This is a genomic window from Xanthomonas sp. JL1, assembly GCF_038405005.1.
Map to the genome: position 1 here is coordinate 1 of NZ_JBBYGR010000007.1, position 47,320 is coordinate 47,320.

The 47,320-nt window shown below is 64.0% G+C and carries 34 protein-coding genes and 7 pseudogenes; 17 read left to right on the plus strand and 24 right to left on the minus strand.

Annotated elements, in window-relative coordinates:
• The 10 genes and pseudogenes from WJW29_RS01515 to WJW29_RS01560 all read right to left on the minus strand — a co-directional run.
• A pseudogene (locus WJW29_RS01515) lies at positions 1-392 on the minus strand (IS5/IS1182 family transposase); the annotation flags it as partial.
• 297 nt (positions 393-689) lie between these two features.
• Positions 690-911 (minus strand): hypothetical protein, encoded by a 222-nt coding sequence (locus tag WJW29_RS01520; RefSeq protein WP_005921785.1) that lies wholly within the window; start codon positions 909-911, stop codon positions 690-692.
• Positions 912-1,590: 679 nt separating this feature from the next.
• Positions 1,591-1,714 (minus strand): annotated as a pseudogene (locus WJW29_RS01525) (CsbD family protein); the annotation flags it as partial.
• A gap of 144 nt (positions 1,715-1,858) precedes the next feature.
• Positions 1,859-2,062, minus strand: a pseudogene (locus tag WJW29_RS01530) (sensor domain-containing diguanylate cyclase); the annotation flags it as partial.
• A 72-nt stretch (positions 2,063-2,134) separates the two neighbouring features.
• Positions 2,135-2,783: pseudogene (locus WJW29_RS01535) on the minus strand (helix-turn-helix domain-containing protein).
• Between the two features lie 242 nt (positions 2,784-3,025).
• Positions 3,026-4,195 (minus strand): glycerate kinase, encoded by a 1,170-nt coding sequence (locus tag WJW29_RS01540; protein ID WP_044757270.1) that lies wholly within the window; start codon positions 4,193-4,195, stop codon positions 3,026-3,028.
• A gap of 25 nt (positions 4,196-4,220) precedes the next feature.
• A complete protein-coding gene (locus WJW29_RS01545) occupies positions 4,221-5,531 on the minus strand; it encodes an MFS transporter (protein WP_069960119.1) in 1,311 nt (436 codons plus the stop codon).
• 376 nt (positions 5,532-5,907) lie between these two features.
• A pseudogene (locus WJW29_RS01550) lies at positions 5,908-7,171 on the minus strand (dipeptidase).
• Positions 7,172-7,444: 273 nt separating this feature from the next.
• A complete protein-coding gene (locus WJW29_RS01555) occupies positions 7,445-7,765 on the minus strand; it encodes a hypothetical protein (RefSeq protein ID WP_069960063.1) in 321 nt (106 codons plus the stop codon).
• A gap of 118 nt (positions 7,766-7,883) precedes the next feature.
• Positions 7,884-9,050, minus strand: coding sequence for a class I SAM-dependent rRNA methyltransferase (locus WJW29_RS01560; RefSeq protein WP_069960064.1), 1,167 nt, complete (start codon positions 9,048-9,050; stop codon positions 7,884-7,886).
• 262 nt (positions 9,051-9,312) lie between these two features.
• Between WJW29_RS01560 and WJW29_RS01565 the strand changes: the two genes are divergently transcribed.
• Positions 9,313-10,269, plus strand: a complete 957-nt coding sequence (locus WJW29_RS01565) for a TerC family protein (protein ID WP_011260885.1) — start codon at positions 9,313-9,315, stop codon at positions 10,267-10,269.
• 374 nt (positions 10,270-10,643) lie between these two features.
• On the plus strand, positions 10,644-11,429 hold the full coding sequence (locus tag WJW29_RS01570) for a rhomboid family intramembrane serine protease (RefSeq protein ID WP_011260886.1): 786 nt from the start codon (positions 10,644-10,646) through the stop codon (positions 11,427-11,429).
• 129 nt (positions 11,430-11,558) lie between these two features.
• Here WJW29_RS01570 and WJW29_RS01575 read toward each other — a convergent pair whose 3' ends face one another.
• The gene (locus tag WJW29_RS01575) at positions 11,559-12,659 is read right to left on the minus strand and encodes a glycerophosphodiester phosphodiesterase (protein WP_011409856.1); all 1,101 of its coding nucleotides are present in this window, start codon (positions 12,657-12,659) and stop codon (positions 11,559-11,561) included.
• 233 nt (positions 12,660-12,892) lie between these two features.
• Positions 12,893-15,144: pseudogene (locus WJW29_RS01580) on the minus strand (TonB-dependent receptor).
• 240 nt (positions 15,145-15,384) lie between these two features.
• Here WJW29_RS01580 and WJW29_RS01585 point away from each other — a divergent pair.
• Positions 15,385-16,242, plus strand: coding sequence for a phosphatase PAP2 family protein (locus WJW29_RS01585; RefSeq protein ID WP_011409859.1), 858 nt, complete (start codon positions 15,385-15,387; stop codon positions 16,240-16,242).
• Positions 16,243-16,400: 158 nt separating this feature from the next.
• On the opposite strand, the gene mnmE is transcribed toward WJW29_RS01585, so the two are convergent.
• From mnmE to rpmH, 5 genes are all read right to left on the minus strand, one after another.
• Positions 16,401-17,741: a tRNA uridine-5-carboxymethylaminomethyl(34) synthesis GTPase MnmE gene (mnmE, locus tag WJW29_RS01590; RefSeq protein ID WP_044757272.1), complete on the minus strand. Its 1,341-nt coding sequence runs from the start codon at positions 17,739-17,741 to the stop codon at positions 16,401-16,403.
• Positions 17,742-17,905: 164 nt separating this feature from the next.
• A complete protein-coding gene (locus WJW29_RS01595; RefSeq protein WP_011409861.1) occupies positions 17,906-20,608 on the minus strand; it encodes a polysaccharide deacetylase family protein in 2,703 nt (900 codons plus the stop codon).
• A 78-nt stretch (positions 20,609-20,686) separates the two neighbouring features.
• Positions 20,687-22,423 carry a membrane protein insertase YidC gene (gene yidC, locus WJW29_RS01600; RefSeq protein ID WP_011409862.1) on the minus strand — a complete coding sequence of 579 codons (1,737 nt, stop codon included), beginning with the start codon at positions 22,421-22,423 and terminating at the stop codon, positions 20,687-20,689.
• Between the two features lie 25 nt (positions 22,424-22,448).
• The gene (gene rnpA, locus WJW29_RS01605; RefSeq protein ID WP_011409863.1) at positions 22,449-22,886 is read right to left on the minus strand and encodes a ribonuclease P protein component; all 438 of its coding nucleotides are present in this window, start codon (positions 22,884-22,886) and stop codon (positions 22,449-22,451) included.
• Positions 22,887-22,924: 38 nt separating this feature from the next.
• Entirely contained in the window at positions 22,925-23,065 is a 141-nt protein-coding gene (rpmH, locus tag WJW29_RS01610; protein WP_002805908.1) for a 50S ribosomal protein L34, read from the minus strand.
• A 242-nt stretch (positions 23,066-23,307) separates the two neighbouring features.
• On the opposite strand from rpmH, the gene dnaA reads away from it, so the two are divergent.
• From dnaA to WJW29_RS01665, 11 genes are all read left to right on the plus strand, one after another.
• Positions 23,308-24,636 (plus strand): chromosomal replication initiator protein DnaA, encoded by a 1,329-nt coding sequence (dnaA, locus tag WJW29_RS01615; protein WP_011407161.1) that lies wholly within the window; start codon positions 23,308-23,310, stop codon positions 24,634-24,636.
• 277 nt (positions 24,637-24,913) lie between these two features.
• Positions 24,914-26,014: a DNA polymerase III subunit beta gene (gene dnaN / locus WJW29_RS01620; protein ID WP_011257008.1), complete on the plus strand. Its 1,101-nt coding sequence runs from the start codon at positions 24,914-24,916 to the stop codon at positions 26,012-26,014.
• Between the two features lie 1,251 nt (positions 26,015-27,265).
• A complete protein-coding gene (gene recF, locus WJW29_RS01625) occupies positions 27,266-28,372 on the plus strand; it encodes a DNA replication/repair protein RecF (protein ID WP_011257009.1) in 1,107 nt (368 codons plus the stop codon).
• Positions 28,373-28,487: 115 nt separating this feature from the next.
• A complete protein-coding gene (gene gyrB, locus WJW29_RS01630) occupies positions 28,488-30,932 on the plus strand; it encodes a DNA topoisomerase (ATP-hydrolyzing) subunit B (RefSeq protein WP_011407163.1) in 2,445 nt (814 codons plus the stop codon).
• 67 nt (positions 30,933-30,999) lie between these two features.
• Complete coding sequence (locus tag WJW29_RS01635) at positions 31,000-31,836, plus strand: CPBP family intramembrane glutamic endopeptidase (RefSeq protein WP_011407164.1); 837 nt, start codon at positions 31,000-31,002, stop codon at positions 31,834-31,836.
• A gap of 186 nt (positions 31,837-32,022) precedes the next feature.
• Positions 32,023-32,829 (plus strand): M48 family metallopeptidase, encoded by an 807-nt coding sequence (locus WJW29_RS01640; RefSeq protein ID WP_011407165.1) that lies wholly within the window; start codon positions 32,023-32,025, stop codon positions 32,827-32,829.
• A 276-nt stretch (positions 32,830-33,105) separates the two neighbouring features.
• Entirely contained in the window at positions 33,106-34,299 is a 1,194-nt protein-coding gene (locus tag WJW29_RS01645; RefSeq protein WP_011257013.1) for a tetratricopeptide repeat protein, read from the plus strand.
• Positions 34,300-34,566: 267 nt separating this feature from the next.
• Complete coding sequence (locus WJW29_RS01650) at positions 34,567-35,124, plus strand: energy transducer TonB (RefSeq protein WP_075240306.1); 558 nt, start codon at positions 34,567-34,569, stop codon at positions 35,122-35,124.
• Between the two features lie 84 nt (positions 35,125-35,208).
• Complete coding sequence (gene exbB, locus WJW29_RS01655) at positions 35,209-35,970, plus strand: TonB-system energizer ExbB (RefSeq protein WP_011257015.1); 762 nt, start codon at positions 35,209-35,211, stop codon at positions 35,968-35,970.
• A gap of 46 nt (positions 35,971-36,016) precedes the next feature.
• Positions 36,017-36,439, plus strand: coding sequence for a biopolymer transporter ExbD (locus tag WJW29_RS01660; RefSeq protein WP_010364790.1), 423 nt, complete (start codon positions 36,017-36,019; stop codon positions 36,437-36,439).
• A gap of 3 nt (positions 36,440-36,442) precedes the next feature.
• Complete coding sequence (locus WJW29_RS01665; protein WP_011257016.1) at positions 36,443-36,856, plus strand: biopolymer transporter ExbD; 414 nt, start codon at positions 36,443-36,445, stop codon at positions 36,854-36,856.
• 295 nt (positions 36,857-37,151) lie between these two features.
• On the opposite strand, the gene WJW29_RS01670 is transcribed toward WJW29_RS01665, so the two are convergent.
• The 3 genes from WJW29_RS01670 to cls all read right to left on the minus strand — a co-directional run bounded on the left by WJW29_RS01670 (position 37,152) and on the right by cls (position 39,734).
• On the minus strand, positions 37,152-37,919 hold the full coding sequence (locus tag WJW29_RS01670) for a pyridoxine 5'-phosphate synthase (RefSeq protein WP_011407166.1): 768 nt from the start codon (positions 37,917-37,919) through the stop codon (positions 37,152-37,154).
• 10 nt (positions 37,920-37,929) lie between these two features.
• On the minus strand, positions 37,930-38,199 hold the full coding sequence (locus WJW29_RS01675) for a hypothetical protein (protein WP_019301610.1): 270 nt from the start codon (positions 38,197-38,199) through the stop codon (positions 37,930-37,932).
• A gap of 74 nt (positions 38,200-38,273) precedes the next feature.
• A complete protein-coding gene (gene cls, locus WJW29_RS01680; protein ID WP_011407167.1) occupies positions 38,274-39,734 on the minus strand; it encodes a cardiolipin synthase in 1,461 nt (486 codons plus the stop codon).
• Positions 39,735-40,115: 381 nt separating this feature from the next.
• Between cls and WJW29_RS01685 the strand changes: the two are divergent.
• A pseudogene (locus tag WJW29_RS01685) lies at positions 40,116-40,341 on the plus strand (hypothetical protein); the annotation flags it as partial.
• A gap of 39 nt (positions 40,342-40,380) precedes the next feature.
• Here the strand turns inward: WJW29_RS01685 and WJW29_RS01690 are convergent.
• Together WJW29_RS01690 and WJW29_RS01695 are read right to left on the minus strand one after the other, a co-directional pair.
• Complete coding sequence (locus WJW29_RS01690) at positions 40,381-41,391, minus strand: class 1 fructose-bisphosphatase (RefSeq protein WP_011257020.1); 1,011 nt, start codon at positions 41,389-41,391, stop codon at positions 40,381-40,383.
• Positions 41,392-41,662: 271 nt separating this feature from the next.
• Positions 41,663-42,865, minus strand: a complete 1,203-nt coding sequence (locus WJW29_RS01695) for an amino acid aminotransferase (protein WP_011257021.1) — start codon at positions 42,863-42,865, stop codon at positions 41,663-41,665.
• A 141-nt stretch (positions 42,866-43,006) separates the two neighbouring features.
• Between WJW29_RS01695 and WJW29_RS01700 the strand changes: the two genes are divergently transcribed.
• Together WJW29_RS01700 and WJW29_RS01705 are read left to right on the plus strand one after the other, a co-directional pair.
• Positions 43,007-45,145 carry a TonB-dependent receptor gene (locus tag WJW29_RS01700; protein WP_011407169.1) on the plus strand — a complete coding sequence of 713 codons (2,139 nt, stop codon included), beginning with the start codon at positions 43,007-43,009 and terminating at the stop codon, positions 45,143-45,145.
• 210 nt (positions 45,146-45,355) lie between these two features.
• Positions 45,356-45,649 carry a hypothetical protein gene (locus WJW29_RS01705; protein ID WP_012443560.1) on the plus strand — a complete coding sequence of 98 codons (294 nt, stop codon included), beginning with the start codon at positions 45,356-45,358 and terminating at the stop codon, positions 45,647-45,649.
• Between the two features lie 31 nt (positions 45,650-45,680).
• Here WJW29_RS01705 and WJW29_RS01710 read toward each other — a convergent pair whose 3' ends face one another.
• Both WJW29_RS01710 and WJW29_RS01715 read right to left on the minus strand, forming a co-directional pair.
• Positions 45,681-46,178, minus strand: a complete 498-nt coding sequence (locus tag WJW29_RS01710) for a hypothetical protein (protein WP_153296734.1) — start codon at positions 46,176-46,178, stop codon at positions 45,681-45,683.
• A 246-nt stretch (positions 46,179-46,424) separates the two neighbouring features.
• Positions 46,425-47,320 (minus strand): IS5-like element ISXoo7 family transposase (locus WJW29_RS01715; RefSeq protein WP_113013922.1); only part of this gene is annotated, 896 nt, incomplete at its 5' end.

Consider the following 47,320-nt stretch of genomic DNA (forward strand, 5'->3'; position numbering starts at 1 on the left):
CGCCCGCGATACCCCAAGTCCACAATCGCCACCTGCGGGATCACATCCACATCCTGCAGCAGCCCGCGCGCCTGTACCAGTTGCTCGGCCAACGTATCGCCGTCGTAGGGATTGCCGGGAAAACTGCGCGCGCCCACGATCACGCCCTTGCGCGCACTCACCGCAATGCCGACCTTGACGCCACATTCGTAGGGGCTGCTTGCCTTGCCCTTGCTCATGCAGTCCACTTCCGGTGCGTGCAACGCGTAGAGTTTCTGTTTGTCCTTGGGACGCTGTGTCAACAACCGGTGTGCGCGCTCCAACCAGACACCGATGCGCTCACGTACCGACGGTTCCTGCTGGGCCAGCTTGCGTTGCAGATCGCGCAACACCCGTCCCAGGATCGTGCGTTGGTGTCGCGCGCCATCGCGTTATACGGCTGCGGCGTTGGCGCAATGTACTTGCTTGTTGCCGTGCCGGTGGCCGAGCGCATGCCTTGTGCATGCGCTGGCTGCATGTACGCGGCGACACACAGCGCTGACGTTGCCAGCACGATGCATCGCGCGATGGTGGTGATCCTGTCCATGGTGTTCCCCCTGTATGCACTGATCCTAGCCCACGCGCTGCACGCGCGGGCGGATCAGGTCGCTTGTCCGTGCGAGCTTGCGTGCTCGATCACATGGCGCCTTGCTTGCATCGAAGAAAGTGCGTTACCGGGCGGTGCCCAAATCCCCCAGCACATCATCCACCTGCTCAGCCAAGTGCTGCAGGCAATGCGCCCATTGCTGCAGCGGAATGGCCGGCATGCCCATAGCGCCTTCCTCGCGCGTGCGCGGTGTGGCCAAGGTGGCCAGCAGGCGCAGTTGGTCGCGTACGCGCAGCAGGTGGTATTGCGTGCCTTCGGACATCCAGTAGCCGGGTTCGTCGTGCATGCCGCTCTCCTTGCCATGGGCTGGCTCCCGCTGCACAACGCAGCGGGATGCCGGGAGGCTAGAAACCGCAGACAGCCGGCGGGCTTATTCCCCTTGCGGGTGTTGTATTCGCCGCCCTCCCGGCGCAAGAACGCCGAGCCGTGCCAAGCCTTTTGGCCGGACACAAAAAACCCACCAAATTCTCGGAGGTGGGTGCCGCTGTCTGTGTGGAGTTTCTAGGCTCCGCGCGGGAGTGTGCGGGTGGTGGTGGCTAGGGTCAAGTTGCAGCGCTTGCCCTGCGCTAGCGCGCAATGGGCAGACGCACACCGCGTGTTGGGCGTGCATCGGGGGGTGTGAGGTGATGCAATGCAGGTCGTCATCGAGCTCTGATGGCGGCGTGGTGCTCCACACGCGTGCGATCCAGCGGGACAGCCCGCCCTGGCTAGGCTCGTTCATTCCACGCGCCAGCTCTTGCTGCTGCGTCAGCGCCCTTTCCTGCGCAATGGCTTGGTTGGCCGCAAAGAGCTTGTGGTCCGACACCAAGCGAGCAGAACAGTCGGGTGCATCCAACCCCTACAAGAATGCCAACGCCCCGATCAAGTTGGGCGTTGGCGATCGTGCACTATTTGTGCGGCATCACCGCATGCGATGCGGCGGTTGACAGCGCGGCAGGCATCCGCCTGCTTGCGATGCAACCAACTTACTTGGTCGATTTGACAGCGTCGCGCACGTTATCGGCGACTTCGCCGGCCTTGCGCTGCACCTTGCCCACATTTTTTTTCAGCAGCGCCTTCCAGTTCGGTGCTCTTGTCGCCAGTGACACGTGGGGCGAACACCATAGTTTGTGCAGCTTTGGACAAACCATGGTGCATGGCTAGTTGCCGAACTATGGTGTTCTGCTCTGGGCGTACCGTCGATCAGGGGTTCCTCAGCGCTTCCAACGCGTGATCCAAGGCAGTGACTGCATCCACCGCGATGGGGGGGCCGGCACTGGCCTGTGCGGCAGCGGCCAGTGCGTCGAAGAACGGTTCGGCGTCGGTGTCGACCACTTGCAGCAACGCCAGATGCGCCAGGCGCTCGGCCTCGCTGGGGGTGGCTGACACGGCGGTATCGCACTGATTCAATGGAATGCTCGAGCCCGGGCACTTTGCCCAGTCTAGCGGAATGCGCATATCAGCCAAGGCGGCGTTCCGTGCGCCACTGCACAGCACCGCATTGGGCGCGCTGGGCGGGTGGTGCGGCACTCAGTCGGCGCTGGCCGTGTCCATGTTCGCCACGGTGGCGGCGCTGTCGTCGCGCATCTGCAGCGCCAGGTACAGGCGCATGCAGTCGTCGGTGTTGCTCAGGTCCACTGCGCACAGTTCCTGCATGCGCTGCATGCGGTAACTCAGGGTATTGCGATGGATGCCCAGCGCCTTGGCGGTGGGGGCCATGCGCATGCCGGCACCAAACCAAACCGACAAGGTCTTCAACAACTGGCCGCGACGGTCCTGCGCCAGCAATGCCTGCAGCGGCTTGCGCAATTGCTCGGCTTGCCAGGCCTGACGCAGGTCGTCTGCCAGCAGCGGCAGGCGATAGTTGTCGTAGAAGAATGCATCGGCGTGCGGCGCACGCGCCTTGCCGATGCGCATGGTGGTGCGCGCGATCTGGTGCGACAACGCCAGGCCGTTGGACTGCGGAAAATACTGGACCAGGGCCAGCCGGATCCGCAGCCGGCTGCTGGCGCGCATGCGCTCGAACAGACTGTGCACGCGCGTGCAGCCGGCCGAAACGTGCGGGCGCGCCGCTGGCGATGATGACGCCGGAGTGGTCCATCGCATCGACGTTGCCGTCGATGATGGTCATCGCGCGGTCGACGCTGGACTGCGCCAGGGTGCGGTCGAGCGTGAGCATGGGCTGGGGTCTGTTGATGCGATCGAGAGAGGTCACGGTGGCATGTTCGGTACGCACCTGTTCGCCACGTGTGTGGTTGGGCGTGGGGCGTGTTGCACGCCTATGTCCCAGCATCTGTGCAAACGGTGCCGACCGCCGTTGGCGTGGTTCGATCCGGCGCGCGCTGGCCAAACACCCTGTCCGACAGAGCACTTCAGAACCGGGCGCAAGCCCGCGCCGCTGATGTCACCGGCGTGCTGCCATCAACACGCATCGACACCCGACGGCAGCGATGCCAACACCCGGCCCACCTGCAGCGTTGCCGCCACATTGCGCGCCGCGATGCGCACGTTGCTGGCGGCGTCGGCCAATGCCTGTTCCAGCGTGCAGGCGCGATGCACCACCGCGAACATGGCATCGATGCCGTGGCCGTGCAGCAGCGCGGCGCCGTTGCCCAGGCAACCGGCAATGGCGATCACCGGTTTGGCATGCCGTCGCGCTACCCATGCCACGCCGACCGGGGTCTTGCCGTGCAGGCTCTGGCTATCGAGACGGCCTTCGCCAGTGATGACCAGATCGGCCTGGGCGACCAGTGCATCCAGCCCGAGCGCCTGGGCGACGATCTCCACGCCGGGCCGCAACTGCGCGCCCAGATACGCCACCAATGCCGCGCCCAGACCGCCGGCCGCACCGCCGCCGGGCAACGCGTGCAACCGCACGCCCAGGTCGCGCTCCAGCAGGTCGGCGTAGTGCTGCAGGTTGCTATCGAGCTGGCACACCATGCCGGGGGTGGCGCCTTTTTGCGGGCCGAAGATCGCCGAGGCGCCGGTGGGGCCGATCAGCGGGTTGTCCACATCGCAGGCCACTTCGAACTGGCAGTCCTGCAGCCGCACATCCATGCCCTCGGTGTCGATGCGCGCCAGCGCAGCCAGCGCGCCGCCGCCCGCACCGATCGCCTCGCCTTGCGCATCCAGCAGCCGCACGCCCAAGGCCTGCGCCAGGCCGGCGCCGCCGTCGTTGGTGGCGCTGCCGCCGATGCCGATGATGAAGCGCCGTGCGCCGGCGTCCAAGGCGGCCAGGATCAACTCCCCCACCCCTGCGGTGCTGGTGCGCAGCGGCGCGCGCTCGGCCGGCGGCAGTAGCGCCAAGCCGCTGGCGGCGGCCATTTCGATCACCGCGGTGCGGCCGTCGCCGGTCAGGCCGAAAAACGCCTGCACCGGGGTGCCGAGCGGACCGCTGACGGTGCAGGCGATCACCCGCCCGCCGGTGGCGGCCACCAGCGCGTCGACGGTACCTTCACCGCCGTCGGCAACCGGCACCTTTTGGTACTGCCAGTCGGGGAACACCTCGCGAAAGCCCGCCTCGATCTGCGTCGCGACTTCCAGCGCAGACAGGCTTTCCTTGTACGAATCGGGAGCAATGACGACCTTCATGGGGACACGCGCTTGGACGGACGCATCACTGGTTCACCGCGCACGCCGGCACCCGCAACACCAACGCGGCGCCCAGCAGCATGACGCCGGCCAGCACGTACAGCGCCAGTTGGGTGCTGTGGGTGGTGTCCTTGATCCAGCCTACCAGATAGGGGCTGACGAAGCCAGCGACCTGGCCGGTGGAATTGATCAGCGCCAGCCCACCGGCCGCGGCAGCGGCGGTGAGAAAGCCGTTGGTCAGCGGCCAGAACAGCGGCAAGCCGCTGACTGCCCCCATCGTGGCCAGGGTCATACCGAACAAGGCCAAGCCCAGGTTGTCGGTGACGCTGGCGGCGATGCACAGGCCGGCCGCGCCCATCAGCAACGGAATCACCAGATGCCAGCGACGCTCGCCGCGGCGGTCGGCCGAGCGGCCCATCAGCACCATGAACACTGCCGCCGCCAAGTACGGGATCGCGCTCATCAGACCGATGCGGACCGGGTCGGTGACGCCGCTGTCCTGGATGATCGAAGGCAGCCAGAAGTTGATCGCATACACCCCGCTCTGAATGCAGAAGTACACCGTGCCCAGCAGCCACACCGCCGGGTTGCACAGCACCGCGCGCAGCGAGGTGGACGCACCGGCCGGCTTGCCTGCTTCGTCGTCGGCCAGTACGCGGGCCAAGGCCTGTTTTTCCTGCGGGTTGAGCCAGCTCGCTTCTTGCACGCCGTCGCTGAGCAGGAACCACACTCCGTTGCCCAGCAACACGGTCGGCAGGCCCTGCAGCAGGAACATCCATTGCCAGCCGGCCAGCCCGCCCTGCCCGGCCGAGAAATAGCCCAGGATCCAGCCCGACAGCGGCCCCCCCAGCACCCCGGAGATCGGGATCGCCGACATGAAGACGGTCGTGACCCGGCCATGCCGGTCACGCGGAAACCAGCGCGTCAGGTACAGCAAGATGCCGGGGAAGAAGCCCGCCTCGGCCGCACCGGTGAGCAGGCGAAGGGTGTAGAACCCGGCCGGGGTGCGCACGAACAGCAGGCAGGTGGACAGCAGGCCCCAGCTGACCATCATGATCGCCACCCAGCGCCGGGCGCCAATGCGCTGCAGGATCAGATTACTGGGCACCCCGCAAGCGAGGTAACCGATGAAGAAGATCCCTGCGCCCAGCCCGTACACGGTCTGGCTCATGCCCAGATCGCGCAGCATCTGCAGCTTGGCGAAGCCGACGTTGACCCGGTCCAGGTAATTGAACAGATTGCAGACGAACAGGAACGGGATCAGCCGCCACAGGATCTTGCGGTAGGTGGGGCCCATGCCATCGGGGGGTGGCAGGGGCCGGGTGGCTTGGGTCATCGCACGCTCCAGCAGTCGGTGGGCCAGCCGGCCCCAGTGTCTTGGCACCGGCACCATCTGGGGGTCGAAGCATTCTAGAGTGAGCGTTTTGACGGAATCGTCGTCGGGATGTTGCCTGTGTGTGCGAAAGTGCAATCCGCTTTTTATGCAAATGTCCAATTTGCGCAAGACGCACTGGCATATGTCGCACCAGGGAAAACGCCACAGCGGTCATGCCGTTGGTACCGAGCCGGCTGCTCACCCGACGGAACACCCCTCAGCGGCACTGCGCCGCTCCCTGCGACCGCCGGGTTCGATGCAGCACAGCGGCAACCCACTCGCGCGATGTCCGCTTTGCGTCTTGCCACTCTCCAATCACCACTGCCGAATCACGGCACTACCGCTTCCCCACTCCCGATTCCCGATTCGCCGCCGCATAGGCCTGCGCCTGGCCCATCACGCGCAGCAGATTACCGCCCCCAAATACCGGGGATCTGCTGTTCGGTGTAGCCCTTGCGCAGCAGCCATGCGGTGATGCGCGGCAGATCGGAGACATCTTCCAGCCCCCCCCCACCGCCGTCCCGATCCATGCCGATGCCCACATGCTGGGGCCCGACCACCGCCAGCACATGCTCCAGATGCGCGCAGAAATTCTCTTCGGTGGCGCGCTTGATCGGGTAGCGCGCATCCAGTTCCTTCAGCGCGGCGCTGAGCTTGGTGGCGTCTGCGATCTTGACGTGCTCCCAGCCGCCGTAGTGATCGATGAGCGCCTTCTCGGCGGCCTTGCGCTCGGGGCTTGCGCCGCTGTCCACCAGATAGCCGCCGTAGGAATTGACCTGAATCACCCCGCCATGCACGGCCAGCACCTTCAGGCGTGCATCGTCGATGTTGCGCGGGTGGTTGTAGACCGCACGCGCGCCGCTGTGCGAGAGCACGATCGGCACCGGCGACAGCGCGATCAACTGGTCGAACACCGCATCGGAGGCATGCGATCGATCGATCACGATGCCCGGCGCCTGCGCCTGCTGCACCAGTTGTTTGCCGGCCGGGCTCAAGCCCTTCCACTCGCCCCCTTTGGTGTCGGTGGCCGAGTCGGCGAAGGCGTTGTTGAGAAAGTGCACGGTGCTCATCAAGCGCAGCCCCTGCGCGTAATAGACGCGCAGCACGGTGGGGTCGGCCACCAGCGGGCTGGCGTTTTTCATGCCGATGTACACCACGCGCGTGCCAGCGGCCTTGATGCGCGCGGCATCGGCCGGCGTGGTGGCCAATGCAAAGCGCTGCGGTTGCGCGGCCACCAGCGTGTGGATCTTGAGCAAGCGCTGCAGCCCGGCGTCGCGGTCGTCCAGATGCGCGGCCGCACTGCGGTGGCCCTGCCCGGTGTAGACCGCCCAGAAGCCGCGATCCAGCGCCCCTTCGACCATGCGCGGGTAATCCACCTGCGACAGGCGATTGCCGGCATGCGCCTGCAACACATCGACGTCGGCGCGCTCCAGAGTGGCCGGCGTGTCCAGATGCGAATCCAGCGTGACCAGACGTTGTTGCAGCGCGGTGGCGCGCTCCAGTTCGGCCTTGGAAAACTCCAGCGCGTGCGCGGACAACGCAGCCGCCAGCAACAGACAGACAGCGAACGCGAACGCAGGTGCATGCGATCTCGCAGGCAGTGGGGGATGCGCCGATCCTAGCGGCTTGCTGCACGCGCGCTGCGGCCTCGCGCGGGACGCCGCATCGCTCACGCCAACCGGCGCGATTGCGTGAGCGATGCGCGCGTTGCGAGGCCGGCGCTACGGCGATGCCGATGGTGCGACCACGCGCAACGGTGTCGAACTGGGCACGGCAATGCTGGCGACTACCGCGCGCGCAGCCGGTTGGTCATCGGGCGGTGTTGGATACACCAGCGAGCCCAGCGCGCGCAAACCGTCACGCGCGCTGCAGCGTCAGTGGTCCAACTCCGCCAGCCGCGCGCGCACGCTGTCCACATCGATGTGTTCGCGCACATGCGGCCACTGCCGCGCCCACACCGAGCGGAATACGATCCACGCACCGAACACACCCAGACACGTGGACCCCAGCGCCAGCAGCAACGGATGCAGCGGCGAGCCGTCGCCAGTCTGGAACAGATACATGAAGGCGCCGGAAAACAGCAGCCAGACGCCGAACACTGGCCAATTGCTGGCCAGCAGGCTGGCATTGGGCCTTTCGATCTCGCGCAGCAGCCGGCGCAAGGCCTTGCGTTCGTCTTCGTCGCTGGACGTCATCGGCTGCCGGCTCCTGGTTGTAGCTCTGCGTTGAATCGACGCTTGCCGACGATGGCATCGCGCCAGGGAAGACGCTGCCTGCAATGCGGCAGACCGCGTCTTCGGCCGTGCAACCCGGTTACACCACGCGGCAGAAAACGGCCTTCAAATAGCGCGATTCCTGCACGTGCGCCATGAATGGGTGATCCGGGCCGGCGCCGGCCACTTTCAGGATCTGGATGGTGCGGCCGGAGAAATACGAGGCACGCCGTAGCATGTCCAGAAACTCCTGCTCGGCCACCAGGCCGGTGCACGAGAACGTGGCGAACAGACCACCGGGCTTGACCACGCCCAGCGCCAATTTGTTCATGTCCAGGTACTTCTTCAGCGCCGGAATTACCTGCTCGCGGTCGCGGGTCATCTTGGCCGGGTCCAGGATCACCACATCGAACTGCTCACCCCGATTGGACGCATCGCGCAGCCACGGAAAGATGTCGGCCTGCACGAACTTGGGGCGCACGTTGTTGAGCTTGGCGTTGCCCTTGGCAATGGCGATGACGTCTTCGTCGATATCCACGCCCAGCACTTCGGACGCACCGCGCGCGGCGGCATACACCGCAAAGCCGCCGGTGTTGCAGCACAGGTCCAGCACGGTCTTGCCTTCGACCTGCTCGCTCAGCCACTGACGGTTGTCGCGCTGATCGGCGAAGAAGCCGGTCTTGTGCGCACCGGCCGGGTCGGCGCGGAACTTGATGCCGTGCTCGGTGATCACCGCCGCTTCGGTGGTGGTGTTGCTGTGGAAGTCGAAGCTTTCCTGCTTCTGCACGTGTTCGTCGGCAAAGCTGTGGAAGCGGCAGCCCGGGAACTGTTCGCGCAGCGCGTCGTAGATCCATTCGCGGTGACGGAACATGCCGGCGGCGAAGAACTCCACCACCACCAGGTCGCCATAGCGGTCCACCACCAGGCCGGACAGGCCGTCGCCTTCGCTGTGCACCACGCGCCAGGCATCGGACACGCCATCGAGCTTGAGCCAATCGCGGCGCAGGCTCACCGCCGTGGCGATCTTGCGCGCAAACCAGCCCGCATCCACCGGCACCGACTGGTCGGTTTCCAGAATGCGCACGGCAATGCGCGAATGGCCGTTGTAGAAGCCGCGGCCGATCCACTCCCCGTCCACGCCGACCACATCGACGATGGTGCCGGGCTTGGGCTTGGCGGCGGGCTTTTCCACCAACTTCTGGAAGATCCACGGGTGGCTGGAGCGCCAGGCATTCTTGAGACGGACGACGGGGACTGGACTATTCATCGGCCCATTGTATCCGGCTGGATTGACGTGCCTGCGGCGGGCACGCAGAATCGGGCCAGAAAGGGAGTAGCTCCCAGCGTTGTCGCCGTCATGACCAGCCCGCCATGTGCAGCGCTCCGGTGCAACGGCAACCGGCCCAGCCGGTTGCGAACAAGACCTTCGCCGTACAGGCGAAGGTCCGTCACCCGGAATCCACGATTGCCGTGTCACAAGGCCTCAGCCCGCCGGCTGTCCAGGCCGCTTTCGCTTGTTCGGGATTCTTATGCAAACCATTGGCAATGTCTGGTTATGGGGTGGCTTCGCGGTGGTGGTGATCGCCGCGCTGCTGGTCGATCTGGTGCTGATGCGCCACGGCGGCGCCCACAAGGTCACTTTCAGGGAAGCCACTTGGTGGAGCATCGGTTGGGTGCTGCTGGCATTGGCCTTCAATGCCGCGCTGTGGTGGTACCTGCAGGGCGGCGTGGGCGACGCCAAGGCCGATCAGATCGGGCTGCAGTTCCTCACCGGCTACCTGGTGGAAAAATCCCTGGCGGTCGACAACATCTTCGTGTTCCTGATGGTGATGACGTATTTCGGCGTGCCCGAAGAACAGCGCCAGCGCGTGCTGATCATCGGTGTGCTGGGTGCCATCGTGCTGCGCGCGATCATGATCTTTGCCGGCTCGATGCTGCTGGCCAAGTTCCATTGGCTGCTCTACGTGTTCGGCGCGTTCCTGCTGCTGACCGGCATCAAGATGTGGTTCTCCGCCGGCAAGGAGCCAGATCTGGAGCGCAACCCGGTACTGCGCTGGATGCGCAGCCACCTGCGTCTGAGCCCGCAGTACTACGGCAACCTGCTCAGCGTGATCAAGGACGGCAAGCGCTGGTTCACGCCGCTGTTCGTGGTGCTGATCCTGATCGCCGTGATCGATGTGATCTTCGCGGTGGACAGCATCCCGGCCATCTTCGCGATCACCACCGACCCGTTCATCGTGCTCACCTCCAACGTGTTCGCGGTGCTGGGCCTGCGCGCGATGTTCTTCCTGCTGGCCGGCATGGCCGACCGTTTTCACCTGCTGCCGTATGGCCTGGCGGTAATCCTGGTGTTCATCGGCACCAAGATGATGATCATCGATCTGTACAAGATCCCGGTGCTGGTGTCGCTGGGCGTGGTGGTGACGATCCTGGTCGCCACCATCGTGCTGAGCCTGCTGCGGCCGCCCAAGCCTGCCGGGCACTGACGGGCCGGGATTGGGCAGTCGGGATTCGGGATTGGTGGTTGGTTGCGGCGGGTAGATGGCGGGGCTTGCCGCGATGTGCGGAGGACACAGAGGGCTGACGGCTGTCTTCTGTGGCAGCCGTGGGCGCCTTTTTTGCCTTGCATGGTCATTGCCGGCTGCGGCCGCTCCGCCCACTTCTGCGGAGCATTTGGCGATCGCGTGGCGGCTCGGTTTTAGAGGGTGGCCACTGACGCGGGCAGTGGCACGCGTCGCTATCTGCACGGTGCGGCGCAGGTGATTGCGCCGCTGATCAATGCAGTATCCCGCCGCCGGATCCGGTTATCCCCCGCGCACGGGGCTTGCAAAGGCAAAACCACGCCGCCATCCGTGAATGCATGACAACGCACTCTATCTCCCCCGATACCGCCACGCAGAACCGCCTGGATCGTTCCCGGGTGCTGCGTGCCTTCAACGTCAGCCTGGCCGCCGTGTTGCTGCTGGTCGCGGTGTTCACCGCCCAGGGCATGTTCGACTGGCGCGCCTGGGCGGTGGCGCCGCTGCAGACAGACGGCCTGATCGGCATCCTCACCGCACCGCTGCTGCATGGCTCGCTTGCGCATCTGGGCGCCAACGCCACCGCGTTGTTGATCCTGGGCACGCTGGCCGGCAGCGTCTATCCGCGTGCCACGGTCATGGCGCTGCCGCTGTTGTGGCTGGGCTCGGGCCTGGGCGCGTGGCTGCTGGGTGAGCCCGGCAGCCGGCATCTGGGCGCCAGCGGCGTCACCCACGGCTTGATGTTTCTGGTGTTCGTGCTCGGCCTGCTACGTCGCGACCGACCCGCGATCGCCACCAGCATGATCGCCTTCCTGTTCTACGGCGGCATGCTGATGACCATCCTGCCGCACGAAGCCGGGGTGTCCTGGCAATCGCATTTGGGCGGTGCGGTGGCCGGCCTGATCGCGGCCCTGCTACTGCGCCTGCGCGACCCGCAACAGGCCAAGCCGCGCTACAGCTGGGAAGACACGGACGAAGACGCGGCCTGGGACGTGAACAATCCCGAGCACGCGATGCTGGAACCGCCGCCGCCGCGCCAGGTGCCCGTGCTGTGGCAGCACCAGGACGATGGCTCGCAGAGCGTGGTGCTGCATTTCCCGCCGCGCGAACGGCCGCCAGGTGCCTGAAGACTTTTTTCAGGCGACCGCCGAACCAATCGACGGCGTTGCTCTGCCTTGCGTAGGAGCGTGCCTGCGCGCGATGGGGGCTGTACCGATAGCGCCCGTCGCGCTCTGGCGCGCTCCTACAGATGCTGATTACCGCGAGGTGTGCCCGCTCAATGCGCGCCGCGCCAGACCAGGGTCGTCGGCAAAGAACGCATCGATGCCGGCGTCCAGATACGCCTTCAACTCGACCAACGCACCCGCGTCGTTGCGCTCGGTCATCGGGCCGCCGCTGCGGTTGTTGGCGGACAGAAAATAATTTTCCGGACGGAAGGTATACGGCTGCACCTGCAGCCCGGCCGCATGTGCGTCGCGCACCAGGCTGGTGGGCGTGCCCAGGCGTTGCTGCGCATCCAGCGGGATGATGCTGCGGATGTCGGGGCCGATCGCATCGGCATAGGTTGCAACCTGCTTCAGACCGTCCGGCGTGATCATCTGCCCGTAGGTCTTCGGTGCATCGCCCGTACCGGCATCGGGCAGCGCCATCTGCGCGCCACCGAGCAATTGCAGCAGGCCGATGTTGCTGCTGCGCCCGATCTTGCCGCGCAGATAGCGCAGGTTGTTGGTCTCGAACGATTGGATGATCACCGGCGCAGTCTGCGTGTAGGCATGCGCATGCAGGGTGGCCAACACCTTGTCTTCCATCGGCAGACCCAGCGCCTTGAAATAGCTCGGGTGCTTGATCTCCGGAATCAGCCCGATGGTGCGGCCGGTCGCTGCCGATTCTGCGCCGACGAAATCGATGATTTCATCGAAGGTGACGATCTGAAACTGCCCATCCCAGCGCGTGCCGCGCAACTGCGGCAAGCGCTCGCGCGCACGTAGCGTCTTCAACTCGGCCAAGCTGAAATCTTCGGTAAACCAGCCTTCCATCGCCTGACCGTCGATGGTCTTGCGCGTCTTGCGCGCAGCGAACTCCGGGTGGCTGGCCACATCGGTGGTGCCGCCGATCTCGTTCTCATGCCGTGCGATAAGCACGCCGTCTTTGGTCGACACCAGATCCGGCTCGACAAAATCGGCGCCATCGACAACGGCTTTAGCGTACGAGGCCAAGGTGTGTTCCGGGCGCAACGCACTGGCACCACGGTGCGCAAAGATCTGCACCGTCCTGGCCAGCGGTGCTTCGGCAACTGCAGCGCCGCTCATGCCAACCATCATCGCTCCCACCAACCAGATACGACCGAACTGCATCATGCATCTCTCCAACGAAAAACAGTTTCCGAATCGACACATCACCGCCAGGCGAGTCTGGTCGATAGGCGGCGGGGGAGCTACGACTGTACATCCCGCTTCCGCTGCATCGTCCGCACCCGCCGGAAAATCACGCGCGACGTTTGGTTAGCCAGCTTAAACCTGTCTACGTCGATCGAAACCGGAAATCGGTCAGCAACCGCAAGAACGGCTCTTACGATTCCCGATTCCCGTCCTCAGAACTTCGCATCCAGCGTCAAAAACACCTGACGCGGTGCACTGGCATGGAACGCCAGCTGACGCCCGTTCGGGTCGGTGTTGGCGAACGCGGTGAGGTTGGAGGCGTAACGCTTGTCGGTGAGGTTGGTGACGTTAAGCGAGAGCTTGAGCGCCTGCAGCACGCCGACCTGGCCGAATGCATACCCGGCGCCGGCATCGAACGAGGTGTAGCCGCCCACGCCCTGATCGTTGGTGTAGGTGTAATAGCGCTGGCCGATGTACTTGCCGCGCAGGTTGACGTTCCAGTTTGCGTAGTTGAAGGCGATTTCGCTGGCAAACATGCGCTTGGGCGTATCCACCGTGTACTTGCCGGCGGTAGGGATGGTCACGCCGTTCTGCACGTAAGTTGTCGTCATAGGTCGAACGGTTGATCGACGCCGAGTTGTACCACTGCAGGTCGCTGGTCGGCTTCCAGATCACCGTCAGTTCGCCGCCGCGGCTGCTCACCGAGCCGACGTTGAAGAAACGCGTGGTGCACGCCGGCGTGGTGCCCTGCTGGATGCTGGCACACGGGTTGAGCGAGAGCAGGCGGTTATCGAAGGTGACGTCGTAACCGACCAGCGAGGCTTCGAAGCGGTCGCGGACGAAGCGATAGCCTGCTTCCAGCGTGCGCGATTTTTCCGGCTCCAATGCGCCGACGCTGGCATCGAACGATGCCTGGGTCACCAGCAACGGACCACCGGCGCCGGCACCCTGGAATGCGGCGATATTTTCCGCATACGAGACGAACACTTCCTGGCCTTCGGCGAGGCGATAACCCAAGCCGATCTGCGGCAACACTGATTCGCTGGCCGTGAGCGAGCCGGTTGCCACCGGCGCTTTCACTGCCACGCCCGGCGTTTTGCGCGCGGTCATTTCGGTGCTCGGGCTCTTGATGCCCACGTCCAGGCTCAGGCGCTCATCGAGGAACTTGAAGTTGCCCTGCACATAGAACTGGCGCGTGGTGATGACGTCGTTCTGCGAAAACAAGCGACGGTTGGGGTTCTGCAGGAACGTGTCGTCGCTGACCGGGCCGGTAATCCAGTAGAAGTTGCGTTCCAGATCATGGTGATTGCGCTCGTACCACAGGCCGGCTTCCAGATGATGCGGGCCAAAGTCCCAACCGAGCGAGGCGATGCCGCCGGTACGGTTGATCCAGTCATTGGTGCTGCGGATGGAAATCGGCAATGCCTGTGGCGTGCCCGAATTGGACGCCTGTCCCGGCGACCACCAGTGGCCCTGGCCCTTGTTTTCATGGTGATAGACCTGCGTGTGCAGGCTGATCGCATCGTTAGGCTGGAAGTCGCCGGCCATATAGAACAGGTCGTCGTCGCGCAACGCGCGGCTCTGGTAATACGCATCTTCGATGTTATCGACCCCGCCGCTAAAACCGCAGCGCGCCGCATTACGCGTGGCTGGCGCGCAATATGCAGCCGCCAATGCGCGGTTCCAGTCCGGCGCGTACAGATTCCAGTACCAACCCAGGCCACGCGCCATGCCGCTCTTGGACAGATAGTCCGCCTGCGAGGTGCGCGAGGTGTCGGCGAATGTGGTCAGCTTGCCGCCGTCGAACTTGGTACATACCCTTGGCGTTGAACTGCCGCGTGGTGGTCGGCGATTCCGGCCGCGCCCACATGTCGGCTTCGGCGTTGATGCCAGACAGATACGCCGAAAACCCGTTGTAATCGCCGGTATCCACGCGCAGGAAGGTGCGCCGATTGGCATCGGAGCCCACCGTCTGCGACACCTCCCCGCCGAACACGCTGGACGGATCGGTCGAGCAATACTGGATGGTGCCACCCAGGTTGCTGGTGGAGGCAGTACCGAGCGCACCGATGCCCGAAGCCAGCTCCACACCGCCGAAGTTTTCCGCAATCAATGCGCGGCTGATGTTGAGACCGTTGTAATTGCCATAGGCGTTGTCGCCCAGCGGCAGGCCGTCGAGCGTATAGCCCAGGCGCGTACCGTTGAAGCCGCGCAGGCTGATCGTCTGCGACTCTTCGTTGGCACCGAACGCGTCGTTGGATTGCACGTTCACGCCCGGCATGCGGTTGAGCAGCTTCTGGATGCTGGTGCCCGGCGGCAACACCGGAACGTCATGCTGGGTGATGCGCTGCACCTGGCGCGTTTCGCCCTGGCCGATCGCCGACACCGTATCGAGCTGCTGCACGCTCGTACCGGTATCGGCAGACACGTCGAGGTCGGCAGCGTAGGCGGCAGGCGCGAGCACGAGCGCAGCAAGAACGGCGGCACTGAAGTGATGGATCTTGAGAATGAGCGGTGCTGGGGACGGGTCAACAGATGGCGGCAAGCGTGCGACAGTCGTCTTGCGTCGATGCTGCCGAAACATGACAATGCGACAACGACCTTTCGCATCCCTCGCCGTTAGTGCGTTGCACTGGCATGCAGCTGTCATCTCTGCGTCGTAATATTGCGAGGTCTTCCATTCGTGTTGGTCGAGGGTGTGCCCATGTCGCAGCGCAGCGCAGGTCGTTCTCGCAGAACACTGACGGGCATCGCCATCGCCGCCTTGCTGGTCGGCAGCGGCCTTGCCGGCGCGCGACAAGGCGCGGCGCCAGCCGGCTCGGTGATCGCAACCGACGCGCATGGATACCTGGAAAAGAGCGAACTGCCCGACAGCCTGCAGCTGGTGCCGCCGCCACCACAGGATGACAGCGCCGCGCTCGCCAACGACGAGACGGTTTCCAAGGCCATGCTCGCCCTGCGCGGCACGCCGCGCTGGGAGCTGGCCGCGCAGGACGCAGTGCTGCGCTTTCCGGCCGCAGCCACGCATTTCAGCTGCGCGCTCGGCATACAGATCGACCAGACCAGCACCCCGCATCTGGTGCGCGTGCTCGAACGCAGCATGCGCGATGCCAGTACCGCCACCAGTGCCGCCAAGGCGCGCTATCAGCGTCCACGCCCGTTCATGCGCAATGCGCAGCCGATGTGCACCCCGGACGATGACGCCGCCCTGCGCAAGAACGGCTCTTACCCTTCCGGTCACACCGCCATCGGCTGGACCTGGGGCCTGATCCTGTCGGAAATCGCACCCGCCCACCGCGATGCCCTGCTCGCCCGCGGCCGTGCCTTCGGCGATAGCCGCCTGGTCTGCAACGTGCACTGGCAGAGCGATGTCATCCAAGGCCGCATGGTGGGCGCCGCCGCCGTCGCCGCCTTGCACGGCAACCCCGCATTCGAAAAAGACCTGGCCGCCGCACGCCGCGAGATCGAGAAAGCGCAGGCGAAGCAGCCGACGGCAGCGGCAGCGGCGGCGTGTAATGCGGAACGCGAAGCGCTGAAGACGGTGTTGCCTGGTGTGATGTAACTCGGAAGAGTCAAGCGGCGGGTGCGCACTCAGACGCCAAGCACCAGATGCCGCCAGCAGCGCTACCTACGCAGGTGGTGTGCTAAGCGAATACGCACTTGTGGCACGGGCTGACTCCGACAACCTCAGCGTGTAGCAATACGCTGAGCACGACCGCATCACTTGCCGATACAAAAACTCGAAAAGATCTTGCCGAGCAAGTCATCGGCGCTGATCTTCCCGGTGATCTCGCCGAGCGCTTCATGCGCCAGGCGCAGTTCTTCGGCGGCCAGTTCGAGTTGTTCGAAGCCCAGTTCCAAATCGGCGGCGTCCACGTGTCGTTCGGCGCGACGCAGCGCCTCCACGTGCCGCGTGCGGGCAGAGAACTCGCCATCGACGCTTTCCACGCCATCGCCGAGCGCAAGCTCGCGCAGGCGGATGTGCAATTGCTCAAGTCCTTGACCGGTCACCGCCGAGACGGCAATCGCATTGACGTCGAGTGGCGCGGCATCGCTGAGCAGATCGCATTTGTTATGGATCCACAGCTGACGCGGTACCGCATCGATGGCATCGCCGATCGCCTCGCGTGCCACACGCGGATCGCGTGCATCCAGCACCACCAACGCCAGATCGGCGCGCTCGAGTTCGGCGCGGGCGCGACGCATGCCTTCGCGTTCGATCGCATCGCCACCATCGCGCAGGCCTGCGGTATCGACCAGGGTCAACTCGAAGCCGTCGAGCTGGATGGCTTCGTGCAAGGTGTCGCGGGTGGTGCCGGCGACATCGGTGACGATCGCGCGCTCGCTACCGGCCAGTGCATTGAGCAACGAACTTTTGCCGGCGTTGGGCGGGCCGATCAACACCGCATGCAGGCCGTCGCGCAACGTGCGTCCGCGTTCGGCATCGCGCAGCAACTGGGCGAGCAGGGTGCGCGCCTGGGTCAAGCCGTCGCGTACCTGGTTGCCGCCCAAGGTGTCGAGCGGCTCGTCGGCAAAGTCGATGGCCGCTTCGACATGGATGCGCAGACGGGTCAGGGTGTGGGCCACTGCATCGACACGTCGCGAAAACACGCCATCCAGTGCGCGCCGCGCGGCGCGTGCCGCCCGCAGGTCGCCGGCTGCGATCACGTCGGCGATCGCTTCGGCCTGCGCAAGATCGAGTTTGCCGTTGAGGAACGCACGCTCACTGAACTCACCGGCGCGTGCCTGACGTGCACCCAATTCGATGCAACGGGCAACCAGTTGCCGCAACAGTACCGGGCTGCCATGGCCTTGCAACTCGACAACATCTTCGCCGGTAAAACTGTGCGGCGCGTTGAACCACAGCGCAATGCCATCATCGATCACCGCGCCCTGCGCATCGCGGAAACGCGCGTAGTGCGCATGCCGCGGCTGCAGACGCGCAACACCTAATTGCACTGCAATCTGCCGCGACTGCGGCCCGGACAGGCGCACGATGCCCACGCCACCGGTTCCGGCAGCACTGGCGATGGCAACGATGGTGGAGGTGGAAGACGACATGGGCACTGCTCTGACGTGGGTTGAAAGGGAAATGTCTATGGAATCCACTGCACGATCGCCAGCGGCCTATTACCTGTGCGCGGGTCCTTCCGGCTCATCCATCCGTGCCGACAAGGTCGCGCCCTGCTGGCGACTCCGCGCAACATCGTGTCGGCCGGCTTGCGTCACAGCGATTGCAGCTGCGCACGCGCCTGCGCCGCACCGCTGACTTGCGGCTGTAACTCCAGATACGTCGAATAGGCCTTGCGTGCCTTCTCGCGATCACCGCCCTCTGCATACGCATCGCCCAGATTGAGATAGGCCACCGCACGCGACGGATCGATCTTCAAGGTAGTTTCCAGCCGGCGCGCCGATTCGGCGGAGCGCCCCTGGCGGAAATACACAAAACCAAGGTTATTGGCCGCCAGTGCAAAATCCGCACGCAGCTTGAGCGCTTCGGCAAATTGCTCGGCTGCGTCGGCGTAGCGCTTTTCCTTGTACAACTGCAAGCCGCGTTCGTTGGCCAATTGCGCGCGTTGGCGGTCGCTGCTGTTCACTGCGGTGGGCACCACCAGCGTGGCTTCGCCACCTTGCAGGGTTTTCACCGTGACCGGCGCTGCCGTCGCTGCCGCACCGGCTGTGGCCGGCGCAGGGCGCGCGGCATCCACGCGTCCGTTGAGCGCAATCGCATCGGCAGACAGCTGTGCGGTCTCTGCAGTGAGAAACTCTTCGCCGCTGGGAACCTGGAACACGAATTCACCGCCTTGCGAACCCGGCAGGCTGCCGAATGCCGGTGTCTGCGCCGAGACGACCGGCACCGCAGGCGCCACATATGCAGCCAGTTCGGTTCCGGTGATCAAGCCATCGCCATTGAGATCCCCCTTGCCGGCCAATGCCTGCAACAACACCCAGGTGAACACCGAATGCCCATTGGGCCCGCTATCGGCCACCTGTTGATCGGCACCGCCGGCGGTCAGCATCTGGCGTGCAATCCGCCGCGCGTTCTCGCGCAGATACGCGCTGGACGTTGGCCCACCACGCGTCAATCCCAGCCCGCTGTAGCATGCATCCATCACGAACAAGACGTGCTTGGCCTGCAGGCTTTCGGCGATGTTCTGCAAATCGCTCATTGCGATCGCATCGTTGGCCAGATGCTCCGGGTCCGAGTCGACCGGAACGATGTAACCAAGATCGCGCCCGGAGGCGAGCCGGCGCGTGGCGCCGTGCCCGGCGAAGAACACGAACACGCGATCGTTGGTCTGCATGCGGCCTTCGCCGAGACGGTCGTGAAATGCGGCGAGGATGTTGTTGCGTGTCGCCTCACCGTTCTTGAGCACGATCACCTGCGACGACGGAAATCCCAGCGGTCCGGTCAAGGTGCTGGCAATCGCCTGCGCATCGTTGGCCGCGTATTCCAGCTTGGGCCAATGTGCGTAATCGTCGATACCGATCACGATCGCCCATGATTGGGCATAGCCGGTGGTCACCGTGGCATCGGCCACCGCGCTGGGTGCGCGCGCCACCGAAAAGTCGCGACCATTCCAGTCGGCGAACTGGTAACCATCGGCGATGAGGCGATCAAGAATTTGCGGCAGCGCTTTCACCGCGCGGTCGTGAATATCATGGAACAGCACAATGCCGCGCTGCGCCTTGTTCACTTGGTCGAGCACGCGTTGCACGATGGATTCCGGCACCGGGTCGGCCCAGTCCAGCGAGTCGATATTCCACATGATGGACTTCAGGCCGGCCTCGCCCAGCAGCTGCAAGCCTTCCGCAGTGCGCGCGCCATACGGAAACGGGAACAACGGCGCGCGCTTGTCGTCCACCGCACGCAGCAAGGTGTCGGTATCCAGTACCTGGCTGCGCTGCGCTGCGCCGGTGGTTTTGGACAACTGCGCGTGGGTCAGGCTGTGGTTTCCAACGGCATACCCCTCTTCCATCAGCGTGCGGCTGATCTTGGACAGCGGCGCGAGTTTGGGTTTGCCGGCGGCATCCGGGCTACCCAGATTGCGCCCTACTTCGAAGAACACCCCGGGCACGTCGTAGCGTTTGAGGATCGCCACGATCTCTTCGGTATAGGCCTTGTGCGGACCATCGTCGAAGGTCAGCACCACTGTTTTGGGTGGCAGGTCGCGGCCGAACACTTCGCTGTCGCTGTCGCGTGCCGAGAACGGATACGGCTCCACCACGCCATGGTCACGCAGGATCTTCTCGCGCGTGTACAGCGTGCGCAGATGCGCCACGTAGTCGTCCCACTTCTCGCGCTTGGGCACGATGGCGCGGCTGCGGTCGAAGCGACTGAAGATCTGCGTCAGCTCCTTGGTGTAGCTGCGCTCGATTTCGTCCAGCGCCTCCAGATCCTCGCCGATGCGCTGATGCAGTTTCACCGCTGGCAACGCAGAGTCGCGACCGATGCGCGCATGCAGATCGCGCAATACCTCGCCAACGGCGAGGCGGTCGGCATCGGAGAGATCCGGCGCCGATTCCACCTCGTCCAGCACCGCAGCAATCGTCGCGAACCGGTTCGCGTGCTTGGATGTCAGCACTGTTTCGAACGATGCAGCGATGCGTTCGCGCTGCTCGAGATTTTCATGGAACAGCTGCTGCCCCACGCTGCTGGACATGGCGCGATCGCGTGGGGTCTGCTTGTCCTCATCGGCCAGCAGCACGATGATGCGGCGGTGCCGGTCCAGCTGTTCGCGCAGTTGCGCGATCAATGCCTGCGCAGCGTCGGCGCTCTTGTCGGCCTGCGTTCCTGCGGTCGTTGCAGCAGAGGATTTCGCGGCGGAGGCCGCATCGCTCGCGCCCTGCTTCCCACAGCCGGCCAGCGCCAGCACTCCCACGCAACTTGCGCACAGCAGCAGGCGATGCAACGGCGATGTGGTCACGACGGCGTCCTTGGCGAAAGAGACAACAGATGCGGGCTGACATGCAGAAAGCCCGCCTTGCGGCGGGCCTTCTTCAACTTACTTGGCGTTGGCCCGGATGATCTTGCTCGGCTTCTCGCCGTGCTGGCGGATCATCCACCACTGGATAAGCAGATTCAAACCGCCGTTGACCACCCAGTACAGCACCAGACCGGACGGCACGAAGGCCATCATGGCGCCGAACACCAGCGGCATGAACTGCATCATCTTGGCCTGCATCGGATCGATGCCCGGGGTCGGGGTAAGCTTCTGCGTCGCCCACATGATCGCGATGTTGAGCGCCGGGAGGATGAAGTGCGGGTCGCGCGCGGTCAGGTCCTGGATCCAGCCCAGCCACGGCGCCTGACGCAGTTCCACCGACTCCACCAGCACCCAGTACAGCGCGAAGAAGATCGGCATCTGGATCAGCAGCGGCAGGCAGCCGCCCATCGGGTTGATCTTTTCCTTCTTGAACAGCTCCATCGTGGCCTGCTGATACTTGACGCGATCGTCGCCGTAGCGCTCCTTGAGTTGCGCCAGGCGCGGCTGGAACTTGCGCATCTTGGCACTGGACTTGTACTGCGCAGACGACAGCGGATACAGCACCAACCGCAGCAACACCACCAGGCCGACGATCGCCCAGCCCCAGTTGTGCAGGAAGCTGTGCAGATGGCTCAGCACCCAGAACAGGCCCTGGCCGATGATGGCCATGATCGAGAAGCGGCTGTAATCGATCACGCGGTCCAGCCCCTTCACGTCTTCCTTGGCGATCAGACTGACCAGCTTCGGACCCACCCACAGGCGCGCTTCGGTGGTCGCGGTCTGGCCCGGCGCCACGGTGAAAGCCGGGCCGCGCAACTCGGCCACGTCGCGTGGGCCGTCCTTGTTCAACACATACAGCGAGGCTTGGTCGTTCTGCGGAATCCACGCGGTGAAGAAGTGGTGCTGCAACAGCGCTATCCAGCCGCCGGTGATCTGGCGATTGAGGCCGCCGTCGTCCATGTAGTCCTTGAACGCACGACGCTCGTAGCCTGCCTGCGGGCTGTACCAGGTCGCCCCGTTGAAGCTGAAGGAATCCGGATTGGTCATGCCGCGGCTGAGGATGGTCGGCACCCGACTCAGCTTGCGGAACACATAACCGTTCCACGGCGCGGCGCTCTTGTTGATCACTTCATCCTTGATCGAGATCGCATAGCGACCACGTTCCAGGGTAAAGGTGCGACGGATCGACACGCCGTTGGGGCCATTCCACACGAACGGCACCACCAGCGTGTTCTGGCCCTTGGCGAGTTCGAACGTCGTGCCAGGCTGTTCTGCGCGAAAGCCGCCGACGCCCGGCACCGGCGAATGCTCACTGGCCCAGCCACTGGTGGCGTTGTACGGGTGCGCCGCGTCTTCCGTCAGCAGGCTGACCGGCGCGGTGCCGTCCTTGGTCTGCGGGAACTGCAGCAGCTCGGCGTCGAGCACGCTGCGGCCATCCAGCTTCAGGCGCAGCACGTCCGAGGTCAGGGTGACCACCGGTGCAGCGCCGGCAGCAGCCGGTGTCGCGGTCGCGGTCGCGGTGGTGGTGCTGGTTGCCGGAACCGTACCCGGCGCACCAGCCTGCGCAATCGGCTGAGCTGCAGGCACATTCGCCGCGCTTGGCGTTGCCGCATCCAGATCACGTGCCGCCGGCACCGATTGCGTCGCAGCCGCCCCGGGCGCATTGGCAGCCGCTTTTTCTTTGCCCCACTCCATCCACAGCAGCGCCGCGACCATCAGCCAGGCAAAAATCAGGAAAACACGGGTCTGGTTCATCGGGCAGCAACTCGCTCAGTCGGAACTAAAGGTCCGGCTCTGTCGGGGAAAGGGAGGATGGGTGCATCGTCCTGGCGGGCGGCATTGTGCCGGGCGCAGCAGGTAGGGGCAATGCACCGGCACGGCGCAACAGACGCAGGAAGGCGTCGCGGATCTGCGGATTGGTCGCTTTTGCAGCTGCCGAGCGCGCCACGATGACGTAATCGCCACCGGCCAACTCAGGCAAGAGATGTCGCATGGCATCGCGCAACACACGTTTGATGCGGTTACGTCCGACCGCACGCGTATCGACCTTGCGCGACACCGCCATGCCCAGGCGCGGCGGGGTATCGCCAGTGCGCCAGTGCAGGCTCAATAGCGGATCCGAGGTGCGGCGTGCGTTGTCGAAAACGACAGTATATTGCGCACGCGTACGAACCCGCGCAGAGCGAGGAAATCGCCTGCACGGGTTCGATGCGTTCACGGTAAGGACTGCCTCGGCCGCAGGGAGCGGCGCGGCAATCAAGCGCTCAGGCGCTTGCGGCCCTTGGCGCGGCGGCGAGCCAGGATCTTGCGGCCGTCGGCGGTTGCCATACGTGCGCGGAAGCCATGGTCGCGTGCTCGCTTGAGGTTGCTGGGTTGGAACGTACGCTTGGTGGCCATGGGGCCCTCTGCATGAATGGAGACGAATAGAACGGGTAATTCTATAGGTCCGCTACAGCCCTGGTCAACAACCCGCGCGCATCGCCGCAGCTGACGCTGACCGCCGCCTGTGGATGGACCTGTGAATAACTCTGGGAAAACCGTGTCCCCGGTGCTAGTCTGGCCCATCCTCTTTTCACTACCGGGCTGCGTGCACGGCGCCTTTCTGCGCGCCGCAGCCAGCAACAGATGATCATACTTTGATGGATGCTTGGCCCCGCTGTCTGGAACGTCTCGAAGCTGAATTCCCGCCCGAAGATGTCCACACCTGGTTGAAACCCCTGCAAGCCGAAGACCGCGGCGACAGCATCGTGCTGTACGCCCCGAATGCCTTCATTGTCGACCAGGTCCGCGAACGCTACCTGCCGCGCATCCGCGAGTTGCTGGCGTATTTTGCCGGCAATGGCGAAGTGGCGCTGGCCGTGGGGTCGCGTCCACGTGCGCCCGAGCCGGCTCCGGCACCCGTCGCGGCGACCATTGCGCCGCAGGCTGCGCCGATCGCGCCGTTCGCCGGCAACCTGGATTCGCATTACACCTTCGCCAACTTCGTGGAAGGCCGCAGCAACCAGCTGGGTCTGGCCGCCGCGATCCAGGCCGCGCAGAAGCCCGGCGACCGGGCGCACAACCCGTTGCTGTTGTACGGCAGCACCGGCCTGGGCAAGACCCACCTGATGTTCGCGGCGGGCAATGCACTGCGGCAAGCCAAACCGGCTGCCAAGGTGATGTACCTGCGTTCGGAACAGTTCTTCAGCGCGATGATCCGGGCGCTGCAGGACAAGGCGATGGATCAGTTCAAGCGCCAGTTCCAGCAGATTGATGCGTTGCTGATCGACGACATCCAGTTCTTCGCGGGCAAGGACCGTACGCAGGAAGAGTTCTTCCACACCTTCAACGCGCTGTTCGATGGCCGCCAGCAGATCATCCTGACCTGCGACCGCTACCCGCGCGAAGTGGAGGGCTTGGAGCCGCGGTTGAAGTCGCGCTTGGCCTGGGGCTTGTCGGTCGCGATCGATCCGCCGGATTTCGAAACCCGTGCAGCCATCGTGCTGGCCAAGGCACGCGAGCGTGGCGCCGAGATTCCCGACGACGTGGCATTTCTGATCGCCAAGAAGATGCGCTCCAACGTGCGCGACCTGGAAGGCGCGCTCAACACGCTGGTGGCGCGCGCCAACTTCACCGGGCGCTCGATCACGGTGGAATTCGCCCAGGAGACGCTGCGCGACCTGTTGCGCGCGCAGCAACAGGCCATCGGCATCCCCAACATCCAGAAAACAGTAGCCGACTACTACGGCCTGCAGATGAAGGATTTGCTCTCCAAGCGCCGCACGCGTTCGCTGGCACGTCCGCGCCAGGTGGCGATGGCGCTGGCCAAGGAGCTCACCGAACACAGCCTGCCGGAAATCGGCGATGCCTTCGCCGGCCGCGACCACACCACCGTGCTGCATGCCTGCCGGCAGATCCGCACGCTGATGGAGGCAGACGGCAAGCTGCGCGAGGACTGGGAAAAGCTGATTCGCAAGCTCAGCGAGTAGGCCTCGGACCCCAATCGTGTCCGCGCTGGAGAAAAGCGTGGAAACGTTGGGGTCAAATGCGGGAGAATCTGTGGATAACGTTGCGTGGCGGTTCGATGGAAAAACTATCCACAGGTTTTGCCACCAGATCAGGCACACTAGTCCCAAGCGTTTCAGGCGCTGAAATGTGTTTGGAAACAAACAGTTATGGCGGTTATCCGCTGAAAACGGCCCTACCATCACCACCAAGCTTTTGATTTATTCCATAATCTTTTAAAGCATAGGGGCACGGAACCACATGCGTTTTACACTGCAGCGCGAAGCCTTCCTCAAACCGTTGGCCCAAGTGGTCAATGTGGTCGAACGCCGTCAAACCCTGCCTGTTCTGGCCAACTTGCTGGTGCAGGTCAAGGACGGACAGGTCTCGTTGACCGGCACGGATCTGGAAGTCGAAATGATCGCGCGCACGATGGCGGAGGACGTGCAAGACGGCGAAACCACCATTCCCGCCCGCAAGCTATTCGACATCCTGCGCGCCCTGCCGGACGGCAGCCGGGTCACCATTTCGCAGACCGGTGACAAGGTGACAGTTCAGGCCGGGCGTAGCCGTTTCACGCTGGCGACGCTGCCTGCGAACGACTTCCCGTCCGTGGACGAAGTCGAGGCGACCGAGCGCGTGGTGGTGCCCGAGGCCGGGCTCAAAGAGCTGATCGAACGCACGGCGTTTGCGATGGCACAGCAGGATGTTCGCTACTACCTCAACGGCCTGCTGTTCGACCTGCGCGACGGTTTGCTGCGCTGCGTGGCCACCGACGGCCACCGTTTGGCGCTATGCGAGATGGAGCTTGAGAATGCTGGCGGCGCCAAGCGTCAGATCATCGTGCCGCGTAAGGGCGTGACCGAGCTGCTGCGTTTGCTGGAAGGCGCAGACCGTGAGGTCGAATTGGAAGTCGGCCGTAGCCATATCCGCGTCAAGCGTGGCGATGTGACCTTCACTTCCAAGCTGATCGACGGCCGCTTCCCGGACTACGAGGCAGTGATTCCGATTGGCGCCGATCGCGAGGTCAAGGTTGATCGTGAGGCGCTGCGTGCGTCGCTTCAGCGCGCGGCCATCCTGTCGAACGAAAAGTACCGTGGCGTGCGCGTGGAAGTATCGCCAGGCCAATTGAAGATCAGTGCGCACAACCCAGAGCAAGAAGAAGCGCAGGAAGAGATTGAGGCCGACACCAAGGTCGACGACCTGGCGATTGGCTTCAACGTCAACTATCTGCTCGATGCGTTGTCGGCATTGCGCGATGAGCACGTGGTCATCCAGCTGCGAGACGCGAATTCGTCCGCGCTGGTGCGCGAGGCCAGCAGTGAGAAGTCCCGTCATGTGGTGATGCCGCTGCGTCTCTGACGCTTTGTTCCACGTGGAACACGAGAAGCCCGGCGAACGCCGGGCTTTTTATTGGTTGTTGAACCGCTTGCTGTGTCTGTTTGGGTAACCCTGCTAGCTGCGATCGCACAACGCGAGGAAGTCGGCGCGCTGGGGGCAGCGGTTCTAGCTGAAGCGGCAAGCCCGTTGCTCAGGCGTTGGAACGGCATCTTCAGCGCGATATTTCAGGTTACTCAGCGGCTGACGCCGCTGGTGTCGCTTTTGACCCACTGCGCCAGGCGGGCTCTCACACATATACCGACGGGGGCTCCGGATTGGCAGCCCCTTATCCGATGACGGCAAGCCGAGTTTTTGGGAATCGACCTGCTGGATAGACCCCGCGCGCGACCGGTGTCGTGGACGCGTTCTGCGCGGAACTCGGGGGGATCCTGAATACGTATCGGTTTATCGGCGGGCCTGTGCAGGTCCCGACAGAGAGGTGAATCCAGAGGCTGACACCTGGGCCGACTCAAGTTCCAAGTGCAACACTTTTCTCGACTGCAGACCCGCGTTTTCTGTCAAAACACTGGCTCACGTAACTTTTGCACAATCAATGGCCTGCCGGGCTGTCCGTCCATACGTTGCGCTAACAGCAGGTCTCTCGAGGTGTTGCACTTGACTCTTGAGACCGCCCTGGTTTTAACGCACAGGCAACCTCACCGGCTCACGCGTGGTCGGCTGAGATGGCGAGTTCATGCGGACCCTCTCGAACGACAAAGCGCGACTTCTTTCCTGAGCGCCTCGCTTTGGCATTTATGAGACCAAGTCACTTTTGTTGATTCCGGTTGAATCATCACTTGAGCCCTGAAACTGAACGGTTTTAGTTGAAAGGCAGAGCAAGACCAATTGCCATTACGCCTAGCTGAAAGGTTTGCAGACATCTGATTGGCTTTTCTGAGCCTGTTTCCGACTTATGCACATCACGCGTTGCTTTTAAAACTACAAATACCTTAAGAGCTTGGAGATGATGGTAGGGGCAGATTTCACCGCAAAGTAGATCAGGTTGTTGTTTTTAAAGTCATTTATGGCCTCGAAAGCCCGTGTTTATCGACCTATTTGTCAGCCTACAAGCTGTGGATAAGGTGACATCGGGCGCAGAGCCTTGGTTTTATCCACACGTTATCCCCTGCCTGTCCGAGACCGTCCGTTTGCATGTCTGCGCGGGTTTCATGCCGATCACGTATCCTTTGAGCCGACCGGCATGCCGGATTACACGCCAGAGCACACCGATCAATGCATGTAATGCGGTTGTCCATTCATCGGCTTCGTCGGTTCCAGACCGTCGAGCTACATCCGGCCAGTGCATTGAATCTGCTCACCGGCGACAACGGTGCAGGCAAGACCAGCGTGCTCGAGGCGCTGCACCTGATGGCATATGGCCGCAGCTTCCGTGGCCGCGTCCGTGACGGCCTGATCCAACAAGGCGCGAACGACCTTGAAGTCTTCGTGGAATGGAAAGAAGGCGGCAGTGCTGCAGGCGAGCGGACACGTCGCGCCGGCCTACGTCATAGCGGCCAGGAATGGACGGGGCGTCTGGATGGCGAAGACGTTGCACAGTTGGGGTCTTTGTGTGCTGCGTTGGCCGTGGTGACCTTTGAGCCCGGCAGCCACGTGTTGATCAGCGGCGGTGGTGAACCCCGCCGTCGCTTCCTGGACTGGGGGCTGTTCCACGTGGAACCCGACTTCCTCGCCTTGTGGCGTCGCTACGTGCGCGCGCTCAAACAGCGCAATGCGTTGCTCAAACAAGGCGCGCAGCCGCGCATGCTGGATGCCTGGGATCATGAACTCGCCGAATCCGGGGAAACGCTGACATCCCGGCGCATGCGCTACCTGGAACGCCTGCAGGACCGGCTGATTCCGGTGGCAGACGTGATCGCACCGTCGCTTGGGCTGTCCGCGTTGACGTTCGCCCCAGGCTGGAAACGCCACGAGGTCTCGCTTGCCGATGCCCTTTTGTTAGCCCGCGATCGCGACCGCCAGAACGGTTACACCTCGCAAGGCCCACACCGCGCGGATTGGATGCCTCACTTCGACGTGCTCCCTGGCAAAGATGCACTTTCTCGCGGGCAAGCCAAGCTCACTGCCCTCGCCTGCCTCCTTGCACAAGCAGAAGACTTTGCGTTCGAGCGAAGCGAATGGCCGGTGATCGCGCTGGACGACCTGGGTTCGGAGCTGGACCGGCACCACCAGGCGCGCGTCCTGCACCGGCTGGTCTCGGCGCCAGCGCAGATGCTGATCACCGCGACCGAGATCCCGCCCGGGCTCGCGGACGCCGGTGCGCTATTGCACCGGTTCCACGTGGAACACGGTCAGGTCGCACTGCAAGCCCCCTCGGACTGAGCTCAACGGCCCGGGTAGGCCGACTGGTATAATTTGCTTCGCTATCCCCCCTTTTTCCACGGTGCGAAGCGGCTGCGGCCGTCTTTGCCTGTGTTGTGGAGCCAACGGCACGCGCATGACCGACGAACAAAACACCCCGCCAACACCCAACGGCACTTACGACTCCAGCAAGATCACCGTGCTGCGTGGCCTGGAAGCCGTCCGCAAGCGCCCCGGCATGTACATCGGCGATGTCCATGACGGCACCGGCCTGCATCACATGGTGTTCGAGGTGGTCGACAACTCGGTCGACGAAGCCCTGGCCGGGCATGCCGACGACATCGTGGCGAAAATCCTGGTCGATGGCTCGGTGGCGGTGTCAGACAACGGACGCGGCGTGCCGGTCGACATTCACAAGGAAGAAGGCGTGTCCGCGGCCGAGGTGATCCTCACCGTGCTGCATGCCGGCGGCAAGTTCGACGACAACAGCTACAAGGTCTCCGGCGGCCTGCATGGCGTGGGCGTTTCGGTGGTCAACGCGCTGTCCGAGCACCTGTGGCTGGACATCTGGCGCGATGGTTTCCACTACCAGCAGGAATATGCGCTGGGCGAGCCGCAGTACCCGCTCAAGCAGCTGGAAGCATCGACCAAGCGCGGCACCACGCTGCGCTTCAAGCCGTCCGCGGCCATCTTCAGTGACGTCGAGTTCCACTACGACATCCTGGCGCGGCGCCTGCGTGAGCTGTCGTTCCTCAATTCCGGCGTCAAGATCACCCTGATCGACGAGCGTGGCGAAGGCCGTCGCGACGATTTCCATTACGAAGGCGGCATCCGCAGCTTCGTGGAGCATCTTGCCCAGCTGAAGTCGCCGCTGCACCCGAACGTGATCTCGGTGACCGGCGAGCACAATGGCATTGTGGTGGACGTGGCCCTGCAGTGGACCGACGCCTACCAGGAAACCATGTACTGCTTCACCAACAACATCCCGCAGAAGGATGGCGGCACCCACTTGGCCGGCTTCCGCGCCGCGCTGACGCGCGTGCTGGGCACCTACATCGAGCAGAACGGCATCGCCAAGCAGGCCAAGGTTGCGCTGACCGGTGACGACATGCGCGAAGGCATGATCGCAGTGCTGTCGGTCAAAGTGCCCGACCCCAGCTTCTCCTCGCAGACCAAGGAAAAGCTGGTCAGCTCGGACGTGCGCCCGGCGGTGGAAAACGCCTTCGGTGCGCGCTTGCAGGAGTTCCTGCAAGAGAACCCGAACGAAGCCAAGGCCATCACTGGCAAGATCGTCGATGCCGCGCGTGCGCGCGAAGCCGCGCGCAAGGCGCGCGACCTCACCCGCCGCAAGGGCGCGCTGGATATCGCCGGCCTGCCGGGCAAGCTGGCCGACTGCCAGGAAAAAGATCCGGCGCTGTCCGAACTCTTCATTGTCGAGGGTGACTCGGCAGGTGGCTCGGCCAAGCAGGGACGCAACCGCAAGAACCAGGCGGTGCTGCCGTTGCGCGGCAAGATCCTCAACGTGGAACGTGCGCGCTTCGACCGCATGCTGGCGTCGGACCAGGTCGGCACGCTGATCACCGCACTGGGCACCGGCATCGGCCGCGACGAGTACAACCCGGACAAACTGCGCTACCACCGCATCATCCTGATGACCGACGCCGACGTCGACGGCTCGCACATCCGTACCCTGTTGCTGACCTTCTTCTACCGGCAGATGCCGGAGCTGATCGAGCGGGGCTACATCTACATCGGCCTGCCGCCGCTGTACAAGCTCAAGCAGGGCAAGAGCGAGCTGTATCTGAAGGACGATGCAGCGCTCAACGCCTACCTGGCCAGCAATGCGGTCGAAGGTGCGGCGCTGATTCCGGCCACCGACGAGCCGCCGATCACCGGCGAAGCGCTGGAAAAACTGCTGCTGCTGTTCACCAGCGCCAACGAAGCGATTGCGCGCACCGCGCACCGCTACGACCCGGCTTTGCTGACCGCATTGATCGACCTGCCGCCGCTGGATGTGGAAACACTGCAGGCCGAAGGCAATCAGCATCCGGCCCTGGATGCGCTGCAGGCAGTGCTCAATCGCGGTACCCTGGGCACAGCGCGCTACCAGTTGCGCTTCGACCCGGCCACCGAGAACGCGCCTGCCACGCTGGTGGCGATCCGCCGTCATATGGGCGAAGAATTCACCCAGGTGCTGCCGATGGGGGCGTTCGAAAGCGGCGAGCTGCGTCCGCTGCGTGAGGTATCGCTGGCCCTGCATGATCTGGTGCGCGAGGGCGCGCAGATCGTGCGCGGCAACAAGAGCCACTCGATCACCAGCTTCGCGCAGGCGCACGCCTGGCTGCTGGACGAGGCCAAGAAGGGTCGCCAGGTCCAGCGCTTCAAGGGCCTGGGCGAAATGAACGCCGAGCAGCTCTGGGAAACCACCGTCAACCCCGACACCCGTCGCCTGTTGCAGGTGCGGATCGAGGATGCGGTGGCCGCCGACCAGATCTTCAGCACCCTGATGGGCGATGTGGTCGAACCACGCCGCGACTTCATCGAGGACAACGCGCTGAAGGTGTCCAACCTGGATATTTGAGCCACCAGTCCCGACCAGCACATCGCTATCGCGGCGTGCTGGTCGGTGCGGTGTTCGCAGGACGACGATGAGCACAGATCTTCCACCGCCCCCGGCACCGCGCTCGGTTGCCGGCAAGCCGCCGCTGCTGCCCGTGCTCGTGGGGTTTTGGGTCGATGTGCTGATCGCCGCCGGCCTGTTGCTGAGCTTGAGTGTGGCCGGCTTTGCGCTGTGGGGCGCGGTGCGTGGCTTCAGTCATGTGCAGGCGGCCAAGGCGCAAGGCCTGACGCCCTCGCCTTCCGAAGTCATGGCCGCCATCGGCCAACCCGGTGTGCTGGTGCAGCTGGTCACCGCGCTGGTCAGCACAGCCACGCCGGCGTTGCTGTTGTACTACTGGCGTCGTCGCGTCACTGCTGCAGAACAAACCGCCTCGCGGGCTGCCGCGCGCCGCGCCTCCACTTGGGGCTGGACTGCGCTGATCGCCGCTGCCGTGTTTTTGCTTAGCAATCTGGTTAGCGTGACGGCTACGGCGCTGGGTATCAAACCGGTGCCGACCAACCTGCCGTTAATGGAAGAAGCGCTCCACCAATGGCCGCTGGCATTGACGCTGTTTGCCGTGGTGATCGCGCCGGCCTACGAGGAGCTGCTGTTCCGCCGCGTGCTGTTTGGGCGCCTGCTCAGTGCCGGCCGTCCATGGCTGGGTGTCGTGCTGAGTGGGGCAATTTTCGCCCTGGTGCATGAAGTGCCCGGTATCAGCGGAAACGGCCCTGCTGCCATCGCCCAGCTGTGGCTGGTGTACGGCAGCATGGGCGCGGCGTTCGCGTGGCTGTATTGGCGCACCGGCACCTTGTGGGCATCGATTGCTGCGCATGGCATCAATAACGCCACCGCGCTGGCGGCGTTGTACTTTTCCGGGCTTGGTTGAGCCGACTAGCGGCTACCTGCGACTGTCCTGCCGCAGTGGCGCCGCGGTACCTGACCACAGAATTGACCCGCACGCTCGGCGTCCCAATCCCTACCGAGCGCATGCGCCTCGGCGGCGCATGGGGCCGTTTGACGAAATGTTCAGACGAGCCTGCCAAAATGGCCCAAGGGTTCTAGGGGCGATCGCATGAAAGCCAAGCTGTTGACTGTTTTTGCCGTGCTTGCACTCACGGCATGTGCCACCACAACGTCGCCAACCGGCCGCCGACAGGTGGTGGGTGGCGTGTCGCAACAGCAACTGGACCAGTTGGGCGCGCAATCTTTCGCGCAGACCAAGGCCAAGGAAAAAGTCAGTACCGACGTCAGGCAGAACGCCTACGTGCAGTGCGTCGTCAATTCGCTGGTGGCGCAACTGCCGCCACAATGGCGCGAAACCAAGTGGGAAACCGCGCTGTTCGTCGATGACGAAGCCAATGCCTTCGCCTTGCCCGGCGGCAAAGTCGGTGTGAATACCGGCATCTTTACGGTCGCCAAGACCCAGGATCAGCTCGCCGCCGTGCTCGGGCACGAGATCGGGCACGTGATCTCGCGTCACCACGAAGAACGCATTACTCGCCACCTCGGCGCGCAGACCGGCCTGGGCATCATCGGCGCGCTTGCCGGTGCCGCCTATGGCGACGGGGTGGCCAGTGCGGTCAATCAGGTTGGCGGTATGACCGCCCAGACAGTGTTCCTGCTGCCCGGCTCGCGGGCCCAGGAAAGCGAAGCCGATGTGGTCGGCCAACGTCTGATGGCCCAGGCCGGGTTCGATCCGGCGCAGGCGGTCACGCTGTGGCAAAACATGATGGCCGTCAGCGGCAATCGCCAACCCCAGTGGTTGTCGACCCACCCCGATCCTGCCAACCGCATCCGCGAGCTGCAGACCGACGTTGGCCAGCTCGAACCTGTCTACCAGCAAGCCAAGCAGGCCGGGCGCGTGCCGCGTTGCGGCTAGAGCCGCTAACGGCACCTGCGCGGCCTTTGTCGATCAGTGCGCTTGCTGACCGGGATTCAACGCCTGCCTCATTACATTGCTGGCGCAGGCGCTGCGACCGGTGACTGCCTGTTAGCTGCGCTAAGACGTTGGTTCCACGTTCCCGTTCGTCGCAACACTACATGGAAACCGTTTTCGGGAACTGAGACTTTCTGCTAAGTTTCCCGGCTGAGATTTTTCGTACAGCGCCTATTCCGCTTTTCGTACCGCCCGACGGCGGATCGTCCAAGGTGAAACATGAAACTGCTCAACCGCAAGCAAGCCCTGTTGTCCCTGTTCATTGCCGCGTCGCTGGGTGGGGCTGTCGTCACCGATGCGGTCGCGCAGTCGGACCGTTCTTCCGAACGCGCCAGCCGCAAATCCAAAAGCGGCAAGGCCGAGGAGCTGTACCCGCAGTCGACCCGTCAGGCACCGACGATCAAGCCGTCCTCGAAGTTGAGCAGCAAGCTGCAGAAGCTGATCGAAACCTTCAACAAGGGCGAGGACTATCCGGGCGTGCGCTCCCAGGCCGATGAGATCCTGGCCAATAGCGCTGCCAATGCAGCGGACAAGGCGCTGGCCGCGCAGCTCGCTGCACAGGCCGCCTACAACCTGGACGACACTGCCGCTGCCAAGAAGTATCTGCAGCAGGCCATCGGTCTGAACGCGCTGGACAACAACGGCCAGTTCCAGTCGATGCTGATGCTGGCCCAGTTGCAGCTGCAGGACAACCAGCAGGCCGAAGGTCTGGCCACGCTGGACAAGTATCTGGAAGAGAGCAAGTCGCAGCGTCCGGAAGATCTGATCCTCAAGGGCCAGGCGCTGTACCAGGCCGAACGCTACAAGGAAGCGATTCCGGTGCTGAAGCAGGCCATTGCCGCTTCGCCCCAGCCCAAGGACACCTGGAACCAGCTGCTGATGGCGTCTTACGCCGAAGCCGGCCAGACCGGTGAGGCCGTCGCAGCCGCCGAGGCACTCGCCGCCAAGACGCCGAACGACAAGAAAGCCCAGCTCAACCTGGCCAGCATGTACATGCAGGCCGACCAGATGGACAAGGCCGCCGCCGTGATGGACAAGCTGCGTGCTGCCGGGCAGTTGACCGAAGAAAAGGAATACAAGCAGTTGTATTCCATCTACGCCAACACCGAAAACAAAGAAAAGGACGTCATCGCCGTCATCAATGAGGGTATGCAAAAAGGCATCCTCAAGCCCGATTATCAGACATACCTCGCGCTGGCACAGTCTTATTACTACAGCGACAACGTGCCGAAGGCGATCGAAAACTGGCAGAAGGCCGCACCGCTTTCCAAGGATGGCGAGACGTATTTGAATCTGGCCAAGGCGCTGCACTCGGAAGGTCGCATCCCGGAGGCCAAGCAGGCCGCACAGCAGGCGATCGCCAAGGGCGTTAAAAAACCCGAAGAAGCCAAGAAGATCATCAACCTGAAGTAAAAAAGAAAATAAACCCCCGAAATCCCTGTGTTTTTAGTGGTTACAGGACTCGGGATTGGTATAAGCTTGGGGGTTGATGCGGTGTCAAAGCCGTCCAAAAACCTGGGGATCATCACAGTGATCCGGGGCCCCCACTGAAAGAGCCATTGGCGCATGACGGAACAACTCGTTATCCACAGGCATGACTACGATGCCGGGAACCAGGGTCTGAGCTGGGCCCGCATTATCGGCATTGCTTTTGTAATTGCTTTGCACCTCACTGCACTGATGATGTTGCTGATCCCTGCAGTGGCGCCGAAGGCTCCGGCAGAGAAGGAGCGCACCACCATGGTTACCTTGGTGGATGCACCGCCTCCTCCCCCGCCGCCGCCGCCGCCGCCGCCCCCGGAAGACAAGCCGCCGCCGCCGGTCAAGAATCTGTCGCCGCCGAAGCCGTCACCGGTTCCGCCGCCGCCGGAAGCTCCGGTGGTCGACGTTCCCGAACCGCGTCCGAGCGATATCGTCACGCCGCCGAGCCCGCCGACCCCCCCGGCTCAGCCCAGCGACATTGGCGCCAGCGTCGATATCTCGTCCAAGAACATGAACCCGCCGAAATACCCGCCGGCAGCCTTCCGTGCCGGTGTCCAAGGTGAGGTCATCCTGATCGTGGATGTGGACGCCAACGGCAACGTGACCAATGTGTCGGTCGAAAAGTCCAGCCGCAACCGCGACCTTGACCGTGCTGCGATGGACGCAGCACGCAAGTGGAAGTTCAACGCCTCCACTGTCAACGGGCAGAAAGCTGCCGGACGTGCCCGCGTCCCGGTCAACTTTGCTCTGAACTGATCCACGGGCCGGCTACGGTCGGCCCAGGATCCTGTCTTCCTTTCGCTCCACCCTTCATCACCACACACAACAAAGGTAAGCGTCATGCTGCAGGAATTCTTTATCGCCGCCGCTGCAGGGGGCTCCAATCCGTCGGCCGCTCTGTCGCAGATGGGCTTCGAGCACTTGATCACCGAAATGACCTCCAGCCCCGGCGACTTCGCCGTGTCTTGGGTCGTGCTGATCACCCTGATCTCCATGTCCGCTGCCTCCTGGTACTGGACTGTCATCAACATCTTCCGCGCCACCCGTCTGAAGGGCGCGGCTGACCGCGTCACTACCGCGTTCTGGGATGCCCCAAATGCACAGGACGCCATCCGCGCCATGGAAGAGCAGCCGGCTTCCGAGCCGTTTTCCAAGATCGCGCTGGACGCAGCCCAGGCTGCTGCGCACCACCAGCGCGCCGAAGGCAGCACCGGTGGCCTGGGCGAGAGCCTGAGCCGTTCGGAGTTCGTCGACCGCGCTCTGCGCCAGGCCGTGACCCGCGAAAGCACCAAGTTGCAGTCGGGCATGACCCTGCTGGCGACCGTCGGTGCAACCGCGCCGTTCGTTGGTCTGCTCGGTACCGTGTGGGGCATCTACGGTGCGCTGATCAAGATCGGTGCCACCGGTTCGGCCTCCATCGACGCCGTTGCCGGCCCGGTGGGTGAAGCGCTGATCATGACCGCAATCGGTCTGTTCGTCGCGATCCCGGCCGTGTTCGCGTTCAACTTCTTCTCCAAGGTCAACAGCTCGGTGATCGCCAAGTTCGACACCTTCGCCCACGACCTGCACGACTTCTTCGCCACCGGTTCGCGCGTTCGCTAATCCGGTTGTAAAGAACGACTTCGCAACGATTTAGACGGAGCCCGTTATGGCCTTCAGTAGTGGAAACAGCGGTGGCCCGATGGCCGACATCAATGTGACGCCCCTCGTGGACGTGATGCTGGTGCTGCTGATCATCTTCATCATTACGGCGCCGCTGATGTCCCATAAGGTCAAGGTGGAGCTGCCGCAGGCCAACTTGATCCAGAAGGAAGATGCGGAGAAACGCGCCGCGCCGATCACTCTGGCCGTCAAGGAAGATGGGTCGCTGTACTGGAACGACGAGCCGATTTCCAAGGAAGCCTTGGAGTCGCGCCTGTCCACCGCAGCACAGCAGACCCCGCAGCCGCCGCTCAATTTGCGTGGCGACCGCACGACCAAGATGCGTACGATCAACGAGATCACCAAGATCGCGCAGGGTCAGGGCATGCTGGACGTCGGTTTCGTTGCAACCAAAGTGAAGGGGCAGTAAGCCATGGCATTTAGTACTGGTGGAAGCCGTGGACCGATGGCCGACATCAACGTCACGCCCCTCGTGGACGTGATGCTGGTGCTGCTGATCATCTTCATCGTCACCGCGCCGATCATGACCTACCCGATCGCCGTGGATCTGCCGCAGCGGGTGCTCAACCCGCCACCGCAGACGACCGAACCGCCGCCGCCGATCGACTTGCGTATCGACGCCAGCAACCAGGTGTCCTGGAACAACAGCCCGACCCCGGTCGATCAGTTGCAGCAGAAGATGGAAGAAGTGGTGCAGGCCGATCCGACCAATCAGCCGGAACTGCGCATCGATGCAAATCCAGATGCGGAGTACGAAGTGATGGCCAAGGTGTTGGCCGCTGCGAAGAACGCGCAGATGAAGAAAATCGGCTTCATGCAGCAGTAAAAACGTATCTGCAAGACCGCAACACAACAGTCATGACGCGACTGCAACGCCACCGGAAACGGTGGCGTTTTTTTATGTCTGTTGTGTGCGTCTTGATGCTTGTAAACCCGCCTGTGGCGTAGCGATGGCGATCCGATTGCGCTGTAGCGATTGAGCGCGAGCGACAGCTGCTGTAAAGCGCTGACCTGATTCGCTCAGATGGCGCAGCAGATGCAGACGCAGTGATCGGACGCGCGCAATAACCGCTCGCCTGCGTGCATGAAGTATGCGCAGGCTGTTTCGTTACTGCATGAACTCAAGCGCCAACTTGGCTGCCTCGCAGAATGTCGACGTACGCGCGCACCGTCGCCTCCAATCCTTGGTACAAGGCTTCGCTGATCAGAGCGTGGCCGATGGAGACTTCGAGCACACCCGGCACCGCGGCGAGAAAATCGCCGAGATTGGCTTGCGATAAATCGTGTCCGGCATTGATGCCCAGGCCTGCGGCACTGGCGCGCCGCCCGGCATCGGCGAACAGCGCCAAAGCGGTATCCGTCTGCCCGCTGGCATGCGCGTGGGCATACGGGCCGGTGTACAACTCGACGCGATCTGCGCCCAGTGCGGCAGCGCCGGCGATGTCCGGGTTGCCGGCATCCACGAACAGGCTGACACGGCTGCCAACCGCCTTGAACGCGGCGATCAGCTCGGCAAGTTGCGTGGTGTCCTGTGCAAAATCAAAGCCGTGGTCGGAGGTCAGTTGCCCGTCGCCATCCGGTACCAGCGTGATCTGCTCTGGGCGTGTGGCCCGGCACAATTCCAGCAACCCCGGATAGCCCGCGCGTGGCGGCGCGAATGGGTTGCCTTCGATATTGAATTCCACCGCATGCTCACGCGTCAACGCACTCAACGCCAGCACGTCGCCGGCACGGATATGCCGCTGGTCCGGGCGCGGATGCACGGTGATGCCGTGCGCACCGGCGGCAATGCAGGTGCGTGCGGCCTGCAGCACATCCGGATCGGTGCCGCCGCGCGAATTGCGCAGCACCGCGATCTTGTTGACGTTGACGCTGAGTTGGATGGTCATCCGGTCGCCGTCAGGCCTGCGGCTCGCTGTCGCGTGCAGCGGCCAGCGCGGCCGACTTGCGTGCTTCTGCCAGTTCGCGCAGGCGGCGCAGCTCGGCCGGATCGATCATGCTGCGGGTATCGCGTTGGGTGTCGTCCATGCGCGAGGCGAACCAGCCGCGCGTCCACAGCAGCAGTAGCAGCAACGCCACCAGCAGCGAAACTACCAGCAACCACACGTGCGGCGTGCTGAAGGCCAGCACCAGCGCACCCAGTGCCATAAGCAGAAATAGCCAGTGCATGATGAGCTCCCCGTTGAATGGCGGCAGTGTAGCGTCGGGCACGGTACGGTTCCACGTGGGCGCCGCGCCGTTGGTCAGAGCAGCGGCGACAACAGCCGTGCGAACGCTTCCGGCAGGCGTGAACGCCATAACGGCCGATGCCGCACGAAGCGCACCTCCTGGGCCTGTGCCATGTCCGTGCCGATCAGCCCGGCCATCTCTGCCGCCACCGCCTGGTCGCGGAACAGCATCGACAATTCGAAATTGAGCCGGAAGCTGCGGCTGTCGAAATTGGCGCTGCCGGCGATGCAGACATCGTCGTCGGCCAGCAGCGCCTTGGTGTGCAGCATGCGTGGGCCGTATTCGTAGATGCGCACGCCGGCTTCCAGCAGCTCGTCGAAATACGAGCGTGCCGCATAGGTGACCAGGCGCGAATCGCTCACCCGCGGCACCAGCAGGCGCACGTCCAACCCGCCCAGCGCGGCCGAGGTCAGCGCCATGCGCGCGGCTTCGCCGGGCACGAAATACGGGGTGACCAGCCATACCCGGTGCTTGGCTTCGTGGATGGCTGCGACCATCAGCCGGTGAATCGCTTCCCAGGACGAATCCGGCCCGGACACCAGCACCTGCGCCTCTACGGTGCCTTGTGCGCGGGTGGGCACACCGTCGGGCCACAGCTGCTGGCCGTGGAAGGCCGCGCGGCCCTGGCCGGTGGCATACAGCCAGTCTTCCAGGAACACCAGCTGCAGGCTGCGCACCACATGGCCCTGCAAGCGCACGTGCAGATCGCGATAGGCATCTTGACGCACCTGCTCGTTTTCGTCGTCGGTGACGTTGATGCCGCCGGTGAAGCCGACCCGGCCATCGATGACGATCACCTTGCGGTGGGTGCGCAGGTTCAACCACGGCCGCTTGAACGGCTTGAGCAATTGCGAGGGATGGAACCAGGCGGTTTCCACCCCGGCCTCGCGCAGCGTGCGCAGGGCGCGTCGGGTCATTGCCGATGAGCCGATCGCATCCATCAGCAGCCGCACCTTGACCCCGGCGCGGGCACGTTCCATCAGCGCAGCGCAGATCGCGGTGCCGCTATGGTCGGGCTGGAAGATGTAGTACTCCAGATGGATATGGTCGCGCGCACCGCGCATGGCCTCGATGATGGCGGCGTACGTCGCCGCGCCATCCACCAGCCAGTGCACTTCGGTGGCGCTGCTGGGCGCCAGCCCGGTGGTGGATTGGGCGATTTTGGCCAGCTCGGTGCAGTCGGCATCCGGCGGGCAGACGCTGCTGTAGCTTTCCATGCCCGAGCGCGAGCGCCCGCGCCGCAGCCGCTGCCGTTTGACCTTTTGCGGGCCCAGCCAGTAGTAGATCAACAGCCCAAGGTACGGCAGCGCCGCCAGCGACAGCACCCAGCTCAGCGTGGCCACCGGTTCGCGCTTCTGCAGCACGATCCAGCCCGCGATCCACAGCAGGTACAGCACATAGGCGGCGAGAAGGAGCGCTTCGATGTGGGGAATGGTGGCCAGCCACTCCCACGCGCCCTGAGCAAATGCGAGCATGCGCCGATTCTACGAGCCGCCGCAGCGGTCTGACCGGCGCCTGGACTGCCGCAGTGCTGCTCGAGCTCCGATGAACGCGCGTGACTGTTCGCAGGATGCACGGACATCACAATCTAATGCGATCAAGCTCGACCTTCGCAAATAACGCCTGGATTGAGGTTTGACGGCAGCCATGAAGGCAGTGACACTTGTGCAGCAGGGGATCGAAACGGAGCGTTTGATGATGAAGATGATCGCAATGTTCAGCAGCTTGGTGCTCTTGGGATTTGTCGGAAACGCCACTGCATCGGTGATCGCGCCACAGGCGCTCCATACCTCTACACAGTCAATACTGTAAACGGCCCCGTCTCGGTGGCACCACCCGGAATTCAAGAGCAGCCCGTGTCTCAAGCGGATGCCGACCAATTCGCCATCTACTCGTCGGTGTATCGGAGCGATGGAAATATTGGCACGCTCAACGTAAAGAAAGATCGACTTGGCGAATGGAACTGTTGCACCGAGTTCGGTCAGCCGAATGGTTGAGGTGGCGTCCGACGAGTCGTCTGCCTTCGCCAGCGTCTTTGACGTACGCCGGGAAGGTGCGACCCGTCAGCACGTCATCCACTGGTAAAAAAACCGCTGCTGTCGCTACATCGAACCTGCAGCCCTACGCCTTATCCGCATCCAGGTGATACCGCGTCGCCGCGGCCACTTCGTTTTTCGAGCCCAGGAACACCGGCACGCGCTGGTGCAGCTGTGTTGGTTGGATGTCGAGAATGCGTTCGCGCCCGGTGGTGGCGGCACCGCCGGCCTGTTCCACCAGCATGCTCATCGGGTTGGCTTCGTACATCAGGCGCAGCTTGCCCGGCTTGGATGGGTCCTTCTTGTCCCAGGGGTAGATGAAGATGCCGCCGCGGGTGAGGATGCGGTGCACGTCGGCCACCATGCTGGCGATCCAGCGCATGTTGAAGTCCTTGCCGCGCGCCCCGTCCTTGCCGGCCAGCAAGTCGCCCACATAGGCCTGCATCGCCGGTTCCCAGTGGCGTTGGTTGGACATGTTGATGGCGTATTCGGCGGTCTCGTCGGGCACGCGCATGTTGGCTTGGGTCAGCAGGAAGCTGCCTTCCTCGCGCTCCAGGGTGAAGGCGTGGGTGCCGTGGCCGAGCGTGAGCACGAGCATCGTGCTGGGGCCGTAGATGCAGTAGCCGGCGGCAACCTGCTGGGTGCCAGGCTGCAGGAAGTGCTCGTCGCCGGGCTTCTCGGTGCCCTTGGGCGCGCGCAGCACCGAGAAGATGGTGCCCACCGAGACGTTGACGTCGATGTTGGAGCTGCCGTCCAGCGGATCGAACAGCAGCAGGAAATCGCCGCTGGGGTACTGTTCGGGCACCGGCTGGCTGTGATCCATTTCTTCGGACGCGCAGGCGGCCAGATGGCCGCCCCAGGCATTGGCTTCGAGCAGGATGTCGTTGCTGAGCACGTCGAGCTTCTTCTGCGCCTCGCCCTGCACGTTGCCGGTGCCGGCATCGCCGAGCACGCCGCCCAGGGCGCCCTTGCTCACAGCAATCGAAATGCGCTTGCAGGCGCGCGAAACGATAGTGATCAGCTGGCGCAATTCCGCATCGATACGGCCGGCGTGTTGCTCTTCGATCAGGAAGCGAGTCAGCGAGGGACGCGACATGGGAACGGGCAGTCTGTATAGGAAGTGAGCCGCCATTGTCGCCATTGCGCCGTTAGATTTCGATCACTCGATGCGCGTTTTGCATCGCCGGTGATCGAATGTGTGCGGATGGCGCGTGCGCTGAGCACGTGTCACGTCCGCCAATCGGCATCGAATACGCGCTGCACGGTCGGGGCCAGGAGACCAACAGCGAGCACAAAAAAACCGGGAGGCTTGCGCGCTCCCGGCTTGGTAACGTCGGCCGATATAGCCGATGACAGCGAGCCCGGACTTACATCCGGCTGACAGTCGCCACAGCCTGGGCCACGTAGTCCAGGTTGCGCTGGCTCAGTGCGGCTACGCAGATGCGGCCGGTGCCGACGGCGTAAATCGCGAACTCGTCGCGCAGGCGGTCCATCTGGGTCTTGGTCAGGCCCGAGTACGAGAACATGCCGGCCTGGCGCTGGATGAACTCGAACTCCGGTGCGCCGAGCGTGGCGAGTTTTTCCACCAGCCCCGCGCGCAGGGCGTGGATGCGCTCGCGCATTTCGGTGAGCTCCTGCTCCCACACATCCCGCAATTCCGGGCTGGTCAGCACGCCGGCCACCAGTGCGGCGCCGTGCGTGGACGGGCTGGAGTAGATCGTACGGATGATGCGCTTGACCTGCGACTGCACGGCCTTGGCTTCGGCCGCGGTGGCCGAGACCACCGACAACGCGCCCACGCGCTCGCCATACAGCGAGAACGACTTGGAGTAGGAGCTGGCGACCACGTAGCTGTCGATACCTTCGGCAGCGAGCAGACGCACCGCGTGCGCATCGGCCTCGATGCCCTTGTCGAAGCCCTGGTAGGCGATGTCGACGAACGGGAACAGGTTGCGTTCCTTCAACAGGCCGGCGACCTGCTTCCATTGCTCTTTGCTCAGGTCGGCGCCGGTGGGGTTGTGGCAGCAGGCGTGCAGCAGCACCACGGTGCCCGGTTCGAGCTTGGCCAGATCGGCGAGCATGCCGTCGAAGTTCAGGCCATGGCTGGCGGCATCGAAATACGTGTAATCCACCACCTCGAAGCCGGCCGCGCCGAACACCGCGCGATGGTTTTCCCAGCTGGGGTTGCTGATGGCGATGGTGGAGGTGGGCAGCAGCTTCTTGAGCAGGTCCGCGCCCACGCGCAATGCGCCGCTGCCGCCGACGGTCTGCGAGGTCGCCACGCGGCCGGCCGCCAGCAGCGCCGACTCGGCGCCGAACAACAGCTCCTGGGTGGCTTTGTCGTACGCGGCCAGGCCGTCGATGGGCAAATAGCCGCGCGGTTTGGTGTCCTGCGCGAGCTGCTGCTCGATCTTGTGCACGGCGCGCAACAGTGGGATGCGCCCGTTTTCGTCGTAATAGATGCCGACGCCCAGATTGACCTTATTGGGGCGACTATCGGCGTTGTAGGCCTCGGTCAGGCCCAGAATGGGGTCGCCTGGAACCTGTTCTACGTTTGCAAAGAAGGACACGGCATGACTCGCTGAAGGACGAAAGAGTGAGGGCCGCTGCTGGGCCAAACTACTTCATCGTAGCAGCCCATGGCCGGCGTAGCATGCTTGGTTCCGTACGCAACAATGCGCTCACAGTACGTAATGAGGGACACTACGCTCATGTCCAGACTCACCGTGTTGGCCGCCGCCTGCGGCCTGTTCGCCACGAGCGCCACGCCGCCCGTGCTGGCCGCCGATCCGGCGCCACCCGCATCCACACCGATCCAGCGCTTGCCCGCCGTGCAGGTGGACGCTGCGCGCGTGCGCGGGGTGGACGACTTCGATCTGCCGGCCTCGTTCACCGTGGTGTCGGCCGACGACGACAACCGCCGCGGCGCGCAGGTCTCCGAGCTGCTGGACGGTATCCCCGGGCTGGTGGCGCGCGACCGCCAGAACTATGCGCAGGACACGCAGCTGTCGATCCGCGGCTTCGGCGCGCGCTCCACCTTCGGCGTGCGCGGCGTGAGGTTGCTGGTCGACGGCATTCCGGCCAGCATGCCCGACGGCCAGGGCCAGCTGTCGCACTTCAACGTGCTGGGCGCCGAGCGGGTGGAAGTGCTGCGCGGGCCGTTTTCGGCGTTGTACGGCAACTCCTCCGGCGGCGTGCTGCAGCTGTGGAGCGCCGACGGCGCCCCAAACGACCCGTGGCGGCTGCGTGCCACCTATGGCAGCAACGCCACCGTCGACGTGGGCACGCAGTTGCTCGGCCAGCAGGGCGCGGTGCACTACAACCTGGCCGCTAATCATTTCGAAACCGATGGCGTCCGCGACCACAGCCGCGCCAAGCGCGACTCGGTCAATGCCAAGCTCGGCTTCGATCTGGCCGAAGGCAGCCGGCTGGACCTGGTGCTCAATTATCTGGACGCGCCGGATGCCCAAGACCCGCTCGGCCTCACCCGCGCCCAGTTCAATGCCGACCCGGCGCACGCCACTTCCGTGGCGACCCAGTTCAATACCCGCAAGTCGGTGCGCCAGTCGCAGGCCGGCGCCATCTTCACCCAGCAATTCGACAACCAGGCACTGCGCCTGATGGCCTATGACGGCCAGCGCAGCGTGGAGCAGTTCCTGGCGATTCCGCTGGCGGTGCAGCGCAACCCGCTGCATTCGGGCGGGGTGATCGATCTGGACAGCAATTACGAAGGTGCCGACGCGCGCTGGGCCTGGCAGGGCGAAGCGCTGGGCCGGCCGTTGCAGCTGACCGTGGGCACCAATGTCGACCGTCAGCGCCAGCACCGCACCGGTTACGAAAACTTCGTCGGCGACATACTGGGCGTCAAGGGCGCATTGCGCCGCAACCAGCGCGATGAGGTCCAGAACGTAGACCAGTTCGCGCAGCTGTGGTGGCAATGGAGCGAGCGCTGGTCGGCGCTGCTGGGCGTGCGCCATAGCGACGTGCGTTTCGCGTCGGACGACCACTACACCGTCGGCCGCAACCCCGACGACAGCGGCCAGCGCGAGTATTCGGCGACCACGCCGGTGGCCGGCATCGTGTTTCGCGCCGACGAGGATCTGCGCTTTTACGCTTCGCTCGGACGCGGCTTCGAAACGCCTACCTTCAACGAACTGGGTTACCGCAGCGATGGTGGTGCCGGCCTGGCGCTGGACCTGGGTGCGGCGACAAGCCGCAACGTTGAGGTCGGCAGCAAGTGGCGTGCGCAAAGCGGCGCAGCGGTGGAGTTTGCGTTGTTCCGCGCCGACACCGACGACGAACTGGCGGTGGCCAGCAACACGAATGGGCGCAGCACCTACCGCAACATCCGCGCGACGCGGCGCCAGGGCGCAGAGCTCAGCTGGCATCAGCCGATTGGCGCCACCCAGCAGCTGCAGCTGGCCTACACCTTTGTCGATGCCACCGTGCGCGATGGCTACCTCACCTGTGCCAGCAGCGGTTGCGCCACGCCCACGGTACCGGTAGCCAACGGTGCGCGCCTGCCCGGCGTGCCGCGTCAGCAGTTGTTTGCGCGTTGGCAATGGCAGCCGGCGCAGTGGCGATTCGCCGCCGAATCGGTGGCCTCCGGCGCCACCGTGGTCAATGACTTGGCCACCGAGCGTGCGCCCGGCGACGCGCTGGTCAATCTGGAAGCCTCCCGGCGCTGGACCACCACACTTGGTGCATTGCGCACCTTCGCACGCGTCGACAACGTGTTGGACCGCCAGTACGTGGGCTCGGTCATCGTCAACGATGGCAACGGCCGCTATTACGAGCCAGGACCGGATCGTACCTATACGGTGGGGCTGCAGTGGGATTTTGGTGGGTGAGCAAGCACCCCACGCCCGCACGCCACCGCGCACCAGGCGCTTTGTAGGAGCACCCCGGGCGCGATGAGAGCCGGCTCGATAACGCCAAACCACCACATCACGCGCCACACATCGCCGTCGCTGCCGCCGCAGATGTGCTTTCGTAGGAGCGCCCCCCGGCGCGACGAGGCTTTCCCGATCAGACCGCTCCCCACGCCATACCGCAGCACCATGATCGTCATCGACCACGCCCCTGCCGACTGGTTCCTTCTCTGCGAGGGCGATCGCTGTTGGCTGGATATCAACGGCTCGATCTCGGCCACCGGCGTCTCGATCCTGCTATTGAACGCAAGCGAGCGTGCCCTCGTGCAGGCAGACCCGCATGCCGCGTGCGCAACGTCAGCGTCCCAAGTTCAAGCCCGGCCACACGACTACGCCGCCCGTGCTGGCAGCGCGGTAGACGGCAAGCGCGTGCGTGCGGCAGTACGCCAATGGCGTGCGAGAGGAAGTACGGCGGCCGGCTAGTGCGCTACGCAAACGGTGATTGGCGGTGGGGCTAATCGCTGGATTGCCGCCGGTGCGCTCCAGCATCGCTCTGCACTTGCCGGACAGCATCCGGATCGAGTCCGAGCAGGTCGGCAGTGAGGCCTGATACTGCCGAGCGGGCTGCTAGCCTCAGCCACGCATTGACGGCATGGAGCACGACGATGATGGTCTGGAAGCAAACGGTCATTGTGGCGGCGATGGCAGCCGGCCTGTTGGTCGGCAACGCAGCGTGGGCAGACCACATGGATATGTGCATCGTGCGTGACGATCCGGCCGGCACCCCGGCCATCCCACAAATCCATGCGTGGTTGCAACCGCAAGCCAGGCGGATGACGCAGCCCAGGCAAACATCGCCGCCAGCCGATGCCGCCGCGCTGGGCGCCGTGCGCATCAGCACCGCCATCTTCGATCGACCGTTGAACACGCGCGCCGATACCGCGAGCAAGGCGGCCCCTCTGCCGGCACGCGGCCAGCGCAGCGCGATGAGATCAACATCGACGCGTGCCATGCCGGCCAACGCGATCGTTGGGTGTCTGTCTGGGAGCAGCCTGGGGCCAGCGCAGCCTGGCAGATGCGCTCTCACCGGCAGCACAGGGCGACCGATTGCCAGGTGCCATCGGAAGAGCCCACGACCTCTATGATAAGGTCTGAACAACGAGGCCTGAAAGGGCGGGATGTCGCATCGTTCCGAACAGTAGCGTTTGGATCTTCGGAATTTCGCCACTTCTGGCGCTTTCCGTGGGAATTCCCCGGTTTACAGGCGCACGCTCTCCATGGCGTGCAGTAACTGCTTTCGCTTCATCCACAGGGTTGACAGCGCAAACAAGCTCAGCACGTGTGCCGTGTTCTCGGCCAGTCCGCGATAGCGGACCTTGGTGTAGCCGAACCGGCGCTTGATCACCCGGAATGGATGCTCCACCTTCGCGCGCACGCTGGCTTTGACGTGTTCCCAACGCTGTTCCCGAGCACGCTCGCGGTTGTTGCCGATGGCTTGGATCGTCGAGGGCCTGGCGGCGAAGAAGGATGCTGCTTTGCAGTCCCGCAGTTCGTCGCGTTTTTCTGCGCCGGTATAGCCGCTGTCGCCGAACACGCGGTCTTCTTTGCCATGCAGCAAGGTGTGCGTCACCGTGACATCGGCGACATTGGCTGCTGTGCCATGGACATGGTGCGCCCGCACGGAAAACGCATCCACGCCGATGTGCGCCTTCATCCCGAAATACCACTGATTGCGCTTCCTGGTCTGATGCATCTCAGTGTCGCGCGCGTGATGGGCGTTCTTGGTCGAACTGGGCGCAGCGATCAGTCTCGCATCGACAATCGTGCCGGACCGCAAGCTCTGGCCCTTGCGCGCCAGATGCGCGTTGACCGCTTCCAGCATCCGTGCGGCAAGGCCATGGGTCTCCAGCAGGCGTCGAACGTTGAGAATCGTGGACTCGTCGGGAATGTCGTCCAAGCAACCGAGCTGGGCAAAGCGCCGCAATGTCGGAATCTCGTGCAGCGCTTCTTCCATCGCCGGATCGCTCAACGCATACCACTGCTGCAGCAGATGAATCCGCCACATCGTCGCCAGGGCGTATGGCTGCCGCCCTGGCCGCCCCGACACCGGAGAGTGCGGCGCGATCAGCACGCGCAGTTGCTGCCAGGGAACCA

Bases quoted from the DNA above. Each gene is read 5' to 3' on its own strand.
- WJW29_RS01565 (WP_011260885.1), top strand. From the start codon at position 9,313: ATGCAAACCATTGGCAATGTCTGGTTATGGGGTGGCTTCGCGGTGGTG.
- WJW29_RS01640 (WP_011407165.1), top strand. From the start codon at position 32,023: ATGAAAGCCAAGCTGTTGACTGTTTTTGCCGTGCTTGCACTCACGGCA.
- WJW29_RS01665 (WP_011257016.1), top strand. From the start codon at position 36,443: ATGGCATTTAGTACTGGTGGAAGCCGTGGACCGATGGCCGACATCAAC.
- exbB (WP_011257015.1), top strand. From the start codon at position 35,209: ATGCTGCAGGAATTCTTTATCGCCGCCGCTGCAGGGGGCTCCAATCCG.
- WJW29_RS01690 (WP_011257020.1), bottom strand. From the start codon at position 41,391: ATGTCGCGTCCCTCGCTGACTCGCTTCCTGATCGAAGAGCAACACGCC.
- WJW29_RS01635 (WP_011407164.1), top strand. From the start codon at position 31,000: ATGAGCACAGATCTTCCACCGCCCCCGGCACCGCGCTCGGTTGCCGGC.
- WJW29_RS01710 (WP_153296734.1), bottom strand. From the start codon at position 46,178: ATGGCACGCGTCGATGTTGATCTCATCGCGCTGCGCTGGCCGCGTGCC.
- WJW29_RS01650 (WP_075240306.1), top strand. From the start codon at position 34,567: ATGATGTTGCTGATCCCTGCAGTGGCGCCGAAGGCTCCGGCAGAGAAG.
- WJW29_RS01675 (WP_019301610.1), bottom strand. From the start codon at position 38,199: ATGCACTGGCTATTTCTGCTTATGGCACTGGGTGCGCTGGTGCTGGCC.
- WJW29_RS01700 (WP_011407169.1), top strand. From the start codon at position 43,007: ATGTCCAGACTCACCGTGTTGGCCGCCGCCTGCGGCCTGTTCGCCACG.
- WJW29_RS01560 (WP_069960064.1), bottom strand. From the start codon at position 9,050: ATGAATAGTCCAGTCCCCGTCGTCCGTCTCAAGAATGCCTGGCGCTCC.
- WJW29_RS01670 (WP_011407166.1), bottom strand. From the start codon at position 37,919: ATGACCATCCAACTCAGCGTCAACGTCAACAAGATCGCGGTGCTGCGC.
- WJW29_RS01575 (WP_011409856.1), bottom strand. From the start codon at position 12,659: ATGATGCAGTTCGGTCGTATCTGGTTGGTGGGAGCGATGATGGTTGGC.
- cls (WP_011407167.1), bottom strand. From the start codon at position 39,734: ATGCTCGCATTTGCTCAGGGCGCGTGGGAGTGGCTGGCCACCATTCCC.
- dnaN (WP_011257008.1), top strand. From the start codon at position 24,914: ATGCGTTTTACACTGCAGCGCGAAGCCTTCCTCAAACCGTTGGCCCAA.
- rpmH (WP_002805908.1), bottom strand. From the start codon at position 23,065: ATGGCCACCAAGCGTACGTTCCAACCCAGCAACCTCAAGCGAGCACGC.
- yidC (WP_011409862.1), bottom strand. From the start codon at position 22,423: ATGAACCAGACCCGTGTTTTCCTGATTTTTGCCTGGCTGATGGTCGCG.
- gyrB (WP_011407163.1), top strand. From the start codon at position 28,488: ATGACCGACGAACAAAACACCCCGCCAACACCCAACGGCACTTACGAC.
- WJW29_RS01540 (WP_044757270.1), bottom strand. From the start codon at position 4,195: ATGAAGGTCGTCATTGCTCCCGATTCGTACAAGGAAAGCCTGTCTGCG.
- mnmE (WP_044757272.1), bottom strand. From the start codon at position 17,741: ATGTCGTCTTCCACCTCCACCATCGTTGCCATCGCCAGTGCTGCCGGA.
- WJW29_RS01570 (WP_011260886.1), top strand. From the start codon at position 10,644: ATGACAACGCACTCTATCTCCCCCGATACCGCCACGCAGAACCGCCTG.
- WJW29_RS01555 (WP_069960063.1), bottom strand. From the start codon at position 7,765: ATGACGTCCAGCGACGAAGACGAACGCAAGGCCTTGCGCCGGCTGCTG.
- WJW29_RS01705 (WP_012443560.1), top strand. From the start codon at position 45,356: ATGATCGTCATCGACCACGCCCCTGCCGACTGGTTCCTTCTCTGCGAG.
- dnaA (WP_011407161.1), top strand. From the start codon at position 23,308: ATGGATGCTTGGCCCCGCTGTCTGGAACGTCTCGAAGCTGAATTCCCG.
- WJW29_RS01545 (WP_069960119.1), bottom strand. From the start codon at position 5,531: ATGACCCAAGCCACCCGGCCCCTGCCACCCCCCGATGGCATGGGCCCC.
- WJW29_RS01660 (WP_010364790.1), top strand. From the start codon at position 36,017: ATGGCCTTCAGTAGTGGAAACAGCGGTGGCCCGATGGCCGACATCAAT.
- WJW29_RS01585 (WP_011409859.1), top strand. From the start codon at position 15,385: ATGTCGCAGCGCAGCGCAGGTCGTTCTCGCAGAACACTGACGGGCATC.
- WJW29_RS01645 (WP_011257013.1), top strand. From the start codon at position 33,106: ATGAAACTGCTCAACCGCAAGCAAGCCCTGTTGTCCCTGTTCATTGCC.
- WJW29_RS01520 (WP_005921785.1), bottom strand. From the start codon at position 911: ATGCACGACGAACCCGGCTACTGGATGTCCGAAGGCACGCAATACCAC.
- recF (WP_011257009.1), top strand. From the start codon at position 27,266: ATGCATGTAATGCGGTTGTCCATTCATCGGCTTCGTCGGTTCCAGACC.